Source organism: Pseudogemmobacter sp. W21_MBD1_M6 (assembly GCF_052119585.1).
Classification (GTDB): Bacteria; Pseudomonadota; Alphaproteobacteria; order Rhodobacterales; family Rhodobacteraceae; genus JBGQOJ01.
The window spans coordinates 1-56,313 of sequence record NZ_JBGQOJ010000016.1 but is presented as its reverse complement, the minus strand read 5'-3'; the positions used below and the strand labels follow the sequence as shown (position 1 = coordinate 56,313).

Sequence of the window (56,313 nt, the reverse complement as noted above, 5' to 3'; positions counted from 1 at the left end):
ATGATGGGGGCCGAGGAATACGGCATCGGCACCGCCGCCTTGATCGCGATGGGCTGCATCATGGTGCGTCAATGCCAGTCGAACACCTGCCCCGTGGGGGTTTGCACACAAGACCCTGCGCTGCGTGACAAGTTCACCGGCACGGCAGACAAGGTGGTCAACCTGATCACGTTCTACGCACAGGAAGTGCGCGAAATCCTTGCCAGCATCGGGGCACGGTCCATCGACGATATCATCGGTCGGGCCGACCTGCTGACGCAGGTGTCGCGTGGATCGGCGCATCTGGATGATCTGGACCTGAACCCGCTGTTGATCACCGTCGATGGCGCGGAAAAGATTGTTTACGACCGTATGAAGCCCCGCAATTTTGTGCCCGACACGCTGGACGCAGAGATTGTGGCGGATGCGCAGCGGTTCCTGAACGATGGCGAGAAGATGCAGTTGTCCTATGCGGTGCGCAACACGCACCGGACGATCGGCACTCGTGTTTCCAGCCATATCGTCCAGAACTTTGGGATGCGGAACAACCTGCAACCCGACCACCTGACCGTCAAACTGACAGGCAGCGCGGGCCAGTCGTTGGGGGCCTTTGCCGCCCCTGGCCTGAAGCTGGAAGTGTCGGGCGATGCGAACGACTACGTTGGCAAGGGCCTGTCGGGCGGCACGATCATCGTGCGCCCGCCGATGCATTCGCCGCTGGTGGCGTCCGAGAATACGATCATTGGCAATACCGTGCTTTATGGCGCCACCGACGGCTATCTGTTTGCCGCCGGTCGCGCGGGGGAACGGTTCGCGGTTCGCAACTCTGGTGCGAAGGTCGTGATCGAAGGCTGCGGATCGAACGGGTGCGAGTATATGACCGGCGGCGTTGCCGTGATCCTTGGCACGATCGGGGCCAACTTTGGCGCGGGCATGACGGGTGGTATGGCGTATCTTTACGACCCCAAAGGCGAAGCCGAGGATATGATGAACCTCGAGACTTTGGTCACCTGCGGTGTGTCTGTTCCTTATTGGGCCAACCAACTGAAAACGCTGATCGAGCGTCACGCAGCAGAGACAGGAAGCCGGAAGGCAGCAGAAATCCTGACCCATTGGGATCTGGAACTGCCGAACTTCCTTCAGGTGTGCCCGAAAGAAATGCTGGTGCATATTCCTCACCCGCTCAGTATCGAAGAACAGGCTATTCCGGCGGAATAGTCACTGAATCGCGGCGACCTTAGGGTTGCCGCGGTTTCACCTTAGCAAGCCCGACGACATAGTTCTTCCCGTAGACCTTGGCGCATCGCGGGCAGGTCGTATAGAAAAAGAAGATGTCGTCGGGCTCTTCGCAGCGCTTGCGCACCTCCTGTTTCATCGCTTCCTCCCAGTCGGGGGCGTCCTTGTATGGGCCTTCGAACACCTTGGTGATGAAATCGCCGGATATCCGCACCATCTCTTCGTTGGGGATATCTTTGGACGCTGAGAAATAGTGACCTGCGTGCCAGGCATTTAGATCGTGACTAAGCACAATGAAATCAGCGGGGTCATAGGCCCCCGCCTCTTCGAGATGCTGCTGCACGCGCGTGAAAACCCGCCCCATATCAAGCGGGATGTGAAACGCGCTATGGGTGTCCGCCTTTACGAACAGCTTGTTTCGAAAGCGAAGTTCTTGCCCATCCCATCCTTCGGGATTGAATTTTGGACAGCAACCGGTGGTGTTGATGCTGGTGTCGTATTTTGGCAAGGCATTGATGTGCATGACCGGGCCCTCCTGACATTAATTTGGCAAAATGTTCGACCCGCAAGGCAAAGGTTGCAATGATGCGTCGCAATCCGTGGCGGAATCGGGACTTTCATGGCAGATCGGCCTTTGTCGCCTTGACCCTTTGCCGCCTGGCGTGGCTAAGGTGTCGCGTGGCAAAAGCAAAGACATCAAAGCGGACCTCCAAGGGGGTCTCCCGATCCCGCATCAGCCCTATGCGCTGGGTGCGGCGATGGGTGTTGCGCGGGTGCTTTGGGATTGCGGCGTTCATGGCGTTCTTCGTTGTACTGTTCAGCCTGGTGAACCCGCCGACCACCTATTACATGCTGTCCGAAAGCCGCCGTTTGGGCGGAATAGAGCAGGATTGGGTCGCGATATCCGAGATGTCGCAATTTGTGCCCCGGTCGGTTGTCGCGGCAGAGGATGCCAATTTTTGCCTGCACTGGGGGTTCGATATGTCCGCGATCCGCAAGGCATTGGACGAGGGCGCCGCACGGGGCGCCTCGACCTTGTCGCAGCAGGTGGTCAAGAACGTCTACCTTTGGCATGGGCGCAGTTGGCCCCGCAAGGCGCTGGAGGCGATCCTGACCCCCGCCGTCGAAGCGGTCTGGACCAAACGGCGGATTCTGGAGGTTTATCTGAACGTCGCCGAGTTTGACGAAGGGGTGTTTGGCATAGACGCCGCCGCGCATCACTATTTCGATGTCAGCCCCGATAAGTTGACCGCATTGCAGGCCGCGCGCCTTGCCGCCGTTCTGCCAAACCCTAAAGACCGGTCCGCCAGCAAACCGACCGCCTATATCCGCAAACGCACCGGGTCGATCATGGATGGTGCGGCCACGATCCGCGCGGATGGGCGGTCTGCGTGTTTCGAGAGTTGAAACCCGCAGGCGTTCGCGGCTAGTAAGGACAGAACCCTCCTAAAGCAGTTATGAAATGAATCGACTTTTCCACGTTCCGCTATCGCCTTTTTGCCGCAAGGTCCGCCTTTCGCTGGCCGAGAAGAAGATCGAGGTGGAGCTGGTTGAAGAAAAATATTGGGAAGCTGACCCTGATTTTATGCGCCGCAATCCGGCGGGCAAGGTTCCTGTGCTTAAGCTGGACGGCAAGATGATGTCGGAAAGCACCGCGATTTGCGAGTATCTGGAAGAGGCCAATCCATCGCCGACCCTGATGCCGCGCGGTATTCAAGAACGCTATGAGATGCGCCGGATCGTGGCGTGGTTCGATGACAAGTTCCATCACGAAGTCACGTCAAAGCTGCTGTATGAACGCGTGAACAAAAAGATGATGGGGCAGGGGTATCCTGACTCGAAGAACATCAAGATGGGCGCAAAGGCGATCAAATATCATCTTGATTACATGGGCTGGATTCTGGACCAGCGGCGCTGGTTGGCGGGCGATATGATGACGCTTGCCGATTTCGCGGCAGCGGCGCATCTGTCCTGTCTTGACTACATTTCTGATGTGGACTGGAATCGCAATGCTACGGTAAAGGACTGGTACGCAAAGATCAAATCCCGGCCTGCGTTCCGGTCGATTCTGGCCGATCAGGTCTCTGGTTTTCCCCCGCCGGCTCATTACGCGGACCTTGATTTTTGAGCGCAGAGCTAAAGGCGCGGCTATCGCAATTTGCCCTGACCGAAGGGTTCGCAAAGATCGGGATTTGCAGACCGGATTCCATTCCGCTGGCCCCGTCGCGATTGGCGGCGTTTGTCGAACAGGGGCGTCACGGGCAAATGGGCTGGATGGCCGACCGCATGGAATGGCGGGGCGATCCCGCGTCGCTATGGCCCGGTGCCCGGTCGGTGATCATGCTGGCGGAACCCTATACGCCAGAGCATGATCCGTTCGATATTCTGGCGCTGAGGGACCGCGCGGCAGTCTCTGTTTATGCCCAAAACCGCGATTATCACGATGTGGTCAAGAAGCGGCTGAAGCGCGTGGGGCGCTGGTTGATCGAACAGGTCAAAGATGCCGAGATCAAAGTTTTTGTCGATACCGCCCCCGTGATGGAGAAACCGCTGGGACAGGCCGCAGGGCTGGGATGGCAGGGTAAGCACACCAATCTTTTGTCCCGTGATCTGGGCAACTGGTTCTTTTTGGGCGCTATTTTTACCACGCTTGATCTGCCCGTCGACGCGCCAGAGGAAGAGCATTGCGGCAGTTGCACCGCCTGTTTGGATATCTGTCCGACAGGGGCGTTTCCGGCGCCGTTCCAGCTGGATGCGCGGCGCTGCATTTCCTATCTGACGATTGAGCATAAGGGGCCTGTCGACGTTGCCTTGCGGCCGATGATGGGGAATCGGATTTATGGGTGCGACGATTGTCTTGCGGCCTGCCCTTGGAACAAGTTCGCCATGGAGGCCCGCGAGGTGAAATATGCCGCAAGGGATGATTTGCGGGCGCCAAGGCTGGCGGATCTGGCCATGCTGGACGACGCGGGGTTTCGGGCGTTGTTTTCCGGCAGCCCGATCAAGCGGATCGGGCGGGACCGTTTTGTGCGCAATGTGCTGTATGCCATTGGCAATTCCGGTGACGCGGATTTGCGCAGAGTTGCGGTTGCCCTTTGCGATGATGCGGACGAAACTGTCGCTGATGCGGCGCGATGGGCGGTAAACCGGCTGATGTAATTCGGGGAAGAAAATGAAGATTGCGGTTCTGGACGACTACACAAGCGATGCGCGGAATATGGCGGATTGGGCCAGATTAGGCTCTGATATCACGTTTTTCACCGAGGCTATTCCAGAGCATGCCCTGCAAGAAACCCTGATCGGGTTCGACGTGATCTGCCTGATGCGCGAACGCACCGCGTTTCCGGCGGCGTTGATCGAGGCGCTGCCAAATCTGAAACTGATCGTCACAACGGGGCCACGCAATGCCGCGATTGATGTGGCTGCGGCCAAGGCGCGGGGCATTCCTGTGTCGGGCACGACTTCGCGCAAGACGACAACGTCGGAACTGGCGATGACGATGATCCTTGCGTTGTCGCGGGGGCTGGTTCCCGAGGCGGCGTCGCTGGCTGCGGGTGGCTGGCAAAAGCGGCTCGGGCGTGATTTGAATGGCCTGACGCTTGGCCTGATCGGGCTGGGCAATATCGGCAACCAGATGGCAACGATCGGACGCGCCTTTGGCATGACGCCGATCGCATGGTCGCAGAATTTGACGGTGGAAAAAGCTGAGGCGTCGGGTGTCGGGTTTCGGCCAAGCCTGAACGCGCTGATGGCGGACGCCGATGCGGTTTCGGTGCATCTGGTGTTGTCCGAGCGGTCAAAAGGGCTGATCGGGCGCGCGGCATTTCAGGCGATGAGGCCGGACGGCGTGTTTGTTAACACGTCCCGCGGGCCGATTGCCGACACAGCCGCGCTGTTGGATGTCATGCGGGCGCGGCCCGATATGAAAGCCGGGCTGGATGTGTTCGATACAGAGCCTGTTCCGGCGGAAAACCCCATTCTTGACCGGGCGTTGATTGCCAGCGGTCAGCTGCTTTTGACGCCGCATCTGGGATACACGACTCAGGCGACATTCGAGGTCTTCTACCGTGAAACGGTCGAGTCCGTCGCCGCGTGGATAGCGGGCAATCCGATTAGATTGATCGGATAGGCCATGAACCAGCCCTTTCGCGGAATTGGACTGAAGATCGTCTCGGTGCTGGTCTTCATCATCATGGCCAGCATGATAAAATCGGTGTCAGACCATATTCCGCCGGGACAGGCGGTGTTCGCGCGGTCGTTCTTTGCGATTCCGGTCATTCTGGTGTGGCTGTGGTATCGTCATGAACTGCGGATCGGGCTGGTCACGGCGAACCCGATGGGCCATGTCTGGCGCGGGGTCGCGGGGACGATGGCGATGGGGTTGGGCTTTGCCGGGCTGGGGCTGCTGCCGCTGCCCGAGGTCACGGCGATCGGCTATGCCGCGCCTTTGCTGACGGTGATTTTCGCCGCGATGTTTCTGGGCGAGGACGTTCGGGCATTTCGCCTGACAGCGGTTGCTTTGGGCCTGGTCGGGGTCTTGATCGTTCTATCGCCCCGATTTGAATCCGTGTCGAGCGGTGCCTTGGGCAGCCGTGAAACGCTGGGCGCGACTGTGGTGCTGATGGGGGCGGTATTTTCGGCTTTGGCACAGGTGTTCGTGCGTAAACTGGTTAATATCGAGCGGACCTCGGCCATCGTGTTCTACTTTTCGGTCACTTCGACCGTTCTGTCGCTGATCACAATTCCCTTTGGCTGGGTCGTCCCGACCCTGAGCGAGGCGGCGTTGTTGCTTTGCGCGGGATTGCTGGGGGGCATCGGGCAGATATTCCTGACATCCAGCTACCGGTTTGCGGACGCATCGGTCATCGCGCCGTTCGAATATGCCAGCATGCTGTTTGCGCTGGCGATCGGGTATTTTGTCTTTGGCGAGGTGCCGACGTTGGTGATGCTGGCGGGTGCCGCGCTGGTCATTCTGGCAGGCGTTCTGATCATCTGGCGAGAGCGGCAGTTGGGAATTCAGCGGGACCGTCAGCGCAAGGCGATGACGCCGGGCGGATAGGCGACAAAGGGCTCATGTTATTTCGCAAATCCGGCGCGTTGTGGTAAGGTCGCGCACCTTGCCATGCGGACTGCTCCGCTGCAAAGACAGGAGAACGATATGACACGACATATCCTTGACCACCCCAGAGCCGAGGTTGCGACCAGCCGGCTGCCAGCCTTTGTGGCAATCGAACGGCAGATGGGCGATTTGCATCCGGCCACCCGCGCCCTGCATCGCAGGCCGGTGACTGTGCCGATCAAAAGCGCGTCCCTAAGGCAGTTTCTGCGGATCGCGCGGGGCCGGCAGGTTTGACGTAAAAAGGGCCGGCCTGCGCCGACCCTTTTCCACAAATACAGACTTTTATCAGGCGCGAACGAGCTTTTCGTAGTCTTCCGCGATCTCGCGCGTCAATGCGCCGACCTCAAACGTATGGTCACCGATCTGGCCCACAGGGGTTACTTCGGCGGCGGTGCCGGTCAGCCAGCACTGCTCGAATCCTTCCAGTTCCTCGGGCATGATGTGACGTTCATGCACGGTGATGCCTTTGGCCTTCAGCATGCCGATCACGGTTTGGCGTGTAAGTCCGTTGAGAAAGCAATCGGGCAGCGGTGTGTGCACTTCGCCGTCTTTCACGAAGAAGATATTGGCGCCCGTCGCCTCGGCGACATAGCCGCGATAGTCGAACATCATCGCGTCGGAACAGCCTTTTGCCTCTGCCGCGTGTTTGGACATGGTGCAGATCATGTACAGACCGGCGGCCTTTGCCGCACAGGGGATTGTTTCAGGCGAGGGGCGTTTCCATTTTGAGATGTCCAGCTTTGCGCCTTTCATCTTGGCGTCGCCGTAATAGGCACCCCATTCCCAAACGGCCACAGCCATGCGAACCGGGTTCAAGTTGGCCGCAACACCCATCATCTCTCCGGCACCGCGAAACGCGATGACGCGCACATAGGCGTCTGTCAGGTTGTTGGCCTTCAGTGCCTCGTATTTCGCCGCCTCGATCTGGTCGACGGTATAGGGGATAACCATGTCAAGCAGCTGACCGGAGCGCAGCAGACGCTCTGAATGGTCGCGGCTTTTGAAGATCTTGCCGTTATAGCACCGCTCTCCCTCGAAGACAGAGCTGGCATAGTGCATGGCATGGGTCAGGATATGCACGTTTGCATCGCGCCACGGCACCAGTTTGCCATCCATCCAGATAAAGCCGTCGCGGTCTGCATATGATCCAGCCATCATTCGATCCTTTTCATTCAAGGCGGGATTTTCCGCCATATTTGCATATGTTGCGCATTTTAAGGCCGATGCGGACATAAAGTTGCGCGAATTGTAGAAATCGCTAACAATTGATTCTTGGAAAGTCAACAAGACTGACTTAAAATCAGGCAAAATTAAAATTATGTCGAGAGGAGCAGTCATGTCCGACGGGCCAGGGTCAAGCGCACAGGGCGGCGAGGGGCTGCTTTTCCTTACGGACGAACAGTTGCGCAAGGGGATCGAGGCGATGTTCTTTGCCTATCGCGGTTTTACGGCCGATCCTGACAGAATTCTGGCGAATTACGAATACGGCCGCGCCCATCACCGTGCCGTGCATTTCATCCATCGCAGCCCCGGTACGACCGTAAATAACCTGCTGGCCGTTCTGGGGGTGACCAAACAATCGCTGAACCGGGTTTTGCGCTCTCTGATCGCGGACGGGCTGGTGGAAAGCCGTGTGGGGCGGCTGGACAAGCGCGAACGCCACCTGTTTTTGACCGCCTCCGGTCTGGAGTTGGAGAAAGAGTTGAGCGAGGCACAAAGAACACGAATGCGTGCGGCCTATCGCGCGGCGGGGCCTGTTGCGGTAGCAGGGTTCAGGCAGGTGCTTGAGGCGATGATGGACCCCGAGATGCGCATGCACTTTCAGGTGATGAAGGATTCAAGCCAATGACGCCCACAACCGACGTACATTTGCTGATCGTTGATGATGACGAGCGCATTCGGGGCCTGTTGCAGAAATTTCTGGTGCGCCACGGATTCTGGGTTAGCGCGGCACGGGACGCAGCACATGCGCGGCGCCTGCTGGGTGGTCTGGAATTCGATATGATCGTTCTGGATGTGATGATGCCGGGCGAAGATGGCGTTGCCCTGACGCGCGCCCTGCGCAAGACGCTGACGACGCCGATATTGCTGCTGACCGCCAAGGGCGAGACGTCGGAACGGATCGAAGGGCTGGAGGCGGGCGCGGATGACTATCTGGCGAAGCCGTTCGAGCCAAAAGAGCTGCTACTCCGGATCAACGCGATTCTGCGACGGGTGCCGCAGGCGGTTGCGGTCGATCTGGGACCGAAGGTGCTGCACTTGGGGCCGGTGCGCTATGACGTGGAGCGGGCTGAGATGTGGCAGGGCGAAATGCCCGTCCGGCTGACCGCGACCGAAAGCCAGCTGATGCGGATCTTTGCCTCCGCCCCCGGCGAGGCGGTCAGCAGAACCAAGCTGGTCGAGGATCTGGGGCGTGATCGCAGTCAGGCCCAGGAACGGGCCGTCGATGTGCAGATCACCCGATTGCGCCGTAAGATCGAGGCGGATCCAAAGCAGCCGCGCTATCTGCAGACGGTGCGCGGTGCGGGCTATATGCTTGCCCCCGACTAGAAAAACCCACGTCTGCAGAGGGGACGGTTGGTGTATGGGCTGGTCCTGATAACGCAGCCAACGCGCTGTGGGAAGGTGGCGTTGCCTCGACTTTGGCGGGGGGATATGATCTGTTTGCCCTCGCCGCGCATGTCGCGGCGCATACGGGTGTTTTGATGGAGCGAGGCGCATGAGCGAGACGGCAGTGGCAGAGATGAGTTTCGAGCAGGCGATGGCCGAACTGGAGCGCGTTGTCGCGCAGCTTGAGAATGGCGACGTGCCGCTTGAGCAGTCGATCACATTATACGAACGCGGTGCCGCCCTGAAGGCGCGGTGCGAGGCCAAACTGAAAGAGGCCGAGGAAAAAGTGGCGGCGATTACCCTGGGCGAAGGCGGTGCGGCAGTGGGTCTGAAGCCGGTGGAAGGCCTTTAGGTGTTTCCCGCAGCATTGACCGGGGCCGCGGCGCAGGTTCAGGCTTGTTTAGACACTGTTCTGGCGGATTTTGCCGATGTCCCGGTGGTGCATGGCATGCGGTATGCCACGTCCGGTGGAAAGCGCCTGCGCGGATTTCTGGTGATTGAAAGCGCGCGGTTGCATGGCATTCCCGCCGCGCAATCGGTCTTTGCGGCAACCGCGATAGAGTCCATGCATGCCTATTCTCTGGTCCATGATGACCTGCCCTGCATGGATGATGACGACCTGCGGCGGGGCCAGCCGACGGTGCATGTCAAATGGAACAATGCGACGGCGGTTCTCGTCGGGGATGCACTGCAAACGCTGGCGTTTGACGTGTTGGCACGGGCAGACTGTGCGCCAGATCCGGCGGTTCGGGTGGCGCTGATGGCGTCTTTGGCGCGGGCATCCGGTGCGCAGGGCATGGTTCTGGGGCAGGCGCAGGATATTGCGGCGGAAACGGCTGCGTTGCCGCTGACGCTGGACCAGATTACCGGGCTTCAGCGCAATAAAACCGGCGCACTGATATCGTGGTCGGCAGAGGCGGGCGCGGTTCTTGGGGGGGCAGATGTGACCCCGCTGCGGCACTATGCGCGGGCGCTGGGCCTTGCCTTTCAGATCGCCGACGACATCTTGGATGTAGAGGGAGATGCCGCCAAAGCGGGCAAGCGCCTTCAGAAGGATGCTGATGCAGGCAAGGCGACCTTTGTGTCATTGCTGGGCCTGGACGGGGCTAAGGCGAAAGCCAGGGATCTGGTAAGCGAGGCAGAAGCGGCGCTGGCGCCCTACGGCGCGGCTGCGGAATGCTTGCGACAGGCGGCGCGTTTCGTTATTGCCCGCGAGACTTGATATGGCCCCGGAGGGCTGCGTGCGATGACGAATAGACCCCTTACCCCGCTTTTGGACCGTGTCCATGTGCCTGCCGATATGAAGCAGTTCAGCGACCGCGAACTGCACAGGCTGGCAGACGAAGTGCGCGCCGAGACGATCAGTGCCGTGTCAGAGACCGGCGGGCATCTCGGGGCCGGGCTTGGGGTGGTCGAACTGACCGTGGCGATCCACGCGGTGTTCGACACGCCGCGCGACCGCCTGATCTGGGACGTGGGCCATCAGTGCTATCCGCACAAGATCCTGACCGGGCGGCGCGACCGTATTCGCACGCTGCGAATGAAGGGCGGCTTGTCGGGCTTTACCAAACGGTCCGAAAGCGCGTTTGACCCTTTTGGCGCGGCGCATAGTTCCACGTCCATTTCCGCCGCGTTGGGCTTTGCCGTGGCGCGGGATCTCGGCGGGGCACCCGAATACGGCATCGGCGACTGTATCGCGGTGATCGGGGATGGCTCCATGAGCGCGGGCATGGCCTATGAGGCGATGAACAATGCGGGCCATCTGAAGAAAAAGATGATCGTGATCCTGAATGATAACGAGATGAGCATTGCCCCCCCCGTGGGCGCGATGTCGGCCTATTTGTCGAGCCTTTACGCGGGCGCCCCGTTTCAGGAATTCAAGGCGGCGGCCAAAGGCGCGGTCAGCCTGCTGCCTCCGCCGTTTCAGGAAGGTGCGCGGCGGGCCAAGGAATTGCTGAAAGGCATGGCCGTTGGCGGAACCTTGTTCGAAGAACTGGGGTTTTCCTATATCGGGCCAATTGACGGGCACGACCTTGACCAGATTCTGCCATTGCTGCGCACGGTGCGCGATCGCGCGACCGGCCCTGTTCTGATCCATGCGATTACCAAAAAGGGCAAAGGCTATGCCCCCGCCGAAATGGCACGCGACAGGGGCCACGCGACGGCCAAATTCAACGTTTTGACCGGAGAGCAGAACAAGACGCCATCGAACGCGCCGTCCTATACATCGGTGTTCGGTAAAACGCTGGTGGCCGAAGCGGCGCGGGATGACAAAATCGTCGCCGTGACGGCGGCAATGCCCGACGGCACCGGTCTGAACCTGTTCGCAGAGCGGTATCCAAGCCGCTGTTTCGACGTCGGCATCGCCGAGCAGCACGGTGTTACCTTTTCCGCAGCCTTGGCGGCGGGTGGGATGAAACCGATTTGCGCCATGTATTCTACGTTTTTGCAGCGTGGCTACGATCAGGTCGTGCATGACGTTGCCATTCAGCGCTTGCCGGTGCGCTTTGCCATTGATCGCGCGGGATTGGTCGGGGCAGACGGGGCCACCCATGCCGGTGCGTTCGACATCGCGTTTTTGGCGAATCTGCCCGGTTTCGTGGTGATGGCGGCCGCCGACGAGGCGGAGTTGATGCATATGGTGGCGACCGCACTTAGCATCGACGATGGCCCAAGCGCATTCCGCTTTCCCCGCGGCGAGGGGGTCGGCGTTGATTTGCCAGAGCGCGGTATTCCGCTGGAGATTGGCAAAGGCCGGATGATAGCCCAAGGGGCGCGGGTTGCGATCCTGTCCTTCGGGACGCGTCTGACAGAGGTTCAAAAGGCGGCCGAAGCGCTTTCGGTCAGGGGGATCACGCCGACCGTTGCCGATGCGCGGTTCGCCAAGCCGCTGGATCGTGACCTGATCCTGACACTGGCCCGCGACCATGAGGCACTGATTACGATCGAAGAAGGCGCTATCGGCGGTTTCGGCTCTCATGTGGCGCAACTGTTGGCGGAGGAAGGTGTGTTTGACACGGGCCTCAAATTCCGGTCGATGGTTCTGCCCGACACATTTATCGACCATGCCAGCCCCGAAGATATGTATGCCGACGCAAGGTTGAGCGCCAAGGACATCGAGGCCAAGGTGCTTGAAGTTCTGGGTGTCGCGATGATCGCCGGCAAGCGCGCCTGAGACTTTTTTGCCTTCGGCGAGGATACTTTTAGAACAAAGAATGGGCAGGGTTTATTCGTCACCGTCGAGCAGCGCCTGAAGCCCGTCCCTGTAGGTCGGGAATTTCAGGGTCACACCAAGGTCGGTTTTGATCCTGTCATTGCGGACTTTTTTCGATTCGGCATAGAAACTACGCGCCATTGGCGTCATTTCCGCGGTTTCATAGTTTTGGGCAGGCGGAACGGGCTGCCCGAGCAGCTCTGCGGCATAACCGATGACATCCTGCGGTGGGGCCGGGTCATCATCGCACAGGTTATAGATGGCGCCCGGATCGGGGCGCATGATTGATGCGGAAAGCACCTGCGCGATATCCTCGACGTGGATGCGACTGAAAACCTGACCTGGTTTGATGATGCGCCGTGCCGTTCCGTCGCGCACTTTGGCGAAGGGGCCGCGCCCAGGACCATAAATTCCCGCAAGGCGGAAAATGTGCAAAGGCAGGCCGGTTTCAGCGGCAAGGGTTTGCCACGCCCGTTCCGCATCGACGCGATATTGCCCGCGCCGTGTAGAGGGGGTCAGAGGCGTTGTCTCGTCGACCCAGCGGCCCTGATGGTCGCCATAGACGCCGGTTGTCGAAAGATATCCTGCCCATTCGATATGCGGCGCGGCATTGACGATCTGGTCGCGCAGTGCGGTCAGGACCGGATCGCCGGCTTCGTCTGGTCCAGCCGAGATCAGAAGATGCGTGGCGTCGTGCAGCGCGTCTTTCATGTCTGTTCCGGGCCAGATCAAAGGCTCTGTTCCGGCGTTGATCAGGGTTTTCGCCTTATCGGCGGACCGTGTTGTTCCGATAATCCGCCAGCCGTGTGGTATCAGCATTCGGGACAGGGCGCGGGCGGAATATCCGTGCCCGAAAGAGAGAAGCGTTTGTATCATGGCAGGACTATTCAGGCAGAATGGCCGATGCGCAAGGGCACCCTAACGCCCCTTCCACACGGGGTCACGTTTTTCGGTAAAAGCCTTTGCGCCCTCAAGCTGATCCTCGGAGGAATAGAGCCTGTCAACGCTGGCCAGTTGCCGTTTTGTGATGCGGTTCATGGCGTCCTGAAATTTGGCATCTTCGGCATCGCGCACGATTTCCTTGATGGCCGCATAGACCAGTGGCGGCCCCGAGGCGATGGTGCGGGCAAGCGTCCAGGCGCGGTCAATCAGGCTCTCTTTTGCCAGAATTTCATTCACAAGACCCCAGCGATGCGCCTCGGTGGCGTCGAACCAGCGCCCGGTCAACAGGAGCTCCATTGCGATGTGATAGGGGATTCGCTTGGGTAATTTCACGCTGGCCGCATCTGCCACCGTGCCGGAGCGGATTTCCGGCAGGGCAAAGGTGGCGTGGTCGGCAGCGAGGATAATATCGGCGGACAGGGCAAGTTCCAGCCCGCCACCGCAGGCAATGCCGTTGACCGCAGCGATGACGGGTTTGTTCAGGTCGCGCAACTCCTGCAACCCGCCGAAGCCGCCAACGCCGTAGTCGCCATCGACGGCATCGCCATCTGCAGCTGCCTTCAGATCCCATCCGGGGCAAAAGAACTTGTCCCCCGCGCCTGTGATAATAGCAACGCGAAGATCGGGGTCGTCGCGGAATGCGGCAAAGGTCCGGCCCATGATTCGGCTGGTGGCCAGGTCAATCGCATTGGCCTTTGGCCGGTCGAGCGTGACAAAAAGGATCGGGCCGTCGCGTTGTGTCTTGATCGGGTGTGTCATGGCGCCTCTCTTATCAGTGCATCTGCTGCGATTGCGATGAAGGGTGTGCAAATAAGGGGGTTCACTTCAACCTCTGCTACCTTGTGCGCGTTGGCAAGAACATAGGACTGGATTGCGGACACCGCCGAGAGGATCGAGGGAATATCAGCGCCGGGTTTGCCACGATAGCCCGTCAGCAGTTTTACAACTCTTAGCCGGAACAGAGCCTGTTTTACGGCATCTGGCGTTGCTGGAACCAGCAACGACTGGCTGTCCTGCATCAGGTCGGTCAGGATGCCGCCAGAGGCGATTGTCAGGACGAATCCATGCGCGGGGTCCTTTACGATCCCGACCAAAAGCTCTGCAACTGTGTCTGTGATCATCTCTTCCAGCAAATAGGACGGTGCCGCCATGGCGCGGGCGGCATCCCGGACCTGACCGGCATTATTCAGGTTCAAAACGACAGCGCCCGCCTCGGTCTTATGGGCGTGGCCTTCGTCTTTTAAAACAAGCGGAAAGCGCAGTGTTAGTGACGCTTTATGCGCGGACTCAGCGTCTGGGGCGTGCGCTGATTTCGGGGTGGGCAGGCCGAATGCCGCCAGTTTACGCTTTGCCTCCGCCTCTGTCAGGGTTGCGGCGTCGGTCACAGGTGTTGCCAGCAAAAGCGGCGTTGGATCGGGTGGCATGATGCTGGCGGCGGCCTCTATCGCGTCGATCGCTTCGACAAGCCCGTTCAGGGGGGCAACCCCATTCGCGATCAGGCGTTGCGCGATGTCCTCTGGTATAAGCTCTGGCAGAGTGGCGACCAATGCGACCTGCGCGCCGGTCCGAGCCTTTGCCGCGATCGCCGCCTCGATTGTGCAGTCCCAGTCGGACGGGTCGCAGCGGTCCGGGCGGGGAAAGTCGACAATCACCATGGTCATGGCGATGTCGGGGGCCATCATCGCGGCCCAGGCTGTGGTCATTGCGGGGGCGTCGCGCCAGATGTAGGTGTTGTAATCCAGCGGGTTGGCGAGGGCAACCAAAGGGCCTAATGCACTTCTTAGAGCCTCTTTTTGGATGTCGGACAGCGGCGGAAAAATCACATTTTTGCCGACGGTGGTGTCTGCGGCAAGGCTGGCCTCGCCGCCCGAGCAGCTGATCGAGGCAATGCGGTTCGAGCGAAGCGGCCCGGTGACATGCAAAAGCTTGAGCGTTTCAACAAAGGCGGGAAGACTGTGGATGCGGGGTATGCCGAGGCGATCCAGTAAGGCTTGGGCGCCGGCATCCTTTCCGGCCAAAGATGCGGTATGCGATATGGTCGCGGCCTGCGCCTGCGGCGACTTTCCGACCTTCAGGGCGATGACTGGCTTGCCGCATGTATGGGCCTTGGCGGCAAAGGCCTCCCACATACGGAGATCCTGAAACCCCTCTACATGCAGGCCGATCGCGGTAACACGGGGATCATCCAGCAGCGCCGCCGCAATCTGCGGCTGGCCCGTTTGCGCCTGATTTCCGACCGTGATCATATAGGCAATGGGCAGCGCGCGGGTCTGCATCGTCAGATTGATCGCGATATTCGAGGATTGGGTAAGGATCGCGACGCCCGACGTCACCCGCTGGCAGCCGTGTTGATCGGGCCACAGCAGGGCGCCATCAAGCGAATTGATAAAGCCATAGCAATTGGGGCCAAGGATTGGCATCTGGTCTGCGGCGATCAGCAGGCGGCGTTGCAAATCCGATGCGCCCTCGTCTTCGGCGCTGGCCTCGGCAAAACCGGACGCAAAGCAGGTAGCACCGCCTGCACCCATCGCCGCCAGCTGTGCGACGATATCAATTGTGGTGGTCCTGTTGACACCTACAAAACTGGCGTCGGGGGGCGTAGGAAGGTCATTCAGGCTGGAATAGGCTCTGATTCCGCAGATATCAGATGCTGTCGGGTGGACCGGCCAGATATGTCCGGCAAAGCCTGTCTTCTGACATTGTGCGATGACGGACCTGCACCATGCGCCGCCCCCGATCACGGCGATCGAGCGGGGGCGCAGAAGGCGGGATAGATCGCGTGTCATGGGGCTGTCACGCCCCCAACGCCCGCAACAGATCGCGGCTGATGATGTGGCGCTGTATTTCGGACGTGCCGTCCCAGATCCGTTCAACCCGCGCATCGCGCCAGAATCGTTCCAGGGGGTAGTCGTCCATCAGCCCCATACCGCCGTGAATCTGGATCGCGGCATCGGTCACGCGGCCCAACATTTCGCTGGCATAAAGCTTGGCGCTGGCGATTTCGCGGTTGGCAGGCCGCCCCTCGTCCAGCCGGTTCGCGGCGGCCAGTGTCAACAGGTCGGCCGCGTCGATTTCGGTGATCATATCGGCAAGCTGAAAGCTGACGCCCTGAAATTTTCCGATTCTCTGCCCGAACTGTTCGCGTTCGGCGGCATAGGTCAGCGCATAGTCGAACACCCGCCGTGCCCGTCCGACAGACATGGTGGCGACGGTAATTCGGGTGGCATAGAGCCATGTGTTCATCACCTCGAACCCAGCATCGACCTGACCCAGAACCTGCGCATCGGGCAGGCGGCAGTCGTCGAAATCAAGGATCATGTTCTTGTAGCCACGGTGGCTGACGGATTTATACCCGTCACGGATGGTAAAGCCCGGCGTGCCACGATCCACCAGAAAGGCCGTAATCCGCTTTTTGGGGCCTTTGGGCGTGTCGTCTTCGCCGGTCGCGATAAAGACGATTATGAAATCCGCATGATCCGCGCCAGAGATGAAATGCTTGGTGCCGTTGACAACCCAATCACCGCCATCGCGCCTTGCGGCACATTTCATCCCGCGCACATCGCTGCCGGCACCCGGTTCCGTCATGGCCAGCGCGTCCATCCGCTCGCCACGCACGGCGGGCATCAGGTAGCGTTCCTTCTGTTCGCCGGTGCAGGCCATCAGGATATTCTGGGGTCGTCCGAAAAAATGGTTCAGCGCCATCGACCCGCGCCCCAGTTCTCGTTCGACAAGGGCAAAATCAAGGTGGTTTAGACCCGCACAACCGACGCTTTCGGGAAAGTTGCAGGCATAGAACCCCAGATCAAGTGTCTTGCGTTTGATCTCGGCTGCGATCTCGTGCGGGACTTCGCCGGTTTGATCCACCAGCGTCTCAAAGGGGTAGATCTCGCGCTCCACAAAATCCCGGACAGTCGAGACAATCATGTCCTGCTCGTCGGTCAATCCAAATTGCATCAGTCACTAACTCGCATAGTTCGATCCTTCCTCATTCAGAATGGCCTTCAGTTCTTCCAGATGCCGCACGTCTTGCTCTGGGTAGCTTTCCAGTTCACGCGCCGTTTTTTCAGCAACCTCATCGGACAAAACCCGCAGCGGCTGGCCGGTCTGCAGGGCGCGGATATAGGTCTCGGCGGCGCGTTCGAAATAGTAAAGCCGGTTGAAGGTGTCGGCGACGCTGTTGCCGATGATCATGACACCGTGGTTGCCCATGATCATCACCTTCTTTTTCGGGTCGGTGAACAGTTGGGCGCACCGCTCTCCCTCGTCCTCGAACGCAAGACCGCCATAGTTTTCGTCAATCACATAGCGGTTGAAGAAGGTCGCGCAGTTCTGGTCGATCGGTGGCAGGCGGCTGTCTTTCAGCGCTGCAAGAACGGTCGCGTGGATCGAGTGGACATGCATCGCGCAACGGGCGTGGGGGCAGTGGCGGTGCAACCCGCCGTGCAGACCCCAGGCTGTCGGGTCCGGTGCGTTCGGGCCGGCAAGGGTTTCGGGGTCGTTCGCGTCGATCAACAACAGATCAGAGGCTTTGACCCGGCTGAAATGCATCTGGTTCGGGTTCATCAGGAATTTTGTGCCGTCGTCATTGACCGACAGGCTGAAATGGTTCGCCACGGCCTCGTGCAGGTTCAGGCGCGCGGTCCAGCGAAAGGCGGCGGCAAGATCGACGCGCTCCTGCCAGTGGTCGATATTGGGGCGGGGGCGGGAATGGACTGTTTGCATCGGGGGCTCCTGTCTTTGGGCCAGTTAGGCATGGATCAGGCCGCAGTGCCTAGCCCTTTTGCGACAAAAGATCGGGGCTTGAACCTGCGTTCAATCCGTGGAAACTTTGTCCATGGAACATATTAAACATAAAACTTGGGCCCAAAGCGCTGCACGTCTTGTCGCGGTGGCCGCTGGGCGTGCGCCTGCCGATCTGGTGATCCGCGGGGGAATTTGGGTCAACGTGCAAACCCGAGAGGTTTTGCCGGACCATGACATCGCCATTGCCGACGGGCGGTTCGCCTATTGCGGGCCGGATGCGTCGCATTGCGTCGGGCCGGACACGCAAATTATCGAGGCCGGGGGCCAGTATATGATCCCCGGTTTGTGCGACGGGCATATGCATATCGAAAGCGGCATGCTGACACCGGCGGAATTCGCCCGCGCGGTGATCCCGCATGGCACTACGTCGATGTTCACCGATCCGCACGAGATTGCCAATGTGCTTGGCCTGCGCGGCGTGCGGATGATGCACGACGAGGCGCTGATGCAGCCGGTCAACATCTTTACCCAGATGCCCAGCTGCGCGCCCTCTGCGCCGGGTCTGGAAACGACCGGTTTCGAGATCACCGCCGACGATGTTGCCGAGGCGATGGGCTGGCCCGGAATCATCGGTCTGGGCGAGATGATGAACTTTCCGGGCGTTGTGAACGGCGACCCCAAGATGCTGGCGGAAATGGCGGCGACGATGAATGCGGGCAAGACCGTGGGGGGGCATTATGCCAGCCCCGATCTGGGTCCGGCCTTTGCGGCCTATGTCGCGGGTGGCCCCGCCGACGATCACGAGGGCACCTGCGAGGCGGATGCGATTGCCCGCGTTCGTCAGGGGATGCGGTCGATGATGCGGTTGGGGTCCGCGTGGTATGACGTGGAAACGCAGATCACTGCGATCACCGAAAAGGGGCTGGATTCGCGCAACTTCATCCTGTGCACCGATGATTGCCATTCGGGAACATTGGTGAATGATGGCCATATGAACCGCGTTGTCCGGCATGCGATTGCCTGCGGATGTGATCCGCTGGTGGCGCTGCAAATGGCAACAATCAACACCGCGACGCATTTCGGTCTGGAACGCGAATTAGGCTCTATTTCACCCGGAAGACGTGCTGATGTAGTACTGACCAGCGACCTTCGGACGCTGCCTATTCACCGCGTGATTGCCCGTGGGGTGACGGTGGCGATAGACGGCGCGATCACCGTGGAGTGTCCGCATTACGATTGGCCCGATGACGCGCGGGCGACGGTGCATCTGGGCAAGACGCTATGCGGCGCGGATTTCCACATTCACGCCCCTGCCGGTGCGAACGAGGTGCGCGCGCGGGTGATCGGGGTGGTGGAAAATCAGGCCCCGACCAAAGCGCTAAGCGCGGACCTGCAAGTTCAGGACGGCCTTGTTCCGGGGGATCCAGCCCGCGACATTTGCCAGATCGCACTGGTTGAGCGGCATCGCGGAACGGGGGGTGTGGTGAACGCCTTTGTCTCGGGGTTCGGGTATACGGGCGATATGGCGATGGCCTCGACCGTGGCGCATGACAGCCATCACATGATTGTCGTAGGAACATCGCATACCGATATGGCGCTGGCCGCGAACAGGCTGGGCGAGGTCGGAGGCGGTGTGACGGTGTGGAAAGACGGAAGAGAGATCGCGCTGGTGAAACTGCCGATCGCGGGCCTGATGTCTGACGAACCGGCGCAGGACGTGGCGGCAGCGGCCGACCGTATGATGGCGGCCATGGCGGACTGCGGCTGTGACTTGAACAACGCCTATATGCAACATTCGCTGCTTGGCCTTGTTGTGATCCCCGAATTGCGCATTTCCGATCTGGGGTTGGTCGATGTGACCAAATTTGAAATTACCGACCTATTCGAGGATATCTGAGTGAAATTAAGACATGACCCCAGCCTGCCGACCCTGACACCCGATGTGCCAGAGGACGAGGCGTTTTCCGATCCTGTGGCCGCCGTTGCGCGATTGCGAGAGCTTTACGACAGCGCCACGCATTTTCTGTGCAGCCGCTTTGCCGATACCGTTCGAGAGGGGCGCCCCACATCAAGGTTCCGGGCCTATTACCCCGAAATTCGTGTCACGACGACCAGCTTTGCCAAGTCGGATAGCCGCCTTAGCTTTGGTCATGTGGCCGTTCCGGGCACCTATTCCACAACCATCACACGGCCCGACCTGTTCCAGCATTATCTGGAACAGCAGATCGACCTTTTGATGAAGAACCACGGCATTGACGTGACGATTGGCGCGTCGGAAACACCCATGCCGGTGCATTTCGCGGTGGCCAATGATGCAAGCGTTACTGTGCCGCAAGAAGGTGTGATGGATTTCCCGCTGCGCGACGTGTTCGACGTGCCGGATCTGTCAACAACGAACGATGATATCGTCAACGGTTTCGGATTTTCCAATCCTGACGGCTCTGGGGCACTGGCACCTTTTACCGCGCAACGGGTGGATTATTCGCTGGCGCGTCTGTCGCATTACACCGCGACGCAGGCAGAGCATTTCCAGAACCATGTTCTGTTCACCAACTACCAGTTCTACGTCGAAGAGTTCGAGGCCTATGCCCGCAAGGCGCTGGCCGATCCTGACAGCGGCTATACCAGTTTTGTTGGCCCCGGTAACGTCGAGATCACCGACCCACTTGCGTCGATGCAGCCACCTGCAAAACTGCCGCAGATGCCGACCTACCACCTGAAACGGAAAGGCGCGAAAGGCATCACGCTGGTCAACATCGGCGTCGGCCCGTCGAATGCCAAGACCGCCACCGACCATATCGCGGTTTTACGCCCCCATGCCTGGCTGATGGTTGGCCATTGCGCGGGCCTGCGCAATTCGCAATCTCTGGGCGATTTCGTTCTGGCGCACGCCTATCTGCGCGAGGATCACGTTCTGGACGATGACCTGCCCGTCTGGGTGCCCATTCCCGCGCTTGCCGAAATCCAGATCGCGCTGGAAGAGGCGGTGGCAAGTGTGACCATGCTGGAAGGCTATGATCTGAAGCGGATCATGCGGACCGGAACTGTCGCCACCATCGACAACCGCAACTGGGAGCTTCGCGACCAATCCGGCCCGGTTCAAAGGCTGAGCCAGTCGCGGGCCATTGCGCTGGATATGGAAAGCGCCACGATTGCCGCCAACGGTTTCCGGTTCCGCGTGCCCTATGGAACGCTGCTGTGCGTATCGGACAAACCGCTGCACGGAGAGCTTAAATTGCCCGGTATGGCGACCGATTTCTACAAGACGCAGGTGACCCGGCACCTGTTAATCGGGATTAGTGCGATGGAGAAATTGCGGGATATGCCGCTTGAACGGATCCATTCCCGCAAATTGCGCAGCTTTGAGGAGACCGCATTCCTGTGACTTAGGGTAAAATTCAGCACAAAACGCATTAAAACGCCCCAAAGTGCTCCACTAATCGTTGTGTCGGGCCGCTATATTCAGTTAAATATGGCCAATGAGGCCCAACTGGTGCGGGCAGAACGAGGAGACCATAATAATGGCAAATAAACCAATGACCAAAACCCAACTCGTCGCGGCATTGTCCGAAGAGATGGGCGCAGATAAAAAAACTGCTGGTGCCGCTCTTGATGGCATCATTTCCCTGATCACCAAAGAAGTCGGCGGCGGCGGTGCTGTCACGCTTCCCGGTGTTGGCAAGATCTATTGCCGCGAGCGTCCGGCACGCACTGTGCGCAACCCCGCCACGGGCGAGCAGATGCAAAAAGACGCGGACAAGGTTGTCAAGATGACCATCGCAAAAGCGCTGAAAGACAGCGTGAACGGCTGATCCGTTCCGGCCTTGCGCCGCTATACGAATTGACTAGGGTCGCCATTGTGCGGCCCTTTTCTTTTTCGGCCAGTCAGTTAGGACTTTTGATGGATCTTCGTGCAATAGGAATGGGGCTGGCGTTTGCCCTGATGTGGTCAAGCGCCTTTACCTCGGCGCGGATTATCGTAGCGGACGCCGCGCCTTTGGCCTCTCTATCGCTTCGGTTCTTGTTGTCGGGCATTGTCGGGGTTCTGATCGCGCTTGCCATGGGGCAGACATGGCGCCTAAGCCCTGCCCAGTGGCGCGCGACGATCATTTTTGGCCTGTGCCAGAACGCGCTGTATCTGGGACTGAACTTTGTCGCGATGCAAACCATAGAGGCGTCTTTGGCCGCGATCATCGCCGCGACGATGCCGCTGATGGTTGCCGTGCTTGGGTGGCTGTTTCTGAAAGACAAGATCAGGCCATTGGGTGTTTGGGGACTGATCGCCGGCGTTATCGGTGTCGCGATCATCATGGGTTCGCGGCTAAGCGGGGGCGTTGACCTTTATGGCGTGATCTTGTGCGGCATTGCTGCATTGGCGCTAAGCCTTGCCACTCTTTCGGTGCGCGGCGCGTCGTCGGGCGGGAATGTGATGATGATTGTCGGCCTGCAGATGTTCATCGGCTCGGGTATCCTTGCCGTTGTCGCCTATCTGTTTGAGCCGTTCCATGTGCGCCTGTCAGGGCCGCTGATCGCCGCTTTCGCCTATACCACGCTGGTTCCCGGGGTTTTGGCGACCTTTGTCTGGTTCTCCTTGGTCAACCGCATCGGTGCCGTGCGTGCTGCGACGTTCCATTTCCTCAACCCGTTTTTCGGTGTCGCTGTCGCCGCTGCCTTGTTGGGCGAGACCCTTGGCTGGCTGGATGTGCTGGGGGTTGCGATTATCGCGGGTGGTATTCTTGCGGTTCAACTGTCAAAACAGCCGCCTTCAGGAAAACAGCCACAACAGGCAGCTTAAAGTAAAAAACGCCCCCACCGTTGCCCCCAAAAGCGAGATAGAGGCAATGCCTTCATGCCCGTATTCCTGCGCAAGGATCGCATAAATACCCATCATCGGCATCGCCGCCGTCAGAATGACCGCGTGTTGCAATTCTTGTGACAGCAGGGGAAGCCCCAGCATCGGAACAAGCAGAACGGCACCGAACATGACGGCGGGATGCAACAGCAGCTTGCCTGCCGCAATTTGAGCGGCCATCGCGCGATTCCCTTTGATCGGCAGACCAACAAGCGAACCGCCGATCACAAGCAGCGCCAATGCACTGGCCGACCCGGCCAGCATCGACAGCAATTTCGTCACCGCAACGGGAAGCGGAATGCCGCTGGCAACGGTCGTGATCGCAAGGAGCAGCGCAATGACGATGGGACGTTTCAGAAGCCCGAGCAGCAATGCGACCAGCAGTTTCGGAACGCTTTTCGACTGCCGGTCGCGCGACAAATCCAGCAGCACAAGGCAAAGCGGAACAATGACGACATTCTCGACCACGACGCTCATTGCAAGCACCAGACCTGCGATATCGGGCAGGATCATCATCATGACAGGGTAACCGACATAACCGGAATTGGAACAGGCCGACCCCATGGCGCCTATCGCGCGACGTGCCGGGCCAACGCCCTGCAACGTGAACCAAAGATAGGCAAGGGCGAGCGTTGCAAGACTGCCCAATAGGTAGACAAGAAGATAGGCCGGGTTCAGCACCTCGGACAGGCTGCGGCTGGATACAGACAGAAAGATCAAAGCGGGCAGTGCGATGTTGATGACATAAGCCCCCAAAACACGCATGTCAGATTGCCGGAACAACCCACCCTTGACCGTTCCATAGCCCAACCCGATCGCAGCAAAGATCGGAAAGGTGATGGAAAGGATCCCGATCATAGATTAGCCGATCAGCCCCCGGTTTTCGCCGATCTGTCCGCGATGCAACAGCAGGTGGTCAAGGATCACGCAGGCCATCATCGCCTCGCCCACAGGCACGGCGCGGATGCCGACACAGGGGTCGTGACGCCCTTTTGTGATGATCTCGGTCTCTTCCCCGGATTTGGTGATTGTCTTGCGTGGCTTCAGGATCGATGATGTGGGCTTGACCGCAAAGCGGACGACAATGTCCTGCCCGGTGGAAATACCCCCCAGAATGCCGCCCGCATGGTTGGACGAATAGACCGGCCCGCCCGGCCCCATGCTGATTTCGTCGGCATTTAGTTCCCCGGTCAGCATGGCGGCCGACATGCCTTCTCCGATTTCCACGCCTTTGACAGCGTTGATCGACATCATCGCGGCGGCCAGATCAGTGTCTAACTTGCCGTAAACCGGTGCGCCGATGCCTGCGGGAACCCCGCGTGCAACCACCTCGATTATCGCGCCGACAGAACTGCCGGATTTGCGCAGACCGCCCAGATAGTCGGCCCAATCGGTCGCGGCCTTGGCGTCAGGCACCCAGAACGGGTTCTGTTCGATCTGGTCCCAGTCAAAGCCGTCACGATCAATTTTATGCGGGCCCATCTGCACCATATACCCGGTGATCTGCACATTGGGCGCAAGCACGCGGATTGCCTCGCGGGCAACGCCGCCCGCCGCCACGCGGGATGCCGTTTCGCGGGCAGAGGACCGCCCGCCGCCGCGATAGTCACGGATTCCGTATTTCTGCCAATAGGTGATGTCGGCATGACCGGGGCGGAACTTCTCGGCGATGTCGCCATAATCCTTGGACCGCTGATCGGTGTTTTCGATCATCAACTGGATCGGTGTTCCGGTGGTCTGCCCTTCGAACACGCCGGACAGGATTTTCACCTCGTCCGCTTCTTGGCGCTGGGTGGTGAACTTGTTCTGGCCCGGTTTGCGCTTGTCCAGCCAGTGCTGGATCATCGCCTCGGTCACCGGCACGCCGGGGGGGCAGCCGTCAACAGTGGCACCCAGGGCCGGGCCGTGGCTTTCGCCCCAAGTGGTGACGCGAAACAGATGACCGAAAGAGTTGATCGACATGGGCAGGGCTCCTTTAGGAAACGGTCTAGCGGGCGCGTGACTGCGCCTCAAGCGGTTTTGGCTTGTCTGGGGGGCCTATCGCGCCTAGATATTCACCTACCTCGGGGTGCTCGAAAGGGCTGAGACGCATTTGCGGACCCGTTGAACCTGAACCGGTTAAGACCGGCGGAGGGAAGGTTGTTGGATATTCTCCATCCTGACCCCGCCCGTCGCATATGGAGGATGACGATGAGATATCTGACACTTGCTGCGGGACTTTGCCTTGCGACAGTCGCGCAGGCAGAGACCCCAGTGCTAACAGTCTATGCCCCCGACTATTTCGGGTCCGAATGGGGCCCCGGCCCCGCGATTGAAGCGGCGTTCGAGAAAACCTGCGCCTGTGACCTGCAATTCGTGACCGGCGACGTGTTGCCGCGACTGATGTTGGAAGGCGCGCGCACCAAGGCGGACGCGGTGATCGGGTTGAACACCGATGTCACCAAAAAAGCCCGCGAAACCGGCCTGTTCGCCACCCATGGTCAGGACACGACCGACCTGACGATGCCGATCAAATGGACCGATGAGGTGTTCCTGCCGTTCAACTGGGGCTACACCGCCTTCGTCTACGACAACACAAGGATCACCAATCCACCGACCAGCTTTCAGGCTTTGCTGGACGCGCCGGATGATCTGAAAATCGTGATCCAGGACCCGCGCACCTCGATCTCTGGCCTTGCGCTTTTGCTGTGGGTCAAGGCGATTTATGGTGACGAGGCACAGGCCGCCTGGACCAAACTGGCCCCAAAAATCCTGACCGTGACCAAAGGCTGGTCCGAGGCGTATGGCATGTTCACCGACGGCGAGGCGGATATGGTGCTGTCTTACACGACGTCGCGGCTGTACCATATCATCGCGGAGCAGGATCAGACAAAGTCTGCAGCCATCTTTGATGAAGGGCACTATTTCATGGTCGAGCTTGCGGGGAAAATTGCCGGAACGGACCAGCCGGAACTGGCAGACGCGTTCATGGATTTCATTCTGACAGAGGAATTCCAGTCGCTTATCCCAACCGGAAACTGGTCCTATCCTGCGAAACTGGACCCATCAAAGCTGCCGCCTGAATTCGCGCAGCTGGGTGTGCCGGCCAAGACGATTTTCTATTCGGAAGACGACGCCGACGCCCTGCGCGACGCGGCATTGGCCGAATGGCTAAGCGCGCTGTCGCAATAACGCCGGTGGTTTGGGCGGGGGCCGCGGCTGCGGCCCTTGTCCTGACGCTGACGATTGGCACGCTGGGCGCTGTTGTCTGGCGTGCCGAAGGGTTTGGCGGCTTGGGTCCGGCGGACTGGCAGGCGGTGCGGTTCACCCTGATGCAAGCGTTTGTGTCCTCTGCGCTGAGCGTTGGCCTTGCGATACCTGTCGCGCGGGCGCTGGCGCGGCGGCAGTTTGTCGGAAAGGGCCTGTTGGTGACGCTGCTTGGTGCGCCTTTCATTCTGCCCGTTATCGTGGCCGTCCTTGGGTTGCTGGCGGTGTTTGGCCGCAATGGCATGGTGAACCACGCGCTGCTTTGGGCCGGATCAGAGCCTGTTTCGATCTACGGGTTTCAGGGCGTCGTGCTGGCGCATGTGTTCTTTAACCTGCCGTTGTCGACCCGCCTTATCCTGCAAGGATGGCAGGCGATACCGGCAGAGCGGTTCCGCCTTGCGGCCTCTTTGGGGTTCTCGTCCACCGACGTGAAACATGTGCTGGAACGCCCGATGCTAAGGACCGTTCTGCCCGGCGCATTCGTGGTGATCTTTCTGATATGCACGACCAGCTTTGCAGTCGCTCTTGCGCTTGGGGGTGGACCAAAGGCGACGACCGTCGAACTGGCGATCTATCAGGCGTTCCGCTTTGACTTTGATCTGGGAAAAGCGGCGCTTTTGGCCTGTATCCAGTTTGCGATCTGTGCCGTTCTGGCGGGCGTGTCCATTTGGGTCACTGTTCCTGTGGTCACGGGGGGCGGCGTGGACCGCATCGTGCAGCGCTGGGATACCGGCGCCCTGTGGATGAGGGCGCTGGACGCATGCTGGATCATGGCTGCGGCGGCGTTTCTGCTGGTGCCGCTGACGATGATCGTCTTGCAGGGCTTGCCGGGGCTTGCGTCACTTGGTGCCAGCACCGGCTGGGCGGCGGTGCGGTCTGTTTGTGTTGCTTTGGTTTCGGCGTTTCTGACGCTGGGGCTGGCGCTGCCCGTTGCCCTTGTCGTGGCGGGCAAGCGTTTCGGGCGGGCGTCTTTTATGATGGAGGGGATCGGGTATCTGGCGATTGCGGCCTCTCCTTTGGTGATTGGAACGGGGCTGTTCATACTGGTTTTTCCTGTCGCTGATCCCGTTGCGCTGGCCTTGCCGATCACTGCGGCGATCAACGCGGTAATGAGCCTTCCCTTTGCGATGCGCGCGCTGATTCCGGCCGTGCAAGAGGTAGAGGCACGGTTCGGTCCCTTGGCGGACAGTCTGGGCATGACCGGCATGGCCCGGCTGCGGTATCTGTTGCTGCCGCGTTTGCGGCGGCCAATCGGGTTTGCCGCAGGGTTGGCTGCGGCGTTGTCGATGGGCGATTTGGGGGTGATTGCGCTGTTCGCGGACCCTGATCACGCGACGCTGCCCCTGCATCTTTACCGACTTATGGGGGCCTACCGGATGGAGGGTGCGGCGGGTGTTGCTTTGGTCTTGTTGGCGCTAAGTCTTGTGCTGTTCTGGATATTTGATCGGGGGGGCCGGGTGGATGTTGACGCTTGAGGGACTGCGGATCGAAATGGACGACTTCCAGCTTTGTGCCGACCTGACAATCAAGCAAGGATCGCGCGTTGCAGTGGTCGGGCCGTCGGGGGCGGGGAAATCGACCCTGCTTGGCGCTTTGGCCGGGTTTGTGCCGATCACGGCGGGCCGGATTCTGTGGGAAGGTCAGAATATTTCAATGCTTTCGCCAGCGCAGCGGCCCATCAGCCTGCTGTTTCAGGACAACAACTTGTTTCCGCATCTGACGGCGGCACAGAATGTGGGTCTTGGCCTGCGACCCGATTTGCGGCTGTCACCGGCGCAAACCGCACAGGTCAACGAGGCGCTGTTGCGCGTGGGCCTGAACGGCATGGGTGGGCGCAAGCCTGCGGAACTGTCCGGCGGGCAGCAAAGCCGCGTGGCCTTGGCGCGAATGCTGTTGCGGGGAAAGCCGCTTGTGCTGCTGGATGAGCCGTTCTCGGCGCTTGGCCCGGCATTGAGGGTTGAGATGTTGGATCTGGTTGCTGAACTGATGACAGAGTCCGGTGCGACAATGCTGATGGTCACACATGATCCGCAAGACGCGCTGCGTATTGCTGGTCAGACGGTGCTGGTTGCAGAGGGGATCGCCCACGCGCCGCAAGAAACCAAAGCGTTGTTCGCCGATCCACCAGAGGCACTGCGCCGCTATCTTGGCTAGGGACCGATGCGGCACATAAAAAAACCCGCCAGTACGGCGGGGTTTTCTGTTTTTGATACGGCCTGACTTAGGCGTGTTTCTTTTTGCCTTTGACGCCAGCCCAGATCCGCTTGTTCGTCAGGTACAAAAGCACCGACAACAGTGTCAGGAACAACACGGCGACAAAACCGGTTTGCTTGCGTGCCATCATCTTGGGTTCTGCCGTCCACATCAAAAAGGCGGATACGTCTTCCGCCAAGTGCTGAGTGCTGGCGGAATGCCCGTCAGCATATTCCACAAGATCATCCGACAGAGGCGGCGGCATTGCGATCCAGCCACCGGGGAAGGCGTGGTTTTCATAAAAAACCGTGCCTGCCTGCTCTTTTTCCTCGCCGGTGTATCCGGTCAGGATCGCGGTGATATATTCCGGTCCGCCGATACCCTTGAACATCTGGTTGATGCCGGTGCCATATGGCCCATGAAAACCAGCGCGGGCCTTGGCCATCAGGCTAAGGTCAGGTGCGTTTTCCAGACCGGACGCAGGGAAATGGTCTGTGGGTGTCGCTTCGCGATCTTCGCCGGTGTCCTTGTCGGTCACCGTAAAGTTTTTCGCATAGGCGATGACCTGCTCTTCGGGAAGAGCGGGACCGCCTTCGTCTGACAGCGTGCGGATCGGCACGAAGGTCAGGCCGTGACAGGCCGAGCAGACCTCTGTGTGAACCTGAAGGCCGCGCTGCAGCTGGTTCCGGTCAAATGCGCCAAACGGACCTTCGAAGGAAAACGCGACATCTTCGATGTGCGCGGTTTCCGCTGCGATGGCGTTACCTGCTGTCAGGGCAAGTGCGGCAATCGCCGAAAGGGTGAGGTTTCTGATCATGGTCATGTGATCCTTTCTCACTCTGCCGGTGTCGTTGCGGACGCAGAAGCTGCATCAGCACCGGGTTTGGCGTAGTGGGCGTTGAAATCGTCTTCGATCGTGGCGGGCTGTGCCAACGGTTTCTCGATCACGCCCAGAAGGGGCAAGAGGATCAGGAAATAGCCGAACCAGTATGCCGATGCGATCAGCGAGATTGTTGCGTAGGGCTCTTCTGCGGGCATTGCACCGACCCACATCAGGACGACAAAGTCCACGACAAGCAGGGCAAACCACCATTTGAACATGGGGCGATAACGACCCGAGCGGACCGACGATGTATCAAGCCACGGCGCCAGAGCCATAACGGCAATCGCGCCGAACATCGCCAGAACACCAAAGAACTTGGCGTCTACAATGCCGCCAGTGACGAACGAGGCGATTTGCACGACCCAGACATCAGCGGTGAACGCACGCAGGATCGCGTAGAATGGCAGGAAATACCATTCCGGGACGATGTGCGCAGGCGTCGCCAGCGGGTTTGCCATTGTGTAGTTGTCGGGGTGGCCCAGATAGTTGGGCATGAAGCCGACGATCGCAAAGAAGATCACCATAATCACGGCCAGCGCGAACAGATCCTTCATGACGAAGTAGGGCCAGAACGGCAGCGTGTCTTTTTCGGCCTCGGCTTTCGATCCGCGACGCACTTCTACACCTGTCGGGTTGTTGTTGCCCGTCGTGTGGAAGGCCCAGATGTGAACGATAACAAGACCGGCAATCACGAAGGGCAGCAGGTAGTGCAATGAGAAAAAGCGGTTCAACGTGGCGTTGTCCACGGCAGGCCCGCCCAACAACCAGGCCTGAATAGGCTCGCCCACCAAGGGGATCGCGCCGAACAGGCCGGTGATGACGGTTGCGCCCCAGAACGACATCTGGCCCCATGGCAGAACGTAGCCCATGAATGCCGTCGCCATCATCGCAAGGTAGATAAACATGCCGATGATCCACGTAATCTCGCGCGGGGCTTTGTACGACCCGTAGTAAAGGCCGCGGAAGATGTGGGCATATACCGCGACAAAGAACAGCGACGCGCCGTTCGCGTGCAGATACCGCAGCATGTAGCCACCGTTGACGTCGCGCATGATATGCTCGACCGAGGCAAAGGCCATATCGACATGGGGGGTATAATGCATGACCAGCACGATGCCGGTAATGATTTGCAGCGCCAGACAAAACGTCAGGACAATGCCCCAGATCCACATCCAGTTCAGGTTCTTCGGAGTGGGGAGCATCAGCGTGTCGTAAAGCAGACCAACGATCGGCAGCCGCGTGTGCAGCCACTTTTCGCCGTTTGACTTAGGTTCGTAATGGTCGTGAGGAATTCCAGCCATTTGCGCTCTCCCTTAACCGAGTTTGATGGTGGACGCGTCCACGAATTCTGCGACAGGCACCGGCAGGTTGCGCGGGGCCGGGCCTTTTCGAATGCGACCCGACGTATCGTAATGCGAGCCATGACAAGGGCAGAACCATCCGCCGAAATCTCCGGCACCGTCACCCAGAGGCACACAGCCCAGGTGTGTGCAGACGCCCATCATCACCAGCCATTCGCCGCTTTCATCCAATGCGCGGTTCTTGTCTGCGGCGGTCGCCTCGGCGGCCACGTTTGCATTCTCGGCGCCCTGATCCACCAGATCGGCCAATGGAACGGCGCGCGCTGCGGAAATCTCGTCTTCCGTGCGACGACGGATGAAAACGGGCTTGCCCCGCCACTTCACCGTCAACTGGCTTCCGACTTCAAGCGCGGATACATCAACGCGAATAGAGGCCAGCGCCTGGACATCGGCACTCGGGTTCATTTGGTTGACCAAAGGCCAAACTGCGGCGCCGACCGTTACTGCACCGGCGCCAGCCGTTGCGTAGTAAAGGAAATCCCGGCGGGTGCCTTCGTGATCTTCTGCGTGCGACACGAGGTTTTCTCCCTTTCTTGGCTGTTGGTTAAGCCAAAACGACATGTGACCGCAGTTTCCCGCAGCCGTACCAAGGCGGTATTTAACGAGCGCCCCCCCTGTCGTCCAGCGGACATTAGGGCGCAGCATCAACAAAATGTTCCGAAAGTGTCTTAATGCGACAGTTAATCAGGGGTGGGGCAACATTTCCCGGCTTCGCGACCCCCTTGGACCAACTGCGTTGCGGATTTGCACGCATCACGAAAGGTTTGATTTTGTCGCATTACAGAGACCTTAAATTTCTGTAATCTTTAGCATCTAATCTTTCAGGATTCTTCACATGATACGCAAATCCCTTACGCTCGCAGCAGCCGTAATCTGTCTTGCCGTTCCGGCGAGCGCGGAAATGACAGTGAGCCTTTACAGTGGCTACCAGACCGCGCCACACAGCAAGGTGACAACCTCTGGCGTAACCGGCAGCCCGTCAAACTTCACTACAGGCTGGGAGGGCAAGTCATTCGACATGCCTCCTTATTACGGCTTGCGCGCGACATGGTGGCGGAATGACAACATCGGTTTCGCCTTCGAAGTGAACCACGCCAAGGTCTATGCGGACAGTGTCGGCAAAACGACGGGTAACTTTGACCGGCTGGAATTTACCGATGGTTTGAACCTGATCACGCTGAACGCCCTGTATCGGTGGAAAAACGATGCGCGCCGCTTTACCCCCTATGTGGGTCTGGGGGCCGGTATTGCCGTTCCGCACGTCGATCTGACGCCGACCGCCACCGGCGCCCACACTTTCGGATATCAACTGACTGGCCCGGCCGCGCAGTGGATCGGCGGCGTCAGCTATGACCTGAATGATCGCTGGGCTTTGTTCGGCGAATACAAAGGCACCTATTCAACGCATAATGTCGATGTCGAAGGCGGTGGAACGCTGAAGACCAACGTCGTTACCAATGCGCTGAACCTTGGTGTGACTTACAAGTTCTAAGGCATAGTGCCGCCGGACGTTCAAAAGCCCTGTCATCTGGCAGGGCTTTTTCGTCTTTGGACCACCCTAAACCTTTCGGAATTTTAACCGGCCAAGCGCGGAAATGTCGATTTCAACCCCCGGCCCATTGTCACCGAACCGCAGGGTCCGGTTGAACCGACCCGTGCCATTGATCTGTTCCGCGTCCTTGCGCAGGGTCAGCCCCTCCTGCACATCATCCATCGCATCTTCGGCGCGCTGGTCAATGCGGCCCGACTGGATGCGCCGGGTCGCGGCATAGGTCGCAAGCGCGACGATGCCATAGCGAAGTGCCAGACCGGCGATGGGGGCAAGTGGCAGGGCCATGACCATTCTCCCGTTCCATCAGATCATATTATTGTAGGAGCGGTTGCGCGACCTGTCCATTCACGTCTCGGGCAGGTCGCGCATCAGATCCGAAAGCGCGTGTATCTCATGCCCGATCCCGTGCGTCATGACCTGCTTTGCCGACGCAAGGCGCACCTCGTCCGGCTTGTTCTGGTTCAGTTTCCAGGTGCCGTCGATCTTTGTGATCGTCAGGCGGCAAGGGACAATGGCGCGCATCATCCGGTCCATCACGCCATCGGTCATCTTTGTGTCGGTCCAAGGGGTCTTGGGCCGCAGCCGTTCCTCGAACAGCGTCGATTGGCGGGCCAGCATGTCCTGCATCTGGTCCTGCGGCAAACGCTCTAATGTGCCGCGCAGGTGAACGGCGATGTAGTTCCACGTTGGCACCTGATCTTCGACGCCATACCAATCGGGCGAAATATAGCTGTCCGGCCCTGCCACGGCGATGACGACCTGCTGCGGCTGCTCCAACAGCCCGACAATCGGATTGGAGCGCACAAGGTGCAGATCCGCGCTCTGGCCATCCTCGTTCAACAAGAACGGCACATGAGACAACAGCGGGCCATCGGGCGCATTCACCGCAAGCGTCCCGAATGCGCGGCTGCGGGCGAAGCCGATGTTTAGCGCGTCAGGTGATTTGCGGAAAGCGGGGTTGGGGTGCATCGGGCGTATCCTTCAGTTATCGTCGGCAAACAGGGTGACCGGATCACCTGCCTGCCATTTCGGGTATTTCGTCATCACGCTGGCAAACAGCGCCGAGGCCAGAAACGTCTCCAGCCAGTGCGATAGCGCGGGCCAGGGCTGCGCATCGAACCAGTGTTTGTCCGTCATCGCGAACTGGCGGACGAACGGCAGGATCGCCATATCGGCCAACGAGGGCCGGATGCCGAACAGAAACGGCTGCGACCCTAGCATTTTGTCCAGTTTCCACAGGAACAGAGCCGCATTTTTCCGCGCATCCATTGGGTCTGCCCCTTGATTGCGGCTAGCATATTTGGTGCGGTCCAGCGCCGTTTTGAACGGACCGTCGGCCTCTGTTATCAGGTCATGGCCTTCGGTGGGCATGTCCAGCCACCCCGCCGGATCATTCCGCGCCAAGGCCCATGTCATGATGTGCAGGCTCTCGTCGATCACGCGCGGCCCGTCCACCAGAACGGGAACAGTCCCCTTGGGGGACGCTATCAGCATTTCGGGCGCCTTGTCCCGCAGGACAATTTCACGCAATGCAACGGGGATGCCCGCGGTTTTCACAGCAAGGCGGGCGCGCATCGCATAGGGGCAGCGGCGAAAGGAATAGAGGACAGGCAGGGTCATCCGGCGATTTCGCGCGAAAATGTCGCGCAGTTCAAGCGGGCAACATGGACATGGCCATTTTATACCGTCAATTTCTGCGCTTGGATGCCGGTGATGACGGTGGTCACAATCTGCCCTTCTGGCTGATCCGCATCGAACAGCACCTCGGTAAACTGCGCCGTCCGGCCCATGCGGGGGCTTTCCATCAGGATGTGATGGGTCTTGCCGATTTGTGCGGCCAGATGGCGGGCGACCTGCGCCTCTCCGGCGGCGCGCAGGCGGGCTGCGCGGTCCTTGATCGCCTTGCCGTTCACCGATGGCATCCGCGCGGCGGGCGTGCCTTCGCGTGCGGAATAGGGAAAGACATGCAGCCATGTCAGGTCGCAATCCTGCACCAGTTTCAACGAGTTCTGGAACATCGCCTCGGTCTCGGTCGGGAAACCGGCGATGATGTCGGCACCGAAGGTCATATCGGGGCGCAGGCGTCTGGCCTCTTCGCAGAACCGGATCGCATCGTCGCGCAGGTGGCGGCGCTTCATCCGTTTCAGGATCATGTCATCCCCCGCCTGAAGCGACAGGTGAAGGTGCGGCATCAGCCGCTGTTCCGTGGCAATCGCCTGCATCAACGCCTCGTCTACCTCGATCGAATCAATCGAACTGATCCGCAGGCGGGGCAAGTCCGGCACCAGCTTCAGTATCCGCATCACAAGGTCACCAAGGCGCGGCGCTGCGGGCAAGTCGGCACCCCAGCTTGTCAGGTCAACGCCGGTCAGAACGATCTCGTTATATCCCTTATCCACCAGCCGTTTTATCTGGTCCACCACAACACCCGCCGGAACCGACCGAGAGTTGCCACGACCGAACGGGATAATGCAGAAGGTGCAGCGATGGTCGCAGCCGTTCTGCACCTGCACATAGGCGCGGCTGCGCGTGCCGAAACCGTCGATCAGATGCCCTGCGGTTTCGGTCACGGACATGATGTCGTCGACCTGAACCTTTTCGGTTTCGCCGACGAAATCGGCGGCCATGCCGCGCCAGGTGTCGGCCTGCATCTTTTCGGTATTGCCGATGACCACATCGACTTCGGCCATGTCCGAGAATGTTTCAGGCTCTGTCTGGGCGGCGCAGCCGGTCACGATCAGGCGCGCGTCGGGATGGGCGCGGCGCAACTTGCGGATTTCCTGCTTGGCCTTGCGCACCGCCTCTGCCGTTACGGCGCAGGTGTTTATGATGACGGCGTTCTCGACACCGGCGGCGGCGGACAGCTCTTTCATCGCCTCGGTTTCATAGGCGTTCAGGCGGCAGCCAAGCGTGGCAAAGATCGGTGCTTTGCGGTCCATCTACAGCGCCTCCAGAAAGGCCCGCGTCAGGGTGCCGTTGAATACATGTGCCGTGGGTGCAGTCATCCAGACGCCATCGTCGCGCCAGTCGATCTCGATCATGCCGCCATCCACATGCACATTGACGCGGCGACCTGTCAGGCCAAGCCGCGCGGTGGCAACGGCTGACGCGCAAGAGCATGAACCAGAGGCCAGCGTCACGCCTGTGCCGCGTTCCCATATCCGCAGGCGAATGGACTCACGCGACAGAACCTGCACGATTTCCACATTGGTGCGCTGCGGGAAAAGCGGATGATGCTCAACGCGCGGGCCGAAGGTCTCGATCGGCACGATCCCGGCGTCATCGACGATAAAGACGCAATGCGGGTTGCCCATGCCGACGCCGACAGGGGCCCCCTCGATCGGAAGCGTCAGCGTATCCATCGCCTCGGCCAAGGGGATGTCCTGCCAGTCCAGCTGCGGTTGCCCCATATTGACGCGGGTCAGGCCGTTGCCCGCATCCTCGGCCGCCAAAAGGCCGCGTTCGGTGCGCAGGGTCATTGCGGGCTGGCCGGTTTCGTCCATGATGTATCGCGCAATGCAGCGCGTGGCGTTGCCGCAGGTCGATGAAAACGAGCCATCCGCGTTGAAGAACGTCAGATGCACATCGGCGTCGGCGCATAGGGTGATGACCGCCAATTGGTCGAATCCCACGCCGCGATGCCGGTCGCCCAAGGCGCGTACAAGTTCGGCGGACACCGGGATGTCCGCTTTTCGCGCGTCTATGACGACGAAGTCATTGCCAAGCCCGTGCATCTTCATGAATGGCAGGCCGGAATCTGTGCCAGTCTGTTGCATTCGCGGGGATATAGACCCGTAATTCGTTTTTTGCCAGTGGCATCATAAAAAGGTTGGAATTTGTCCTTGACCCCTCCGCCTACCTTGAGTAGTCAACGCCTCGAGTGGGCCTGTAGCTCAGCTGGTAGAGCAACTGACTTTTAATCAGTAGGTCTCGGGTTCGGATCCCGACGGGCTCACCACTCAACCAAATTCTTATGGAATTAGGTATGCTTACGGAGTGTGGCGCGAAGATCGCGCCACACTCCGGCGCGCACAAATTTTTGCCTTGCTGCTGCAACTCCCATGATCCGAAACAGGATCAGGGCAATCGTTGCCATCAGAAAGCCCGCAATCATGATATCCGACAGAAAATGTCTGCCTGTCGCAACGCGCATGCAGGCCATCAAGGCCGCTGGAAACGCCAGACCGGCAATCAGGGTGATGCGGTGCTTTTCCTGAACCCGGAACCAGAACGAGATACCGATCACAAGCGCCGCCGCGACCCCGACAGAGGCCTCGCCAGAGACGAAGGAGCAGTTTTGCGCGCATTGGTCCGTTATGTCGAGCGGTGCGGTGAACTGCGCTGTTCCCCCGAAAGGCTGCGTGTCTGACGGGCGCGCCCGCCCCCAGTGCTGTTTCAGGACGGCGTTCACCAATAGCCCCGGCCCAAGGACATAGACCCCAAGAACGAAGACCCATATGCGTCGCGGAATCTGTCGCGCCCGCCCTGCACCCATCGACACAACAAGCCCGAAGATCGTCGGGACCAGTATCAAAAGTGACGCGGCCCACAGCACCATTCGCGTGGCATGAAGCACAGGATTGCCCGCCAGCCAGAAACCGGTGACAGGGCTATAGAACTGACCTGATACCCACAGATCAATTCCGGGGAAGGCCGTGAACAGTGCCAGCGTTCCGGCGAACGCGGCTATGAACCACCGATATCCTGCGCCTGGTGCCAAATTCAAGCGCTCTAGGGTTGCCGCAAAGTGTCACCGAACGACAATTTCGGAGAGAGTTCGATCCGCTGGCCTGTTTCGGTTTCTTCACCACTGGTGCGCCGCGCGATGATTTCGGCGGCTGTCTGTCCGACTTCCAGCCGGCAAGCGTCCATCGTGGCCAACTGGCGCGGCAAGCCGTCCAGCAGCTCGACGCCATTGAACCCGGCCAGCCCAAGATCGGTCGGCACATTGATTCCCTTTTCCAGACAATACAAAAGCCCCCCGGCCCCGATCATGTCGTTCGAGTAATAGAGAAAATCTATGTCGGGATGCCGACCCAAAATAGCGGCGGTCATTTCGCGCCCTTTGGCCAGCGCAGAGCCGCCAGAGTAGAACTCCTGATCAACAATCTCGATGCCGGTTTTGGCCAATGCTTCGGTAAAGCCTTCGAATCTTTTCCGCGCACGGTGATCCAGCGGCATTTTTGTGCCAAGAAACCCGATTTTTTGATACCCGGCCGCAGCAATGGCCTGCGCCATTTTCCGACCAGCCCGACGGTGCGAAATCCCGACAACCGCATCGACAGGTTCGCCGTCGACATCCATGATCTCGACAATCGGAATGCCCGCATTCCTGAGCATGGCGCGCGACGCGTCAGAGTGTTCAAGACCGGCGATAATCACGCCGGACGGACGCCATGACAGCATCTCGTATAGAACCGCCTCTTCTTTTTCGGGCAGATAATTGGTAATGCCGACAACGGGTTGCAGGCCCGTCCCCTCCAAAGCGTTGGAAATTCCGGTCATGACCTCGGGGAAGACCATGTTCGACATGGACGGAATGATCACGGCCACCAGATTGACGCGGCTGGACGCAAGCGCGCCTGCGATCTTATTGGGAACGTAGCCTAGGGCCTTTGACGCCTCCAGCACCCGCTTGCGCGTTGCCTCTGACACATCGCCCCGATTGCGCAGCACCCGGCTGACGGTCATTTCGCTGACGCCTGATGCCTCTGACACATCACGAAGGGTCAAAGTGCGCTTTGTCTCGGGCAGCGGGGGGCGTGTCACGTTTTGATATCCTGAATGGCCGACCGCAAAGAGGCCGTAAGACAGTGTTAGCGATAAAGTTTTCTCTTGTCCAAGCCATCGGTCAACAGGACGTTGCGTGCAGATGACCGCGAGAGATCGTTCTACACGGCCCCTGCGTCATCATATGTGAAAGAACACGGTTGCAGATCCTTTGATTTGACGCGAAAACACAAACTGTGGTCCCGTGGCTCAACTGGATAGAGCAGCCCCCTCCTAAGGGGCAGGTTACTGGTTCGACTCCAGTCGGGATCACCAAACCCTCCGCTAGAGTATTGCACAGTCCTGATTATATCCGTTCTGGCGTATCAGTCCTGCAAAACAGGCGTGGTACGTGGCGACAGAACCGCGCCATTTTGATTGACCATTGGCAGCTTTGCGCCGCTTCTTGCTGCCGCAATCGCCGCCATGGCGTTTGCCGCGTGCAGGGATATTTTCAGAACAAAGAAAGGTCAAGAAAGATACGGTAGGAAGGTGTCGATCACGCGGGCATAGGTGTCACGCTTGAACGGAACGATCCCTGCAAGAACCTGATCTGCCGACAACCAGCGCCATTCCGAGAACTCTCGGGGGTCTGCGGTGATGTCGATATCGGCATCGGAGCCGTGAAAGCGCATCAGGAACCATTTCTGCTCTTGTCCGCGAAATCGGCCCTTCCAGATTTTCGGCACGATGTGATGCGGCAGATCATAGGGGATCCAGTCGGGGGTTTCTGCCACCACGGTTACCAGATCTGGCCGCACGCCGGTTTCCTCGAACAGCTCCCGCAGGGCGGCCGCGTCCGGCGCTTCGCCCTTGTCTATACCGCCCTGCGGCATTTGCCAGGCGGGTATATCGCTGTCGATCCTCTGGGCGACAAAGATTTCGCCCGCAGCGTTCACAAGCATCACGCCGACGCAGGGTCGATAGGGCAGTCGGGATATTTGTTCTGGGGTCATGATACGCGTCGGGCCGGCGTTTCCACCGGCCCGCTTTCCTTATTCAGCGGCAGGTGCGATGGCGGACAATCCCTTCAGGATGTCGATCGCATAGGCCAGCTGATAGTCTTCCTCGCGCAGCTTTGCGGCCTCTTCTGCCTTGGCAAAATCATCCTCCAGCTGCTTCTTCTCGTCCTCTGTCATCGAGTCGTTGTTCAGGCTGCCGCGCAGATCCGCCTCTGTGCGGGTTTTGCTTGCGGCGGATTTTTCCTCTTCCTCGGCGGCATCGGGCCGTCTTGGCGGCTGTTGCACGATGATGTCGGGCGAGACGCCAAGCGCCTGGATAGAGCGGCCCGACGGCGTGTAATACCGGGCTGTGGTCAGGCGCATCGCGCCATCGCCCCGCAGCGGCATCACCGTCTGGACAGAGCCTTTGCCGAAGCTTTTGGTGCCCACGACGATCGCGCGGCGGTGGTCCTTCAGCGCGCCGGCCACGATTTCGGATGCAGAGGCAGAGCCGCCGTTGATCAGCACGACAATGGGTTTACCCATCGCCAAATCGCCGGGTTCCGCGTTGTAGCGTTCGCCGTCGGCCGGGTTGCGGCCACGGGTCGACACGATCTCGCCCTTGTCGAGGAAGGCGTCCGAAACCTTGATCGCCTGCACCAGCAACCCGCCGGGATTGTTGCGTAAATCGACGACAAAACCATTGACCTTGTCCATGCCGCCCAGCTCCTCGACCGACTTTTTCAGCTGCTCTTCAAGGTTGGGATAGGTCTGGTCGTTGAAGGTTGTGATCCGCAGAACCACGGTCTGGCCAACGTCGCGGCTGCGCACGGCGGTCAGCTTGATCGTGTCGCGCACGATGGATACATCGAAGGGGTCGGCGATGCCTTCCCGAACAAGGGTGATGATGATTTCCGATCCGACCGGCCCGCGCATCATCTCTACCGCTTGATCCAGGCTCAGGCCCAGAACGCTTTCACCGTTCACATGGGTGATGAAGTCGCCCGATTCGACACCTGCTTCGTCGGCGGGGGTGCCATCGATCGGCGAGACGACTTTGACAAAGCCCTCTTCCTGCGTAACCTCGATTCCCAGACCGCCGAATTCGCCGCGTGTCTGCACGCGCATGGCGGCGGCATCATCGGGCGACATATAGCTGGAATGCGGGTCAAGCGAGGTCAGCATGCCGTTGATCGCGGCATCAATCAGCTTGCCCGGCTCCACTTCCTCGACGTACTGCGACCGGATCCGCTCAAATATATCACCGAACAGGTCCAGTTGTTCGTAGACCGAAGACTTGCTCTCGGCTTCTTGCGCCAGCAAAGGGCCCGCAACCTGCGTGGTCAAAAGAGCGCCCGTCAGGGTGCCAACAACTGCGGCCATCGCGAATTTTTTCATTCCATCTATTCCTTGTCCAAAGCGAACCACTTGGCCGGGTCCACGGGCGATTGCCCTTCTCTCAGTTCTATATAAAGCGTTTCTGTCCGATCTGCGCCACCACCTTCGGCGGCTGTTGTCAAAAACGCCCCCACTGCGGGGTCCGCCCCGCCCATCAGGCCCACAGGGGCACCTGCGGGCAGGACCTGCCCGACATCTCCGTAAACACGGTTAAGCCCTGCAAGAATGATAAGATAGTCGCCAGAGGGTTCCAGTATCATCACATTTCCGTAGTCCAGCAGCGGACCGCGATAGCGGATCGTCGCGGGCCATGGCGTTGTGACCAGTGCCAGGGGGCGCGTGGCCATCACAATGCCCGGTCGTCTGATTCCCGCCGCATCGGGTTCCTGAAACCGGCGCAACAGCGTTCCGGTGACGGGCAGCGGCAAAGTGCCCTTTGCGGAGCGGAAATCGGGCAACTTTGCTGTCGCGTCTTCGTCCGCGATTTCCGCAAGACCGCTGGCAAAGCCTTCCAGCGTCTCGCTGCTTTCCAGAAGAATAGCCGTTTTAACCGGATCCTCGACAAAACTCATCGGCAGGTCTGTCCGGTCCGACACCGCTTGCGACAGTTTCGTCCGCGCGTCCTGAACCCCCCTCAACCCTGTTTCCAGCGTCGCCGCCGCGCCTTGCTGCAATTCGCGCAGCAGCGTCACCTCTTCCAGTCTGGTGCGCAGAGCTGCGGCCTCGGCCTGAACCGCAGGGGTGACATCGGCCAGAATCATCCCTGACCGCGCGGTTCCAAGCGGCCCGGACGGATGCAATAAGATAACCGGAGAGGCAGAGCTCTGCATCGACAGCATCACCCCCAGAAGCCGCGAGACTTCGGTGCTCTTCTTCTCGAAATCCCTGGCGATCACCTGTTCCCGGATCGACGCGCGGCGCAATCCTTCACGCATGGCGACTAGGCCTTCCTCGAAGGCCTGTATGGTCTGGGTCAGGGCGGCCACGCGGTCTTGCGCCGTCTCGGCATCCCGCAGGGCAAGCGAGGCCGCCGCAATCTGGCCCGCAGCGCGACGTGCGACCAGCGCAGGGTCGGTCTGAGCCTGCGCGTTTTGCCCCGCCGTCAACAGGGTCAGCGCCAGCGCAATGGCGAAACGACCGCTCACGATATCAGCGATACCCCCGTCATCTCGTCCGGCTTCGGCAGTCCCATCAAGTCAAGCAGCGTTGGCGCCAGATCGGCAAGCCGCCCCGATTTCAACGATACACCCTCTGGCCCGCCGATCAGGGCTACTGGAACAAGGTTGGTGGTATGCGCGGTATGCGGCCCGCCTGTCACGGGGTCGATCATCATCTCGCAATTGCCGTGGTCCGCGGTCAGGATCATCGCGCCGCCGACCTTTTCAAGCGCGTCCAGCACACGGCCCAGCCCCGCATCAACCGCAGCGCAGGCCTGCATCGCCGCCTCAAGATCGCCGGTATGGCCGACCATGTCGGGGTTGGCATAGTTCACCACGATCAGATCATAGCCCGCGCCGATCGCCTCGACAAAGCGGTCCGTCACCTCGATCGAGGACATCTCGGGTTGCATGTCATAGGTCGCGACCTTGGGCGATTTCGGCATGAACCGGTCCTCGCCGGTCTCTGGCACCTCGATGCCGCCGTTCAAAAAGAACGTCACATGGGGGTATTTCTCTGTCTCGGCCAGACGGAATTGTTTCAGCCCGTGCTGTGCGACCCATGCCCCCAGCGTGTTGACGATGGTTTGCTTGGGATAGGCGGTGGTCATATAGCGGTTATGGTCCGACGAGTAATCGACCATACCAAGAAACGCCGACAGTTTCGGGCGGGCACCGGTCTTGAACCCGTCGAAATCGGGCTGGCCGATGGCGGCCAGAATCTCGCGGGCGCGGTCGGCGCGGAAGTTCAGGCAAAAGAACCCGTCGCCACCTTTCAGACCCGTGTAATCCCCGATCACCGTGGCCGGCACGAATTCATCGGTCTTGCCCGTCGCATAGGCCTGGGCCACGGCATCCGCAGCCGTCGCGCCTGTGGCTCCGTCGCCTTTGATCATCGCGCGATAGGCGGTCTCGACCCGCTCCCAGCGGTTGTCACGGTCCAGCGCATAGTAGCGGCCGATCACCGTGGCGATCTTTGCATTTGCGGGCAGGCCCGCCTCCAGCTGCGCAATGAATCCCTCTGCCGATTTCGGCGCCACATCGCGCCCGTCGGTGATCGCGTGAATCACAACCGGCACTCCGGCGTGCGCAATCGCGTGGACCGCCGCCAGCATGTGCAGGATATGCCCGTGCACGCCGCCGTCGGAAACAACGCCCATCACATGCGCGGTGCCGCCGGTGTCTTGCAGCTTTGCGATGAAATCCAGCAGGGCGGGGTTCTTGAAAAACGAGCCGTCCTCGATTGCCAGATCAATCTGGCCAAGGTCCATCGCCACAACGCGGCCCGCGCCGATATTCGTATGGCCCACTTCGGAATTGCCCATCTGCCCGGTCGGCAATCCGACGTCGGGGCCATGGGTCACCAGCGTCGCATGGGGGCATGTCGCCATGATGCGGTCAAAGGTCGGTGTTTTTGCCAGCGCGGGTGCGTTTCCGACCGTCGTGTCGGACAGGCCCCAGCCGTCAAGGATGCACAGAACTACGGGTTTCGGCGTGGTCATTTTTTGCGGTCCTTTTTGCTTGTGCCAGTTCTAGGGGCCAGACACATGAAGGGCAAGATCAGGCGCGGTGATAGGGGGAACCTGCAAGGATCGACGCGGCGCGGTACAATTGCTCGCTCAGCATCACCCGGGCCAGCATATGCGGCCAGACCATGGCGCCAAAGGACAGCTTGAAATCAGCCGTGTCGCGGTAAGGCTGGATCAATCCGTCGGCGCCGCCAATGACGAATGTCACGTCCTGACGCCCCGTATCGCGCCATTGCGCCAACTGCCCCGCAAATTCAGGCGAGGTCATGCCCCTGCCGCGTTCGTCCAGCATCGCCACCAAAGACCCCGCAGGCACGGCGCGTTCCAGAAGGGCTGCTTCGGCCTCTTGCCCGCCACCCTTCTTGTCCTCGACCTCGATCAGCCCGCACGGGCCAAGGCCAAGGGCCCGTCCCGTCCGGTCAAATCGTTTGACGTAGTCGTCGATCAATGCGCGTTCCGGCCCGGCCCGAAGGCGGCCGACGGCACAAATGTGAACACGCATTATGCGTGTTCCGCGGGTGCCCCCGGGGTCATCCACATTTTTTCAAGTTGATAGAACTCGCGCACTTCGGGACGGAAGATATGGACGATAATGTCGCCCGTATCAATCAGCACCCAATCGCCCTGATCCTTGCCCTCGACTTTGCAGATGCGTCCGTGATCCTGCTTCAGCCGGTCAACAAGCTTTTCAGCCATAGCCCCGACCTGCCGCGAGGAACGACCCGAGCAGACAACCATATAGTCGGCCATTTGGGTTTTCCCGTGCAGATCAATCGAGACCACATCTTCGGCCTTGTCGTCGTCCAGCGATGTCAGGATCATTTCAAGCAGTTGCTCGCTCGAGATATCGGCAGAATGGCCGGTCACGGCCCTTTCCGGTGCAACCACGCCGTTGGTCGCTTTTATAGTTTGGGACAGAACGTCGTCCTCCTTCGTGGCACGCCGATCCCGCCCCGGCGCAGAGCTTGTTTACAAAATAGCACCAGATTGACAAAATCTCAATGCATACGGAACGGGCCGCGATACCTGTGGCAGAAATCCGACGCAAGCCTTTTCCGCCTCTTGTCCTCAGGTTAATCCGCAATTGTGACAGGGATACGCGATGTTTCGCCCAACATCCGCACTTCGCGTTGCGGGAAGGGGATGGAAATGCCGTTTTCCTTGAACACATCCCATAGCGCCAGATACACATTCCCGCGGATGTTCGTCAGGCCTCCCGTCGGATCCCTGATCCAGAATCGCAGGATGTAATCCACCGAACTGTCCCCGAACCCCACGATATGACAGACCGCCGTCCGGTCCTTCAGAACCCGGTCGACGCCATTCGCCGCCTCGACCGCCAGCTTGCGCACCAGATGAGGATCGTTGCCGTAGGCTGTTCCGAAAAAGATATCCAGCCGCACAAAGTCGTTGGAATGCGACCAGTTCACCACCTGCCCGGTGATCAGGTCTTCGTTCGGGATCAGGTATTCCTTGCCGTCCCGCGTCACAACCGACACATACCGCGCCCCAAGACTGTTGATCCAGCCAAAGGTCTCGCCAAGGCTGATCACGTCGCCGGGCTTGATCGACTTGTCCAGCAGGATGATAATTCCCGACACAAGGTTCGACACCACCTTTTGCAAACCGAATCCAAGGCCGACACCGATGGCCCCCGACAGCACCGCCAGCCCGGTCAGATCGAACCCCACAGCCTTCAGCCCGACAAAGAACGCCGATCCGTATAACGAGATCTGGATGGCCTTGACCGCCAGAACCCGCATCGACGGCGACATATCCTGATTCTCGCGGATCCGCGTCGCGGTAGAGGTCGACAAAAGGCGGGCGCCGGTGAACAGGATCCCCGTGACCACCATCGCTTTTATAAGGGTCAGCGCAGACAGGCGAAAATCGCCGAACTGCATCCCGAACCCGTCCAGCAGGTTGGTCACATCCTCGATCAGACCCAGATAATACAGCGTGATATAGACCCACAGCCCATAGGTGACTGTTTGGCGCAACAGGCGGTTCTTGACCAACCGCGTGGCGATGCCCACGATCAGCCAGGCGGTCGCAATCGTCGCGACCAGCGCCAGAATATAGCGACGTGACGGGAAATGATAAACTTCGGCCATGATCGCGGTCGCAGCCCAGGCCATCAGCGCGAACAGGATCAGCTGCAATCGCCTGTGAACAATGACAAGCCCCCGCAGCTGCCACTTCGGCCGACCTTCCAGCGTGCGCATCCAGGCGTGGACCTTCGGGGCAAGCCAGCGCCGCAGCAAAAAGGCGGCAACCAGACACCCGACCAGAATCACGATCTGGTTCAGGCGCGACGCAAGCAACAGATTGGCAAACGATGCCTTGCCCGACACCCAAAGCGCATTCAACTGTTCAAGAAAGGACTGAATTTCGGTTTCCATGCGATCCCTGCGCTTTTATTCACCTTCGCATGGCGGTTGTGGCCCTGACAAGTACAGCAAACCCTTGCAGGAAAAGGGATGGGGCTATATCTGACATGCCATGAAACCCGTTTTTGACATGGATGATCGCGCACGACTGCCTTGGCGGTTCTTTGGTGCGACCCATACGGTCCTTGCCAGCCTATAGGCCCGCATTCCGTTAGCCGCGTTTCAATATCCTTAACACATCACGGGAGAGGACCATCATGACCGCCCCGAAGACAATCTACGATAAAATCTGGGATGCACATGTCGCCCATCAGGCCGACGACGGCACCTGCCTTCTTTATATCGACCGCCATCTGGTGCACGAAGTGACCAGCCCGCAGGCCTTTGAAGGTCTGCGCATGACGGGCCGCAAGGTGCGCGCGCCGGAAAAGACCATTGCCGTGCCGGATCACAACGTGCCGACCACGCTGGACCGTGCGACGGGCATCGCGAACCCAGAATCCAAAATCCAGCTCGAAGCGCTGGACAAGAATGCCAAGGATTTCGGGATTCACTATTACCCCGTGTCCGACGTGCGTCAGGGCATCGTCCATATCGTCGGCCCGGAACAGGGCTGGACCCTTCCCGGCATGACCGTTGTGTGCGGCGACAGCCACACCGCGACCCATGGCGCGTTCGGTGCGCTGGCACATGGCATCGGCACATCCGAGGTTGAACATGTTCTGGCGACGCAAACGCTGATCCAGAAAAAGTCCAAGAACATGAAGGTCGAGATCACCGGCAAGCTGCGCCCTGGCGTCACCGCCAAGGACATCACGATGGCCGTGATCGGCGAGACCGGCACCGCCGGCGGCACCGGCTATGTGATCGAATATTGCGGCGAGGCGATCCGTGACCTTTCGATGGAAGGCCGGATGACCGTCTGCAACATGGCAATCGAAGGCGGCGCCCGCGCTGGGCTGATCGCACCGGACGAAAAGACATACGCCTATTGCATGGGCCGTCCGCATGCCCCCAAAGGCGCCCAGTGGGAAGCCGCGGTGGCCTATTGGAAAACGCTGTTCACCGACGAAGGCGCGCATTTCGACAAATCCATCACGATCAAGGCCGAAGACATCGCGCCGCTGGTCACATGGGGCACCTCGCCAGAGGACGTTTTGCCGATCACCGCAACTGTGCCCTTCCCCGAGGATTTCACCGGTGGCAAGGTCGACGCGGTCAAGCGTGCGCTCGAATACATGGGTCTGACCTCTGGTGAAAAATTGTCGGATGTCAAAATCGACACCGTGTTCATTGGCTCCTGCACCAATGGCCGGATCGAGGATTTGCGCGCCGCCGCCGCGATCCTGAAAGGCAAAAAGATCAAGGACGGGATGCGGGCGATGGTCGTGCCCGGTTCCGGTCTGGTCCGTGCGCAAGCCGAAGAAGAAGGTCTTGCGCAGATCTTTCTCGATGCCGGTTTCGAGTGGCGTCTGGCGGGCTGTTCCATGTGCCTTGCGATGAACCCCGATCAGTTGGCGCCGGGCGAGCGTTGCGCGGCAACCTCCAACCGCAACTTCGAGGGTCGTCAGGGCCGTGGTGGCCGGACACATCTTTTGTCGCCCGCGATGGCGGCCGCAGCAGCAATCACAGGCCATCTGACCGATGTGCGGGAGATCATGTAATGGAAACCTTCGACAAACTCACCGGCATCGCCGCGCCTCTGGATCTGATCAACATCGACACCGATATGATCATTCCAAAGCAGTTCCTGAAAACGATCAAGCGGTCGGGCCTTGGCGTGAACCTGTTTGACGAGATGCGCTATAATCAGGATGGATCAGAGATCGAGACCTTTGTTCTGAACCAGCCCGCCTATCGCCACGCCGAGATTCTGGTGGCTGGCGACAACTTCGGCTGTGGCTCGTCGCGTGAACACGCGCCCTGGGCCTTGCTTGATTTCGGCATCCGTTGCGTGATTTCGACCAGCTATGCCGATATTTTCTACAGCAATTGCTTTAAGAACGGCATTTTGCCCATCACCCTGCCGAAAGAGCAGGTGGATATCCTGATGGCCGACGCCCAGAAAGGCGCAAACGCCCGCGTCACGATTGACCTTGAGGCGCAGACGGTCACAACCTCCGACGGAGAATCGTTCCCCTTCGAGGTGGATGCCTTCAAAAAACATTGCCTGATGAATGGCTTGGACGATATCGGCCTGACGATGGAAAATGTGAAATCCATCGATACATTCGAAGAAAAAGCCGCTGCATCACGTCCTTGGGTCTAATACCCCCTACAGCCACAACATCTAGGGCTCCCGCTGCGGGGGCCCTTTTTTTGCGCCGCATTTGATGCAAAGTCGCACCAGTTTTTCCCCGAAATTGCCTCAATGGTTAAGTCTTATACGGCAATGGCTTGTGGTATTTGGCGAAAGAAGGCAAAAATTGGGCAAGAATGAGGCAGGCCGCCACAATGCGCGGGCACACGTTGGAACAAGGTCGCGGCATAGCATCGCTTCCGTCCACATTGAGGGTATAGAGCAGTGATTTCGCAACTGGCAGGCGCCATCGTGCGCGCGGTATTTGTGGTGGTGCTTATTGCAACGCCATCGCTGCTCCTTCCGGGAGTGGGGGCCGACACGACTCAGATCGTCGCCCTGGTCGCCATCTTTGCCGCCATGCTGACCATATTCGAATACGGGTCAACCTATCCCGGCCTTGTCGAGTTTCGGGACGCTCCGCCGTTCAACCGTGTGCGCTTTATCTCTTTGTTTCTGACCGTGTTCCTGTTGACCGTCGTGTGTCGCGGTAAGGTCGAGCCTACGACTCTGACCCTTTTGGTCGATGCGGTCGGAAACGTGATCGGCCACGCCATAGATTTCCCCTATAGCCCTGTGCGCCTTGTTCTGGTGGCGCTGCCAGACGGAAGCTCGCCGGAACAGATCGACCTTCTGCGGACCGCTGCCGGGCTCAGCTATCTGATTTCTCTTCTGACATTGGCGATTTTCGTGATCCTGTTGCGGGTCTTCAACTGGCCGTCCGCCAGCGGCACGTTCAATGTCTGGATCAACCTGCCCACGTTCGACCCGACCGCTGGTGGCGACGTTGTCGAACGTCTGGAGCGTGATGCGCGCTTTAACATTGCATTAGGGTTTTTGCTGCCATTCTTGACACCCGCAGTGGTCAAGGCGGGCAGTGGGTCTTTTTCCCCGCTGTCGCTTGATGCGCCGCACACACTGATATGGATGATGGCCGCATGGGCGTTTCTTCCTGCCAGCCTGTTTATGCGCGGTATCGCGATGGGGCAGGTTGCATCAATGATCGAGGAAAAGCGCCGCCTCAACCACGAGGCAGCGGATCGCGCTGGTTTGTTGCCAGCCTGATTTTTTGGTTAACGGCCTGTCCGGTTCATGCAGATCCGCTGCGGATAGCCACCTTCAATGTCGCGATGTCGCGCGCCGGACCCGGGCTTTTGCTGCGGGATATTCTGTCTCGGAAAAATCCGCAGATCCGGGCCGTAGTCGCAATTATTGCGCATGTTGACCCCGATATCCTGCTTTTGACGGGCTTTGACTATGACTTTGGCGGTGCGGCCCTTGGCGCGTTTTCCGATGTTCTGGGTGCCGCCGATGCGGACTATCCCTATCATTTTGCCCTTCGCCCCAACACCGGCCGTGCCACAGGTCTGGATCTGGACGGTGACGGTCGCCTTGGCACCCCGAATGACGCGCAAGGCTATGGCGCGTTCGCGGGGCAGGGCGGTATGGCGATCCTGTCCAGATTGCCGATCGATGTCGCCAACGCGCAAGACTACAGTGCCGGTCTTTGGGCCGACCTTCCCGGCGCTTTGTTCCCGCTGAAGGACGAGGCCCCCCTTGCGGCGCAAAACGGACGCGACTTCCAACGGCTGTCAACAACCGGGCACTGGGCTGTTCCTGTGCTTTTGCCAGACGGGACAGCACTGCATCTTCTCGCGTTTCATGCGAGCCCGCCGGTCTTTGACGGCCCCGAAGACCGCAATGGGCGGCGCAATCATGACGAGACGCGGTTCTGGACCCTGCTTCTTGACGGCGCACTTGAACACCCGCCTCCCGACCGTTTTGTCATACTCGGAGATGCCAATCTTGACCCATCCGACGGCGATGGTTTGCCTGATGCGATCGCCGCTCTGCTGTCGCATGCCGCTGTTCAGGACCCGCAGCCGCGCAGCAACGGGGGGCGGGCCGCAGCAAATCCCGACCACAGCGGCGATCCCGCGCTTGATACGGTGGACTGGCCCGATCAGGACGGCCCCGGAAACCTAAGGGTCGACTATGTTCTGCCGTCGGCGCGGCTTGGGGTTCTTGATGCGGGGGTGTTCTGGCCCGCCCCGGATAGCCCCGATGCCGATCCTCCAGGCAATGATACGGCTGTCGCATCCCGACACCGGCTTGTCTGGGTCGATATCGTACCTTGACAGGGGCGCGAAGGCGGTCGTTTCTTGACCCCGCGCAGGCAACCCGTTACGCGAAGGCAACCCGTTCAAAACCCTAGGACACATAAGACATGAGCACCCCTTCGCTTCTTATCCTCGCCGGAGACGGCATTGGCCCCGAAGTCATGGCCGAAGTCACACGCGTCATTGACTGGTATGGCGCAAAGCGCGACCTGAAGTTCAACGTCAGTCACGGCCTTGTGGGTGGCGCATCCTATGACGCGCATGGCACGCCCCTGACCGACGAGACGATGGAGCGTGCGCAGGCGGCGGATGCGGTGTTGCTTGGTGCTGTTGGTGGCCCGAAATACGATGTCCTCGATTTTAGCGTCAAGCCAGAGCGCGGCCTGCTGCGTCTGCGCAAGGAAATGGACCTTTACGCGAACCTGCGTCCCGCCCAGTGCTTTGACGCGCTTGCCGATTTCTCGTCGCTAAAGACCGAAGTGGTGTCAGGCCTTGATATCATGATCGTCCGCGAACTGACCTCGGGTGTCTATTTCGGCGAGCCGCGCGGCATCACCCCCGACAACGAAGGTGGCCGTATCGGCGTGAACACCCAGCGCTATACCACCAACGAAATTCGTCGCGTTGCCCGCTCTGCCTTTGAACTGGCGCGGCGTCGCAGCAACAAGGTCTGCTCTATGGAGAAGGCGAACGTTATGGAATCTGGCATTCTGTGGCGCGAAGAGGTGCAGTGGGTGCACGACAACGAGTATCCCGATGTAGAGCTGAGCCATATGTATGCCGACAACGGTGCGATGCAGCTGGTCCGCTGGCCCAAGCAGTTTGATGTGATCGTCACCGACAACCTGTTCGGCGATATCCTGTCGGATTGCGCGGCTATGCTGACCGGATCGCTCGGTATGCTCCCCTCCGCCTCGCTTGGGGCGCCCATGGCCAGCGGCCTTCCAAAGGCGCTGTACGAACCGGTGCACGGCTCGGCCCCCGACATCACGGGCCAGGGTAAGGCGAACCCGATTGCCTGCATCCTGTCGTTTGCGATGGCGCTGCGCTACTCGTTCGACCAAGGCGCAGAGGCCGATCGTCTGGAAAAGGCCGTCGAGGCCGTTCTGGCAGATGGTGTCCGGACAGCGGATCTGATGCAAAAGGGTGATGGCACGCCGGTGTCGACCACTGAAATGGGCGATGCAATTCTGGCCGCACTGGATGCCAGCCTTTAATTTGCGTTTAGCATGATTTTTGCGGGGCCAGGGCGTATGCTCTGGCCCTTTTGCATAAATGACCGAAAATATGATGCGCCGTTCGGCTATCTCTTGAATGGGGGCTTGCATTGCAGGGACGGTTTCCCGCAGAGATGGATTATTCGCACAGTCTTAGGGAACATGCCGGTGGCGCCGAAATCTAACCTGAAAGGCGCATTGTTTGCGCTAGCAGCCTTTGGAATTTACGCAACGCACGATGTGATCGTAAAAACATTGGGCGCAGAGTTCGCGGCGTTCCAGATCGTGTTCTTTAGTGTGCTGTTAGGGTTTCCCTATGTCACCGTGATGTTGATGCGCGATGCGACGCACGGTAATTTGCGGCCGGTGCATCCATGGTGGACGGCTGTTCGCACTGTCGCAACTGTGGTGACCGGCGTCTGTGCATTCTATGCGTTTTCTGTTTTGCCATTGGCCCAGACCTATGCGATTTTGTTTGCCGCCCCGCTTTTGATCACCGTTCTTGCCATTCCCATTTTGGGGGAAACGGTTCGCCTTCGGCGCTGGGCTGCGGTTATTGCCGGTCTGGTCGGTGTTCTTATTGTCCTGCGGCCCGGCGCAGAGCCGTTCACGCTTGGCCATTTTGCGGCAATGACGGCCGCAGTCAGCAGTGCTCTTGCCTCGATCATCGTTCGTAAAATCGGTCAGGAAGAAAGAAGCGCCGCTCTGTTGCTATACCCGATGGTTGCCAACTTTGTGGTGATGGGGTTGGCCCTGCCATTCGTTTACAAACCGATGGATGCGGTCGAGTTCGGGGGCCTTGCCGTGATCGCGTTATTCGCCTTTCTTGCAACACTGCTTGTTATCGCCGCCTATCGCAATGGCGAGGCTGTCATTGTCGCCCCGATGCAATACTCGCAGATCATCTGGGCGGCGGGCTATGGCTGGTTCATTTTCGGGGAAAAGCCCGATGCGCCAACCGCAATCGGTGCCGGTGTGATTATCGCAAGCGGTCTGTACATCCTGTTCCGCGAAGGGCGCACCGATACATCCAGAACCGCGCCAAACCTTCAGGGGCGCGGGCGTATCGAGACCGGCACGTTCCCTCGCTTCGGGCCGATCCTTCGACGAAGGCGATAGGCCGATCGCGGGGCTTGTCAAATTTCGCGCAAGCGTTTAAATCGCGGCCCATAGTCGGAGTGTAGCTCAGCTTGGTAGAGCACTGCCTTCGGGAGGCAGGGGCCGGAGGTTCGAATCCTCTCACTCCGACCACATCCGTTTAGACGTTGAGTGTCATATTGCGCTTTGGCTGGATGAACGAAAAGGAAAGGCGTCCTGCATGACAGGTGCCCCCCTATCCACCAAAATGCGGCTTGGATTTGCCTCGTCCTGGTGTCGTTCGGGATACTTTGAGTCCTGTGCCCGCCTAACGTGATCCCGTGAAGGTGACCAATGCCTCGGCACCGCTTGACGCCCTTGCCGATGCCACCCCTGTAAGTTCCTCTGGTGTCTGGCCCGCAAAAACCCCGTTTGCATAAAGCGTGGCGTCCGGATCGAACAGCTCTGGTCCTGCGCCAAATCCGGATGCCGCAGCCCGCGATGCCGATGTTGCGGAAAAGGATTGACCCGACAGCGCCAAGTTGCTGAACGCGACGGTCTCACTTCCGTTCGGCGCATAGTTCCTGCTGCCTGATACGTCAACAACGGTGCCGCCTTGTGCGACTGACGTTCCTGAAAATCCGACATGCCCGCTGGTTCCGAATGTGACTGTGGTCAGGGCATCCATCGTCACCATATAAGTCGATGACCCGTCTGCAATCAGAACCTTGGCTGTGCCGCTATAGATGCTGGATCCCGTGGCGGGCATGTCGGGCGCCTTTGTCGATCGCGCGACAAGCTTTGTATCGCCGGCCCCGGGGACAAGCGCGAAGACATCCTGCAACCCCGAAGTGAGGGTTGATGGACCTGTCGCAAACTCTGTCCCGTCGATCACTACCGTATTTTCTATGGTGTTCATTTGCAGGGTCCGTATCGCAGTGCGAAGCGTCGCGCTGTTGACCGAAATTCCCTCGACAGTGGCGGTCACCGCTGGAATCGGCGTCGGTGCGGGGTTGGGCGCTGGCAAGGGTGTCATAACAGACGTTCCCGCGCCGCCGCCCCCTCCGCCGCCACTTGCCATAAGCGTCACGCACAAGAAGACTGCGCAGAGGCATTGCTTTATGATGTACAGGACCCGCATGCATAGCGTGATAAAGACGAAGTCCTAAGGCAGGGTAAATCAGATAAGAAAATCGTTCGCTGAAAGCTGTGACGGATCAATGCCCCAGAAGGTTACCATCGTCCCGTCCAGATTGAATTCTGCAAAGCCTGCCGTATTCCGGTAAATCAACGCCAATGCCGTGGCTCCATCGGTTGCATCGGGAAACCCCTCCAGTCTTATTCTGTCCACGCCCGGTTCGAAATCCGCCGCGACTGGGATCAGGTCATCAACCGCGCGGGAAAATGCGGCGCTTGTCGTGTATTGCCCGATGATGTCGTGACCGTCCCCCCTTCTGAACACAAAGACGTCGGCGCCAAAACCGCCTTGAAGATAGTCATCTCCGGTTCCGCCGGTCAGCGTGTCGGACCCGAAATAGAAGGAGGCGCCATAGTCACCGATCAGCAGATCGCGCCCCGCCCCCCCGGAAATAACGTCATTTCCATAGCCACCGGCGAAGATATCGTTCAGCGTGGAAGACCCCGTGTCGGGCAGGTCGGCCTCCTCGAAAATACCCACCCCTTGCAGGGCAATGGCCGTATCGTCGCCTTGCCCGCCGATGAAACGGGTCGGACCAAGCGGGTCGAACAGCCAGTCATTTCCGATCCCGCCATCAAGCGTATCGCTGCCCGGCCCCCCGGAAAGGTGATCATTGCCCTCTTCTCCGAACAGCAGATTGGCCAGGGTGTCACCAACGAGAACATCGTCAAACCGTGTTCCGCGAAGCCCTTCGATGCTGGTGTAAAGGTCGCCGCCCGCGCTGCCGGTGTTGGTCGCGGGGGCGTGCAGGTTGGCGGTTATTCCCGCTGCGCCAAGGGAATAATCCGCGATGTCGAACCCCGATCCGCCGATCAAGGTCAAGGCGGGTGTGCTTGCCTCCAGAAGTGCGCCCTGGTTTGGTGCGGACAGGGTCACAGGGGTCGGCTGCGCGTTCACGTCGATCAGGTTGGTCACGGGTCGCTGTAGCGCGGTAACCAAAGCGCCATTCATTACTTGCGCTGTCAACGCCTGCCCCGAAGACGATAGAACTTCCAGCGTTTCCGTACCAAAGGTCAGTCTGGCCCCGCCCGTCAGGGGTTGGATGGTTACAGCGGACATTGCGTAGATCATGCCCCAATCCGACAGATCCAGACGGTCCTCGGCGGGGTTGAAGTCCTCGATCCGGTCAAGCTGTCCATCTTTGGAAAAGGCGAAGACATCCGCACCCGCGCCCCCCAGCAGAACGTCGTTTCCAGCCCCGTCGTAAAGGATGTCGTTTCCGGCAGCCCCTTCCAGTCGGTCAGACCCCGCACCCCCTATCAATATCTCGTCTGCACCCGTCCCGATCAAAGGTGTTCCCGCAGTCGCGAGCAGAAGCGCGGCAAGGGTGGAGGTGTCAATTTCAAGCTGCGTAATTCCGTTGTCGGCGTCCGAGGATATGAAGACAAAGATGCTTGCGCCAATGGTCGTGACAACCAGATCGCTGATGTTGTCCAGAACTGTTGTCGCGCTGTCGGCAAGGCTGGCGTGGTGCAACAGTTTGCCCGTGGGCAGCAACTGCAAAAGGCTAAGTCCCAGATCGCCGCCCCCGACGATCAGAAAGTGCTGACCGTCATGTTCAAAGGTTTCCATGGCCGTTGCAGAGTCAAAGCGGGTTTCAAGGCCGTCAAGAACATGGTCGACAAGGTTCAGGGATCCGTCCGCGTCCAGACGCAGCACGGTGACAGTCCCGCCAAGGGCCGCCGTCACGAGAAATAGTTGGTCATTGATCTGTATCGGCTGGATCTTTGTTGGCGTGTTCATCCCGATGCCATCCGCAGCACCAAGTCGATCGCTGAAATCCATTGTGCCGCCTTGCAGGCGCCTGAACACCGACACTCCGCTATCTGTGGTTGATGCGGCGGCAAGGTAGTCCACGTTGTTGAAGGTGAAGGTCGCCATGGTTGAAATGCTGGATGCCAGTCCCGGCCCGCCAGACGCCTGAACGGTGCCTGCCGATGTCGTTCCAGAGGAAGAAATCAGATAGCTTGATATACCATCCAGACCGCTTGCGCCAAGATAGAGCCGCATTCCACCCGTATCGGGAACGGTTAGAACCTCGAGTCCATCTTGCTGCGCACCGACGACAATCCTTCGGCTGACAAGGGCGTTATCAGCCGAAGGGCTTTCCGCCGCCCATCCCAACTGATCCAGCGGTATCTGCTGGATCCCTTCGCCGATGTCGACCGATATCGCGCCTGACACCGTGAATGGTGCAAACGGCATTGTCACCTCGGTCGGTGTGGTTCCTTGATCCACCCGATAAACCCTTGCCGATCCGCCGCTATACAGCGTCGAAATCAGATAGGATTGCCCCGAATATACAAGCGTATCCAACGAACGAACACGCAAATCCATCTCTATTGCTCCGGCAGAAAACCTGCCGGAGATACCCATAGAAAGGCCCATAACGACCCCCACTTTTTCACTCACCATCTACAAGGCTAGGGTATGGCTATTAATGGGCTGTTCAGTTTTCAGGAAATTGCACCAACGGTTTTAAGCGCATTTGTCGAAACTTTGTAACGATTTCCAGAAAACCGCACCGGGTGGCTAATTCCCCCATTTTCAACGGAAAGCATTCGTAGAAATTACGCGGCCATTTTCAGTCTCCGGGCCGTTAATAGACCCGTCCGGTCTTCCGCTGTTGTCCAGACAGACGGGATCGCCAGAAAGGCAACGCCGCCGACGCAAGGTGTGCAGCGCGTGATTTGGGGCTGTGGGGTAACGCGAGAGCTAAGGGGCCGCTCCGTAACCGGCAAGAAAACAGCCGGACTGAGCCTATGGATTTCATAGCCAGACTATTGAATGAAATGGGTCAAGATCGACCAGAATATATTTTAAATTCCAAGGGTCCGAAACGCAAAAAAACAGGTGTTTCCACCTGTCTTTCCGATTTTTGCACTTTGCGCCGACTGGCGCGGTCGCTGAGGCAGTCTTATGTGCCCGAGGTCGACGACACGCCGTCTTTTCCAGACAAAAGTGGCAACAACAAGAGGGGAAGAAGCAGCGCTGGTGAAAAGCCAAGACCGCCTTTGGTAACCACAACTGGCTCTGTCGGCTGGTTCTCGATGTTGGTGTCCAGCACGTTGCCAGCTGAAACGGAGAGCGCGCTCAATGCAAGGATCGCGCCAGCGAGTGCAGTTGTTTTAATCGTCATTTTACACCTCAAATACAAAATTATGCCCCTGCATTTCACAAATTCAGCTTTAATTCAACAATTATAACGAATGGGCACCTCTAAAAATTGCGCCTGATCTGACGGCGGTGTAGACATTGGGCCAGTGTGAGATGGAGGCTGGTTGTCAT

56 protein-coding genes, 3 tRNA genes and 1 riboswitch (1 of these 60 only partly in view) are annotated in these 56,313 nt (G+C 59.3%); of the genes, 30 read left to right on the top strand and 29 right to left on the bottom strand.

Going from position 1 to position 56,313, the window contains the following annotated elements:
- On the top strand, positions 1–1,197 hold the end of the coding sequence (gltB, locus tag ACEN2R_RS15020) for a glutamate synthase large subunit (RefSeq protein ID WP_442043490.1). The gene continues 3,342 nt to the left of window position 1, outside the view; the window shows 1,197 of its 4,539 coding nt (coding positions 3,343–4,539); its start codon lies beyond the left edge, outside the window; the stop codon is at positions 1,195–1,197.
- A gap of 19 nt (positions 1,198–1,216) precedes the next feature.
- Here gltB and ACEN2R_RS15015 read toward each other — a convergent pair whose 3' ends face one another.
- Positions 1,217–1,738: a hydrolase gene (locus ACEN2R_RS15015; RefSeq protein ID WP_442043489.1), complete on the bottom strand. Its 522-nt coding sequence runs from the start codon at positions 1,736–1,738 to the stop codon at positions 1,217–1,219.
- 94 nt (positions 1,739–1,832) lie between these two features.
- Complete coding sequence (locus ACEN2R_RS15010; protein WP_442043488.1) at positions 1,833–2,012, bottom strand: hypothetical protein; 180 nt, start codon at positions 2,010–2,012, stop codon at positions 1,833–1,835.
- Here ACEN2R_RS15010 and mtgA point away from each other — a divergent pair.
- The 6 genes from mtgA (at position 2,011) to ACEN2R_RS14980 (ending at position 6,568) form a co-directional block, all read left to right on the top strand.
- On the top strand, positions 2,011–2,622 hold the full coding sequence (mtgA, locus tag ACEN2R_RS15005; protein WP_442043487.1) for a monofunctional biosynthetic peptidoglycan transglycosylase: 612 nt from the start codon (positions 2,011–2,013) through the stop codon (positions 2,620–2,622). The two genes, ACEN2R_RS15010 and mtgA, sit on opposite strands and share 2 nt — an antisense overlap.
- A gap of 55 nt (positions 2,623–2,677) precedes the next feature.
- Positions 2,678–3,343 (top strand): FtsZ-binding protein FzlA, encoded by a 666-nt coding sequence (gene fzlA, locus ACEN2R_RS15000; protein WP_442043486.1) that lies wholly within the window; start codon positions 2,678–2,680, stop codon positions 3,341–3,343.
- Positions 3,340–4,374, top strand: a complete 1,035-nt coding sequence (gene queG, locus ACEN2R_RS14995; protein ID WP_442043485.1) for a tRNA epoxyqueuosine(34) reductase QueG — start codon at positions 3,340–3,342, stop codon at positions 4,372–4,374. The genes fzlA and queG overlap by 4 nt, the downstream gene beginning before the upstream one ends.
- Before the next feature lie 13 nt (positions 4,375–4,387).
- Entirely contained in the window at positions 4,388–5,344 is a 957-nt protein-coding gene (locus ACEN2R_RS14990) for a D-2-hydroxyacid dehydrogenase family protein (protein WP_442043484.1), read from the top strand.
- Between the two features lie 3 nt (positions 5,345–5,347).
- On the top strand, positions 5,348–6,274 hold the full coding sequence (locus ACEN2R_RS14985) for a DMT family transporter (RefSeq protein ID WP_442043483.1): 927 nt from the start codon (positions 5,348–5,350) through the stop codon (positions 6,272–6,274).
- A gap of 99 nt (positions 6,275–6,373) precedes the next feature.
- Positions 6,374–6,568: a hypothetical protein gene (locus ACEN2R_RS14980; RefSeq protein ID WP_442043482.1), complete on the top strand. Its 195-nt coding sequence runs from the start codon at positions 6,374–6,376 to the stop codon at positions 6,566–6,568.
- Between the two features lie 51 nt (positions 6,569–6,619).
- Here ACEN2R_RS14980 and ACEN2R_RS14975 read toward each other — a convergent pair whose 3' ends face one another.
- Complete coding sequence (locus ACEN2R_RS14975; protein ID WP_442043481.1) at positions 6,620–7,489, bottom strand: branched-chain amino acid aminotransferase; 870 nt, start codon at positions 7,487–7,489, stop codon at positions 6,620–6,622.
- 163 nt (positions 7,490–7,652) lie between these two features.
- Between ACEN2R_RS14975 and ACEN2R_RS14970 the strand changes: the two genes are divergently transcribed.
- The 5 genes from ACEN2R_RS14970 to dxs all read left to right on the top strand — a co-directional run bounded on the left by ACEN2R_RS14970 (position 7,653) and on the right by dxs (position 12,119).
- The gene (locus ACEN2R_RS14970) at positions 7,653–8,183 is read left to right on the top strand and encodes a MarR family winged helix-turn-helix transcriptional regulator (RefSeq protein WP_442043480.1); all 531 of its coding nucleotides are present in this window, start codon (positions 7,653–7,655) and stop codon (positions 8,181–8,183) included.
- Positions 8,180–8,884 (top strand): response regulator, encoded by a 705-nt coding sequence (locus ACEN2R_RS14965; protein ID WP_442043479.1) that lies wholly within the window; start codon positions 8,180–8,182, stop codon positions 8,882–8,884. Before ACEN2R_RS14970 ends, ACEN2R_RS14965 begins: the two co-directional genes overlap by 4 nt.
- 169 nt (positions 8,885–9,053) lie before the next feature.
- Positions 9,054–9,296 (top strand): exodeoxyribonuclease VII small subunit, encoded by a 243-nt coding sequence (locus tag ACEN2R_RS14960; RefSeq protein WP_442043478.1) that lies wholly within the window; start codon positions 9,054–9,056, stop codon positions 9,294–9,296.
- Complete coding sequence (locus ACEN2R_RS14955) at positions 9,297–10,166, top strand: polyprenyl synthetase family protein (protein WP_442043477.1); 870 nt, start codon at positions 9,297–9,299, stop codon at positions 10,164–10,166.
- Between the two features lie 24 nt (positions 10,167–10,190).
- On the top strand, positions 10,191–12,119 hold the full coding sequence (gene dxs, locus ACEN2R_RS14950; protein ID WP_442043476.1) for a 1-deoxy-D-xylulose-5-phosphate synthase: 1,929 nt from the start codon (positions 10,191–10,193) through the stop codon (positions 12,117–12,119).
- A gap of 51 nt (positions 12,120–12,170) precedes the next feature.
- Here dxs and ACEN2R_RS14945 read toward each other — a convergent pair whose 3' ends face one another.
- From ACEN2R_RS14945 to ACEN2R_RS14925, 5 genes are read right to left on the bottom strand one after another with little or no spacing between them, the layout of a single operon-like run.
- A complete protein-coding gene (locus tag ACEN2R_RS14945; RefSeq protein ID WP_442043475.1) occupies positions 12,171–13,034 on the bottom strand; it encodes an SDR family oxidoreductase in 864 nt (287 codons plus the stop codon).
- A gap of 42 nt (positions 13,035–13,076) precedes the next feature.
- Positions 13,077–13,859, bottom strand: a complete 783-nt coding sequence (locus tag ACEN2R_RS14940) for a carnitinyl-CoA dehydratase (protein ID WP_442043474.1) — start codon at positions 13,857–13,859, stop codon at positions 13,077–13,079.
- Complete coding sequence (locus ACEN2R_RS14935; protein WP_442043473.1) at positions 13,856–15,886, bottom strand: acetate--CoA ligase family protein; 2,031 nt, start codon at positions 15,884–15,886, stop codon at positions 13,856–13,858. The genes ACEN2R_RS14940 and ACEN2R_RS14935 overlap by 4 nt, the downstream gene beginning before the upstream one ends.
- A 7-nt stretch (positions 15,887–15,893) precedes the next feature.
- Entirely contained in the window at positions 15,894–17,054 is a 1,161-nt protein-coding gene (locus ACEN2R_RS14930; RefSeq protein WP_442043472.1) for an acyl-CoA dehydrogenase family protein, read from the bottom strand.
- Positions 17,055–17,060: 6 nt separating this feature from the next.
- On the bottom strand, positions 17,061–17,822 hold the full coding sequence (locus ACEN2R_RS14925) for a class II aldolase and adducin N-terminal domain-containing protein (protein ID WP_442043471.1): 762 nt from the start codon (positions 17,820–17,822) through the stop codon (positions 17,061–17,063).
- Positions 17,823–17,934: 112 nt separating this feature from the next.
- Between ACEN2R_RS14925 and ACEN2R_RS14920 the strand changes: the two genes are divergently transcribed.
- The 4 genes from ACEN2R_RS14920 to ACEN2R_RS14905 all read left to right on the top strand — a co-directional run bounded on the left by ACEN2R_RS14920 (position 17,935) and on the right by ACEN2R_RS14905 (position 22,638).
- The gene (locus ACEN2R_RS14920) at positions 17,935–19,740 is read left to right on the top strand and encodes an adenine deaminase (protein ID WP_442043470.1); all 1,806 of its coding nucleotides are present in this window, start codon (positions 17,935–17,937) and stop codon (positions 19,738–19,740) included.
- Complete coding sequence (locus ACEN2R_RS14915) at positions 19,741–21,228, top strand: AMP nucleosidase (RefSeq protein ID WP_442043469.1); 1,488 nt, start codon at positions 19,741–19,743, stop codon at positions 21,226–21,228. It begins immediately after the preceding gene.
- Between the two features lie 136 nt (positions 21,229–21,364).
- On the top strand, positions 21,365–21,655 hold the full coding sequence (locus ACEN2R_RS14910; protein WP_442043468.1) for an HU family DNA-binding protein: 291 nt from the start codon (positions 21,365–21,367) through the stop codon (positions 21,653–21,655).
- An 89-nt stretch (positions 21,656–21,744) separates the two neighbouring features.
- Positions 21,745–22,638: a DMT family transporter gene (locus ACEN2R_RS14905; RefSeq protein ID WP_442043467.1), complete on the top strand. Its 894-nt coding sequence runs from the start codon at positions 21,745–21,747 to the stop codon at positions 22,636–22,638.
- On the opposite strand, the gene ACEN2R_RS14900 is transcribed toward ACEN2R_RS14905, so the two are convergent.
- Entirely contained in the window at positions 22,609–23,553 is a 945-nt protein-coding gene (locus tag ACEN2R_RS14900) for an AEC family transporter (protein WP_442043466.1), read from the bottom strand. The genes ACEN2R_RS14905 and ACEN2R_RS14900 overlap by 30 nt on opposite strands.
- A 3-nt stretch (positions 23,554–23,556) precedes the next feature.
- A complete protein-coding gene (gene aroC / locus ACEN2R_RS14895) occupies positions 23,557–24,657 on the bottom strand; it encodes a chorismate synthase (protein WP_442043465.1) in 1,101 nt (366 codons plus the stop codon).
- Positions 24,658–24,749: 92 nt separating this feature from the next.
- Positions 24,750–24,848: riboswitch (TPP riboswitch) on the top strand.
- A 37-nt stretch (positions 24,849–24,885) separates the two neighbouring features.
- On the opposite strand from aroC, the gene thiB reads away from it, so the two are divergent.
- The 3 genes from thiB to ACEN2R_RS14880 are packed head-to-tail and all read left to right on the top strand — an operon-like array spanning position 24,886 to position 28,095.
- Positions 24,886–25,866 carry a thiamine ABC transporter substrate binding subunit gene (gene thiB / locus ACEN2R_RS14890; RefSeq protein WP_442043464.1) on the top strand — a complete coding sequence of 327 codons (981 nt, stop codon included), beginning with the start codon at positions 24,886–24,888 and terminating at the stop codon, positions 25,864–25,866.
- Positions 25,842–27,416, top strand: a complete 1,575-nt coding sequence (locus ACEN2R_RS14885) for a thiamine/thiamine pyrophosphate ABC transporter permease ThiP (protein ID WP_442043463.1) — start codon at positions 25,842–25,844, stop codon at positions 27,414–27,416. Before thiB ends, ACEN2R_RS14885 begins: the two co-directional genes overlap by 25 nt.
- The gene (locus ACEN2R_RS14880) at positions 27,403–28,095 is read left to right on the top strand and encodes a thiamine ABC transporter ATP-binding protein (protein WP_442043462.1); all 693 of its coding nucleotides are present in this window, start codon (positions 27,403–27,405) and stop codon (positions 28,093–28,095) included. Before ACEN2R_RS14885 ends, ACEN2R_RS14880 begins: the two co-directional genes overlap by 14 nt.
- Before the next feature lie 67 nt (positions 28,096–28,162).
- On the opposite strand, the gene ACEN2R_RS14875 is transcribed toward ACEN2R_RS14880, so the two are convergent.
- From ACEN2R_RS14875 to petA, 3 genes are read right to left on the bottom strand one after another with little or no spacing between them, the layout of a single operon-like run.
- Positions 28,163–28,951, bottom strand: a complete 789-nt coding sequence (locus ACEN2R_RS14875; protein ID WP_442043509.1) for a cytochrome c1 — start codon at positions 28,949–28,951, stop codon at positions 28,163–28,165.
- A 17-nt stretch (positions 28,952–28,968) separates the two neighbouring features.
- Positions 28,969–30,318: a cytochrome b gene (gene petB / locus ACEN2R_RS14870; protein WP_442043461.1), complete on the bottom strand. Its 1,350-nt coding sequence runs from the start codon at positions 30,316–30,318 to the stop codon at positions 28,969–28,971.
- A 12-nt stretch (positions 30,319–30,330) separates the two neighbouring features.
- A complete protein-coding gene (gene petA / locus ACEN2R_RS14865; RefSeq protein WP_442043460.1) occupies positions 30,331–30,894 on the bottom strand; it encodes a ubiquinol-cytochrome c reductase iron-sulfur subunit in 564 nt (187 codons plus the stop codon).
- Between the two features lie 319 nt (positions 30,895–31,213).
- Here petA and ACEN2R_RS14860 point away from each other — a divergent pair, with 319 nt between their 5' ends.
- On the top strand, positions 31,214–31,870 hold the full coding sequence (locus ACEN2R_RS14860) for an outer membrane protein (RefSeq protein WP_442043459.1): 657 nt from the start codon (positions 31,214–31,216) through the stop codon (positions 31,868–31,870).
- A gap of 66 nt (positions 31,871–31,936) precedes the next feature.
- On the opposite strand, the gene ACEN2R_RS14855 is transcribed toward ACEN2R_RS14860, so the two are convergent.
- Genes ACEN2R_RS14855 through dapF form a run of 5 tightly spaced genes read right to left on the bottom strand, consistent with a single transcriptional unit; the run spans position 31,937 to position 35,706 of the window.
- Positions 31,937–32,215 (bottom strand): hypothetical protein, encoded by a 279-nt coding sequence (locus tag ACEN2R_RS14855; protein WP_442043458.1) that lies wholly within the window; start codon positions 32,213–32,215, stop codon positions 31,937–31,939.
- A 60-nt stretch (positions 32,216–32,275) separates the two neighbouring features.
- Positions 32,276–32,899: an FMN-binding negative transcriptional regulator gene (locus ACEN2R_RS14850; protein ID WP_442043457.1), complete on the bottom strand. Its 624-nt coding sequence runs from the start codon at positions 32,897–32,899 to the stop codon at positions 32,276–32,278.
- Positions 32,900–32,911: 12 nt separating this feature from the next.
- Complete coding sequence (locus ACEN2R_RS14845) at positions 32,912–33,550, bottom strand: glutathione S-transferase (RefSeq protein ID WP_442043456.1); 639 nt, start codon at positions 33,548–33,550, stop codon at positions 32,912–32,914.
- Between the two features lie 59 nt (positions 33,551–33,609).
- The gene (gene mtaB, locus ACEN2R_RS14840; protein WP_442043455.1) at positions 33,610–34,869 is read right to left on the bottom strand and encodes a tRNA (N(6)-L-threonylcarbamoyladenosine(37)-C(2))-methylthiotransferase MtaB; all 1,260 of its coding nucleotides are present in this window, start codon (positions 34,867–34,869) and stop codon (positions 33,610–33,612) included.
- The gene (gene dapF, locus ACEN2R_RS14835; protein ID WP_442043454.1) at positions 34,870–35,706 is read right to left on the bottom strand and encodes a diaminopimelate epimerase; all 837 of its coding nucleotides are present in this window, start codon (positions 35,704–35,706) and stop codon (positions 34,870–34,872) included.
- 106 nt (positions 35,707–35,812) lie between these two features.
- On the opposite strand from dapF, the gene ACEN2R_RS14830 reads away from it, so the two are divergent.
- A tRNA-Lys gene (locus tag ACEN2R_RS14830) sits at positions 35,813–35,888 on the top strand.
- 21 nt (positions 35,889–35,909) lie between these two features.
- Here the strand turns inward: ACEN2R_RS14830 and ACEN2R_RS14825 are convergent.
- Positions 35,910–36,650 (bottom strand): phosphatase PAP2 family protein, encoded by a 741-nt coding sequence (locus ACEN2R_RS14825; RefSeq protein ID WP_442043453.1) that lies wholly within the window; start codon positions 36,648–36,650, stop codon positions 35,910–35,912.
- Between the two features lie 11 nt (positions 36,651–36,661).
- Positions 36,662–37,699, bottom strand: a complete 1,038-nt coding sequence (locus ACEN2R_RS14820; protein WP_442043452.1) for a LacI family DNA-binding transcriptional regulator — start codon at positions 37,697–37,699, stop codon at positions 36,662–36,664.
- A 199-nt stretch (positions 37,700–37,898) separates the two neighbouring features.
- Between ACEN2R_RS14820 and ACEN2R_RS14815 the strand changes: the two genes are divergently transcribed.
- Positions 37,899–37,975 (top strand) — tRNA-Arg (locus ACEN2R_RS14815).
- A gap of 194 nt (positions 37,976–38,169) precedes the next feature.
- On the opposite strand, the gene ACEN2R_RS14810 is transcribed toward ACEN2R_RS14815, so the two are convergent.
- The 7 genes from ACEN2R_RS14810 to ACEN2R_RS14780 form a co-directional block, all read right to left on the bottom strand.
- Positions 38,170–38,655, bottom strand: coding sequence for an RNA pyrophosphohydrolase (locus ACEN2R_RS14810; RefSeq protein ID WP_442043451.1), 486 nt, complete (start codon positions 38,653–38,655; stop codon positions 38,170–38,172).
- A gap of 39 nt (positions 38,656–38,694) precedes the next feature.
- Positions 38,695–40,038 carry a S41 family peptidase gene (locus tag ACEN2R_RS14805; protein ID WP_442043450.1) on the bottom strand — a complete coding sequence of 448 codons (1,344 nt, stop codon included), beginning with the start codon at positions 40,036–40,038 and terminating at the stop codon, positions 38,695–38,697.
- A 5-nt stretch (positions 40,039–40,043) separates the two neighbouring features.
- Positions 40,044–41,183: a murein hydrolase activator EnvC family protein gene (locus ACEN2R_RS14800; protein ID WP_442043449.1), complete on the bottom strand. Its 1,140-nt coding sequence runs from the start codon at positions 41,181–41,183 to the stop codon at positions 40,044–40,046.
- Positions 41,180–42,697, bottom strand: coding sequence for a 2,3-bisphosphoglycerate-independent phosphoglycerate mutase (gene gpmI, locus ACEN2R_RS14795; protein WP_442043448.1), 1,518 nt, complete (start codon positions 42,695–42,697; stop codon positions 41,180–41,182). The genes ACEN2R_RS14800 and gpmI overlap by 4 nt, the downstream gene beginning before the upstream one ends.
- A 58-nt stretch (positions 42,698–42,755) precedes the next feature.
- Complete coding sequence (gene rlmH / locus ACEN2R_RS14790) at positions 42,756–43,226, bottom strand: 23S rRNA (pseudouridine(1915)-N(3))-methyltransferase RlmH (RefSeq protein ID WP_442043447.1); 471 nt, start codon at positions 43,224–43,226, stop codon at positions 42,756–42,758.
- Positions 43,226–43,546 (bottom strand): ribosome silencing factor, encoded by a 321-nt coding sequence (rsfS, locus tag ACEN2R_RS14785; protein WP_442043508.1) that lies wholly within the window; start codon positions 43,544–43,546, stop codon positions 43,226–43,228. The genes rlmH and rsfS overlap by 1 nt, the downstream gene beginning before the upstream one ends.
- A gap of 251 nt (positions 43,547–43,797) precedes the next feature.
- Complete coding sequence (locus tag ACEN2R_RS14780; protein ID WP_442043446.1) at positions 43,798–45,126, bottom strand: mechanosensitive ion channel family protein; 1,329 nt, start codon at positions 45,124–45,126, stop codon at positions 43,798–43,800.
- 245 nt (positions 45,127–45,371) lie between these two features.
- Here ACEN2R_RS14780 and leuC point away from each other — a divergent pair, with 245 nt between their 5' ends.
- The 7 genes from leuC (at position 45,372) to ACEN2R_RS14745 (ending at position 52,001) form a co-directional block, all read left to right on the top strand.
- Positions 45,372–46,778 carry a 3-isopropylmalate dehydratase large subunit gene (gene leuC / locus ACEN2R_RS14775; RefSeq protein ID WP_442043445.1) on the top strand — a complete coding sequence of 469 codons (1,407 nt, stop codon included), beginning with the start codon at positions 45,372–45,374 and terminating at the stop codon, positions 46,776–46,778.
- Entirely contained in the window at positions 46,778–47,383 is a 606-nt protein-coding gene (gene leuD, locus ACEN2R_RS14770) for a 3-isopropylmalate dehydratase small subunit (protein ID WP_442043444.1), read from the top strand. Before leuC ends, leuD begins: the two co-directional genes overlap by 1 nt.
- Positions 47,384–47,638: 255 nt before the next feature.
- Positions 47,639–48,478, top strand: a complete 840-nt coding sequence (locus tag ACEN2R_RS14765) for a hypothetical protein (protein ID WP_442043443.1) — start codon at positions 47,639–47,641, stop codon at positions 48,476–48,478.
- A complete protein-coding gene (locus ACEN2R_RS14760; protein WP_442043507.1) occupies positions 48,409–49,551 on the top strand; it encodes an endonuclease/exonuclease/phosphatase family protein in 1,143 nt (380 codons plus the stop codon). Before ACEN2R_RS14765 ends, ACEN2R_RS14760 begins: the two co-directional genes overlap by 70 nt.
- A gap of 89 nt (positions 49,552–49,640) precedes the next feature.
- Positions 49,641–50,750, top strand: a complete 1,110-nt coding sequence (leuB, locus tag ACEN2R_RS14755; RefSeq protein ID WP_442043442.1) for a 3-isopropylmalate dehydrogenase — start codon at positions 49,641–49,643, stop codon at positions 50,748–50,750.
- Between the two features lie 168 nt (positions 50,751–50,918).
- The gene (locus ACEN2R_RS14750) at positions 50,919–51,869 is read left to right on the top strand and encodes a DMT family transporter (RefSeq protein ID WP_442043441.1); all 951 of its coding nucleotides are present in this window, start codon (positions 50,919–50,921) and stop codon (positions 51,867–51,869) included.
- 55 nt (positions 51,870–51,924) lie between these two features.
- A tRNA-Pro gene (locus ACEN2R_RS14745) sits at positions 51,925–52,001 on the top strand.
- A 154-nt stretch (positions 52,002–52,155) separates the two neighbouring features.
- Here the strand turns inward: ACEN2R_RS14745 and ACEN2R_RS14740 are convergent.
- Both ACEN2R_RS14740 and ACEN2R_RS14735 read right to left on the bottom strand, forming a co-directional pair.
- Entirely contained in the window at positions 52,156–52,863 is a 708-nt protein-coding gene (locus ACEN2R_RS14740; RefSeq protein ID WP_442043440.1) for a hypothetical protein, read from the bottom strand.
- 144 nt (positions 52,864–53,007) lie between these two features.
- The gene (locus tag ACEN2R_RS14735) at positions 53,008–55,362 is read right to left on the bottom strand and encodes a calcium-binding protein (RefSeq protein WP_442043439.1); all 2,355 of its coding nucleotides are present in this window, start codon (positions 55,360–55,362) and stop codon (positions 53,008–53,010) included.
- Between the two features lie 425 nt (positions 55,363–55,787).
- Here ACEN2R_RS14735 and ACEN2R_RS14730 point away from each other — a divergent pair, with 425 nt between their 5' ends.
- Positions 55,788–56,231, top strand: coding sequence for a hypothetical protein (locus ACEN2R_RS14730; protein WP_442043438.1), 444 nt, complete (start codon positions 55,788–55,790; stop codon positions 56,229–56,231).
- Positions 56,232–56,313: the final 82 nt, after the last annotated feature.

Coding starts and splice junctions, on each gene's coding strand:
- ACEN2R_RS15015 (WP_442043489.1), bottom strand. CDS start 1,738: ATGCACATCAATGCCTTGCCAAAATACGACACCAGCATCAACACCACC.
- mtgA (WP_442043487.1), top strand. CDS start 2,011: ATGGCGTTCTTCGTTGTACTGTTCAGCCTGGTGAACCCGCCGACCACC.
- ACEN2R_RS15010 (WP_442043488.1), bottom strand. CDS start 2,012: ATGAACGCCGCAATCCCAAAGCACCCGCGCAACACCCATCGCCGCACC.
- fzlA (WP_442043486.1), top strand. CDS start 2,678: ATGAATCGACTTTTCCACGTTCCGCTATCGCCTTTTTGCCGCAAGGTC.
- ACEN2R_RS14990 (WP_442043484.1), top strand. CDS start 4,388: ATGAAGATTGCGGTTCTGGACGACTACACAAGCGATGCGCGGAATATG.
- ACEN2R_RS14985 (WP_442043483.1), top strand. CDS start 5,348: ATGAACCAGCCCTTTCGCGGAATTGGACTGAAGATCGTCTCGGTGCTG.
- ACEN2R_RS14980 (WP_442043482.1), top strand. CDS start 6,374: ATGACACGACATATCCTTGACCACCCCAGAGCCGAGGTTGCGACCAGC.
- ACEN2R_RS14975 (WP_442043481.1), bottom strand. CDS start 7,489: ATGGCTGGATCATATGCAGACCGCGACGGCTTTATCTGGATGGATGGC.
- ACEN2R_RS14970 (WP_442043480.1), top strand. CDS start 7,653: ATGTCGAGAGGAGCAGTCATGTCCGACGGGCCAGGGTCAAGCGCACAG.
- ACEN2R_RS14965 (WP_442043479.1), top strand. CDS start 8,180: ATGACGCCCACAACCGACGTACATTTGCTGATCGTTGATGATGACGAG.
- ACEN2R_RS14960 (WP_442043478.1), top strand. CDS start 9,054: ATGAGCGAGACGGCAGTGGCAGAGATGAGTTTCGAGCAGGCGATGGCC.
- dxs (WP_442043476.1), top strand. CDS start 10,191: ATGACGAATAGACCCCTTACCCCGCTTTTGGACCGTGTCCATGTGCCT.
- ACEN2R_RS14945 (WP_442043475.1), bottom strand. CDS start 13,034: ATGATACAAACGCTTCTCTCTTTCGGGCACGGATATTCCGCCCGCGCC.
- ACEN2R_RS14940 (WP_442043474.1), bottom strand. CDS start 13,859: ATGACACACCCGATCAAGACACAACGCGACGGCCCGATCCTTTTTGTC.
- ACEN2R_RS14935 (WP_442043473.1), bottom strand. CDS start 15,886: ATGACACGCGATCTATCCCGCCTTCTGCGCCCCCGCTCGATCGCCGTG.
- ACEN2R_RS14930 (WP_442043472.1), bottom strand. CDS start 17,054: ATGCAATTTGGATTGACCGACGAGCAGGACATGATTGTCTCGACTGTC.
- ACEN2R_RS14925 (WP_442043471.1), bottom strand. CDS start 17,822: ATGCAAACAGTCCATTCCCGCCCCCGCCCCAATATCGACCACTGGCAG.
- ACEN2R_RS14920 (WP_442043470.1), top strand. CDS start 17,935: ATGGAACATATTAAACATAAAACTTGGGCCCAAAGCGCTGCACGTCTT.
- ACEN2R_RS14910 (WP_442043468.1), top strand. CDS start 21,365: ATGGCAAATAAACCAATGACCAAAACCCAACTCGTCGCGGCATTGTCC.
- ACEN2R_RS14905 (WP_442043467.1), top strand. CDS start 21,745: ATGGATCTTCGTGCAATAGGAATGGGGCTGGCGTTTGCCCTGATGTGG.
- ACEN2R_RS14900 (WP_442043466.1), bottom strand. CDS start 23,553: ATGATCGGGATCCTTTCCATCACCTTTCCGATCTTTGCTGCGATCGGG.
- aroC (WP_442043465.1), bottom strand. CDS start 24,657: ATGTCGATCAACTCTTTCGGTCATCTGTTTCGCGTCACCACTTGGGGC.
- thiB (WP_442043464.1), top strand. CDS start 24,886: ATGAGATATCTGACACTTGCTGCGGGACTTTGCCTTGCGACAGTCGCG.
- ACEN2R_RS14885 (WP_442043463.1), top strand. CDS start 25,842: ATGGCTAAGCGCGCTGTCGCAATAACGCCGGTGGTTTGGGCGGGGGCC.
- ACEN2R_RS14880 (WP_442043462.1), top strand. CDS start 27,403: ATGTTGACGCTTGAGGGACTGCGGATCGAAATGGACGACTTCCAGCTT.
- ACEN2R_RS14875 (WP_442043509.1), bottom strand. CDS start 28,951: ATGATCAGAAACCTCACCCTTTCGGCGATTGCCGCACTTGCCCTGACA.
- petB (WP_442043461.1), bottom strand. CDS start 30,318: ATGGCTGGAATTCCTCACGACCATTACGAACCTAAGTCAAACGGCGAA.
- ACEN2R_RS14860 (WP_442043459.1), top strand. CDS start 31,214: ATGATACGCAAATCCCTTACGCTCGCAGCAGCCGTAATCTGTCTTGCC.
- ACEN2R_RS14855 (WP_442043458.1), bottom strand. CDS start 32,215: ATGGCCCTGCCACTTGCCCCCATCGCCGGTCTGGCACTTCGCTATGGC.
- ACEN2R_RS14850 (WP_442043457.1), bottom strand. CDS start 32,899: ATGCACCCCAACCCCGCTTTCCGCAAATCACCTGACGCGCTAAACATC.
- ACEN2R_RS14845 (WP_442043456.1), bottom strand. CDS start 33,550: ATGACCCTGCCTGTCCTCTATTCCTTTCGCCGCTGCCCCTATGCGATG.
- mtaB (WP_442043455.1), bottom strand. CDS start 34,869: ATGGACCGCAAAGCACCGATCTTTGCCACGCTTGGCTGCCGCCTGAAC.
- dapF (WP_442043454.1), bottom strand. CDS start 35,706: ATGCAACAGACTGGCACAGATTCCGGCCTGCCATTCATGAAGATGCAC.
- ACEN2R_RS14810 (WP_442043451.1), bottom strand. CDS start 38,655: ATGACCCCAGAACAAATATCCCGACTGCCCTATCGACCCTGCGTCGGC.
- ACEN2R_RS14805 (WP_442043450.1), bottom strand. CDS start 40,038: ATGAAAAAATTCGCGATGGCCGCAGTTGTTGGCACCCTGACGGGCGCT.
- gpmI (WP_442043448.1), bottom strand. CDS start 42,697: ATGACCACGCCGAAACCCGTAGTTCTGTGCATCCTTGACGGCTGGGGC.
- rlmH (WP_442043447.1), bottom strand. CDS start 43,226: ATGCGTGTTCACATTTGTGCCGTCGGCCGCCTTCGGGCCGGGCCGGAA.
- rsfS (WP_442043508.1), bottom strand. CDS start 43,546: ATGATCCTGACATCGCTGGACGACGACAAGGCCGAAGATGTGGTCTCG.
- ACEN2R_RS14780 (WP_442043446.1), bottom strand. CDS start 45,126: ATGGAAACCGAAATTCAGTCCTTTCTTGAACAGTTGAATGCGCTTTGG.
- leuC (WP_442043445.1), top strand. CDS start 45,372: ATGACCGCCCCGAAGACAATCTACGATAAAATCTGGGATGCACATGTC.
- leuD (WP_442043444.1), top strand. CDS start 46,778: ATGGAAACCTTCGACAAACTCACCGGCATCGCCGCGCCTCTGGATCTG.
- leuB (WP_442043442.1), top strand. CDS start 49,641: ATGAGCACCCCTTCGCTTCTTATCCTCGCCGGAGACGGCATTGGCCCC.
- ACEN2R_RS14740 (WP_442043440.1), bottom strand. CDS start 52,863: ATGACACCCTTGCCAGCGCCCAACCCCGCACCGACGCCGATTCCAGCG.
- ACEN2R_RS14735 (WP_442043439.1), bottom strand. CDS start 55,362: ATGGATTTGCGTGTTCGTTCGTTGGATACGCTTGTATATTCGGGGCAA.
- ACEN2R_RS14730 (WP_442043438.1), top strand. CDS start 55,788: ATGGATTTCATAGCCAGACTATTGAATGAAATGGGTCAAGATCGACCA.